Source organism: Nocardia canadensis, assembly GCF_032656385.1.
Lineage (GTDB): Bacteria > Actinomycetota > Actinomycetes > Mycobacteriales > Mycobacteriaceae > Nocardia > Nocardia canadensis.
Genome location: NZ_JAVCWB010000007.1, coordinates 56,945 through 112,832 on the forward strand (window position 1 = coordinate 56,945; position 55,888 = coordinate 112,832).

59 protein-coding genes and 1 tRNA gene (2 of these 60 cut by a window edge) are annotated in these 55,888 nt (G+C 68.1%); 25 read left to right on the plus strand and 35 right to left on the minus strand.

From position 1 onward, the window contains the following. Together Q7X29_RS13280 and Q7X29_RS13285 are read left to right on the plus strand one after the other, a co-directional pair. Positions 1-311, plus strand: partial view of an SDR family NAD(P)-dependent oxidoreductase gene (locus Q7X29_RS13280; protein WP_316574226.1) — the 3' portion only. It extends 577 nt beyond the left edge of the window; only the last 311 of its 888 coding nucleotides appear in the window; the start codon falls outside the window, past its left edge; the stop codon is at positions 309-311. After that, entirely contained in the window at positions 311-1,072 is a 762-nt protein-coding gene (locus Q7X29_RS13285) for a glucose 1-dehydrogenase (RefSeq protein WP_218721054.1), read from the plus strand. Before Q7X29_RS13280 ends, Q7X29_RS13285 begins: the two co-directional genes overlap by 1 nt. A gap of 6 nt (positions 1,073-1,078) precedes the next feature. Here the strand turns inward: Q7X29_RS13285 and Q7X29_RS13290 are convergent, their stop codons facing one another. After that, positions 1,079-1,789: a methyltransferase domain-containing protein gene (locus tag Q7X29_RS13290; protein ID WP_316574227.1), complete on the minus strand. Its 711-nt coding sequence runs from the start codon at positions 1,787-1,789 to the stop codon at positions 1,079-1,081. A 191-nt stretch (positions 1,790-1,980) separates the two neighbouring features. Continuing rightward, on the minus strand, positions 1,981-3,603 hold the full coding sequence (locus Q7X29_RS13295; RefSeq protein ID WP_316574272.1) for an AMP-binding protein: 1,623 nt from the start codon (positions 3,601-3,603) through the stop codon (positions 1,981-1,983). Positions 3,604-4,119: 516 nt separating this feature from the next. On the opposite strand from Q7X29_RS13295, the gene Q7X29_RS13300 reads away from it, so the two are divergent. Beyond that, a complete protein-coding gene (locus Q7X29_RS13300) occupies positions 4,120-6,180 on the plus strand; it encodes an AMP-binding protein (RefSeq protein WP_316574228.1) in 2,061 nt (686 codons plus the stop codon). 15 nt (positions 6,181-6,195) lie between these two features. On the opposite strand, the gene Q7X29_RS13305 is transcribed toward Q7X29_RS13300, so the two are convergent. Then, positions 6,196-6,876, minus strand: a complete 681-nt coding sequence (locus Q7X29_RS13305; RefSeq protein WP_308248637.1) for a TetR/AcrR family transcriptional regulator — start codon at positions 6,874-6,876, stop codon at positions 6,196-6,198. Positions 6,877-6,977: 101 nt separating this feature from the next. Here Q7X29_RS13305 and Q7X29_RS13310 point away from each other — a divergent pair, with 101 nt between their 5' ends. Beyond that, positions 6,978-8,774, plus strand: coding sequence for a hydroxysqualene dehydroxylase (locus Q7X29_RS13310; RefSeq protein ID WP_316574229.1), 1,797 nt, complete (start codon positions 6,978-6,980; stop codon positions 8,772-8,774). Between the two features lie 4 nt (positions 8,775-8,778). Here the strand turns inward: Q7X29_RS13310 and Q7X29_RS13315 are convergent, their stop codons facing one another. From Q7X29_RS13315 to Q7X29_RS13345, 7 genes are all read right to left on the minus strand, one after another. Continuing rightward, positions 8,779-9,045 carry an Ada metal-binding domain-containing protein gene (locus tag Q7X29_RS13315; protein WP_316574230.1) on the minus strand — a complete coding sequence of 89 codons (267 nt, stop codon included), beginning with the start codon at positions 9,043-9,045 and terminating at the stop codon, positions 8,779-8,781. Beyond that, on the minus strand, positions 9,042-9,773 hold the full coding sequence (locus Q7X29_RS13320; RefSeq protein WP_316574231.1) for a 2OG-Fe(II) oxygenase: 732 nt from the start codon (positions 9,771-9,773) through the stop codon (positions 9,042-9,044). Before Q7X29_RS13320 ends, Q7X29_RS13315 begins: the two co-directional genes overlap by 4 nt. Beyond that, positions 9,770-10,384 (minus strand): methylated-DNA--[protein]-cysteine S-methyltransferase, encoded by a 615-nt coding sequence (locus Q7X29_RS13325; RefSeq protein WP_316574232.1) that lies wholly within the window; start codon positions 10,382-10,384, stop codon positions 9,770-9,772. Before Q7X29_RS13325 ends, Q7X29_RS13320 begins: the two co-directional genes overlap by 4 nt. Further along, positions 10,381-10,872, minus strand: a complete 492-nt coding sequence (locus Q7X29_RS13330) for an RNA polymerase sigma factor (RefSeq protein WP_374104910.1) — start codon at positions 10,870-10,872, stop codon at positions 10,381-10,383. Before Q7X29_RS13330 ends, Q7X29_RS13325 begins: the two co-directional genes overlap by 4 nt. 5 nt (positions 10,873-10,877) lie before the next feature. After that, positions 10,878-11,393, minus strand: a complete 516-nt coding sequence (locus Q7X29_RS13335; RefSeq protein WP_316574233.1) for a methylated-DNA--[protein]-cysteine S-methyltransferase — start codon at positions 11,391-11,393, stop codon at positions 10,878-10,880. Between the two features lie 101 nt (positions 11,394-11,494). Continuing rightward, entirely contained in the window at positions 11,495-11,845 is a 351-nt protein-coding gene (locus Q7X29_RS13340; RefSeq protein ID WP_316574234.1) for a histone-like nucleoid-structuring protein Lsr2, read from the minus strand. An 82-nt stretch (positions 11,846-11,927) separates the two neighbouring features. Beyond that, complete coding sequence (locus Q7X29_RS13345; RefSeq protein WP_316574235.1) at positions 11,928-13,142, minus strand: MFS transporter; 1,215 nt, start codon at positions 13,140-13,142, stop codon at positions 11,928-11,930. 165 nt (positions 13,143-13,307) lie between these two features. On the opposite strand from Q7X29_RS13345, the gene Q7X29_RS13350 reads away from it, so the two are divergent. Continuing rightward, positions 13,308-13,454 (plus strand): hypothetical protein, encoded by a 147-nt coding sequence (locus Q7X29_RS13350; protein ID WP_218721066.1) that lies wholly within the window; start codon positions 13,308-13,310, stop codon positions 13,452-13,454. A 341-nt stretch (positions 13,455-13,795) separates the two neighbouring features. Next, a complete protein-coding gene (locus Q7X29_RS13355; protein WP_316574236.1) occupies positions 13,796-14,905 on the plus strand; it encodes a cytochrome P450 in 1,110 nt (369 codons plus the stop codon). Positions 14,906-15,111: 206 nt separating this feature from the next. Here Q7X29_RS13355 and Q7X29_RS13360 read toward each other — a convergent pair whose 3' ends face one another. From Q7X29_RS13360 to Q7X29_RS13375, 4 genes are all read right to left on the minus strand, one after another. Beyond that, positions 15,112-15,447, minus strand: coding sequence for a hypothetical protein (locus Q7X29_RS13360; RefSeq protein ID WP_316574237.1), 336 nt, complete (start codon positions 15,445-15,447; stop codon positions 15,112-15,114). A 164-nt stretch (positions 15,448-15,611) separates the two neighbouring features. Further along, on the minus strand, positions 15,612-15,902 hold the full coding sequence (locus tag Q7X29_RS13365; RefSeq protein ID WP_316574238.1) for a response regulator transcription factor: 291 nt from the start codon (positions 15,900-15,902) through the stop codon (positions 15,612-15,614). Between the two features lie 301 nt (positions 15,903-16,203). Then, entirely contained in the window at positions 16,204-16,752 is a 549-nt protein-coding gene (locus tag Q7X29_RS13370; protein WP_308248639.1) for a nitroreductase family protein, read from the minus strand. A 71-nt stretch (positions 16,753-16,823) separates the two neighbouring features. Then, positions 16,824-18,332: a flavin-containing monooxygenase gene (locus Q7X29_RS13375; protein WP_218721070.1), complete on the minus strand. Its 1,509-nt coding sequence runs from the start codon at positions 18,330-18,332 to the stop codon at positions 16,824-16,826. Positions 18,333-18,488: 156 nt separating this feature from the next. Between Q7X29_RS13375 and Q7X29_RS13380 the strand changes: the two genes are divergently transcribed. After that, positions 18,489-19,727 carry a PucR family transcriptional regulator gene (locus tag Q7X29_RS13380; RefSeq protein WP_316574239.1) on the plus strand — a complete coding sequence of 413 codons (1,239 nt, stop codon included), beginning with the start codon at positions 18,489-18,491 and terminating at the stop codon, positions 19,725-19,727. A 377-nt stretch (positions 19,728-20,104) separates the two neighbouring features. Further along, positions 20,105-20,178: transfer RNA gene (locus Q7X29_RS13385), tRNA-Pro, on the plus strand. Positions 20,179-20,221: 43 nt separating this feature from the next. On the opposite strand, the gene Q7X29_RS13390 is transcribed toward Q7X29_RS13385, so the two are convergent. The 18 genes from Q7X29_RS13390 to Q7X29_RS13475 all read right to left on the minus strand — a co-directional run bounded on the left by Q7X29_RS13390 (position 20,222) and on the right by Q7X29_RS13475 (position 33,278). After that, positions 20,222-21,442, minus strand: coding sequence for a site-specific integrase (locus tag Q7X29_RS13390; protein ID WP_316574240.1), 1,221 nt, complete (start codon positions 21,440-21,442; stop codon positions 20,222-20,224). After that, positions 21,442-21,708, minus strand: coding sequence for a helix-turn-helix domain-containing protein (locus Q7X29_RS13395; RefSeq protein WP_316574241.1), 267 nt, complete (start codon positions 21,706-21,708; stop codon positions 21,442-21,444). Before Q7X29_RS13395 ends, Q7X29_RS13390 begins: the two co-directional genes overlap by 1 nt. Before the next feature lie 35 nt (positions 21,709-21,743). Next, positions 21,744-22,538 carry a DNA cytosine methyltransferase gene (locus Q7X29_RS13400; protein ID WP_316574242.1) on the minus strand — a complete coding sequence of 265 codons (795 nt, stop codon included), beginning with the start codon at positions 22,536-22,538 and terminating at the stop codon, positions 21,744-21,746. Beyond that, complete coding sequence (locus Q7X29_RS13405) at positions 22,535-23,455, minus strand: DUF2637 domain-containing protein (RefSeq protein ID WP_316574243.1); 921 nt, start codon at positions 23,453-23,455, stop codon at positions 22,535-22,537. Before Q7X29_RS13405 ends, Q7X29_RS13400 begins: the two co-directional genes overlap by 4 nt. Next, complete coding sequence (locus tag Q7X29_RS13410) at positions 23,452-23,877, minus strand: hypothetical protein (RefSeq protein ID WP_316574244.1); 426 nt, start codon at positions 23,875-23,877, stop codon at positions 23,452-23,454. Before Q7X29_RS13410 ends, Q7X29_RS13405 begins: the two co-directional genes overlap by 4 nt. A gap of 221 nt (positions 23,878-24,098) precedes the next feature. Then, positions 24,099-25,148: a toprim domain-containing protein gene (locus tag Q7X29_RS13415; RefSeq protein ID WP_316574245.1), complete on the minus strand. Its 1,050-nt coding sequence runs from the start codon at positions 25,146-25,148 to the stop codon at positions 24,099-24,101. Then, positions 25,148-25,555, minus strand: coding sequence for a hypothetical protein (locus Q7X29_RS13420; RefSeq protein ID WP_316574246.1), 408 nt, complete (start codon positions 25,553-25,555; stop codon positions 25,148-25,150). The genes Q7X29_RS13415 and Q7X29_RS13420 overlap by 1 nt, the downstream gene beginning before the upstream one ends. A 1-nt stretch (position 25,556) precedes the next feature. Beyond that, positions 25,557-26,000: a hypothetical protein gene (locus Q7X29_RS13425; protein WP_316574247.1), complete on the minus strand. Its 444-nt coding sequence runs from the start codon at positions 25,998-26,000 to the stop codon at positions 25,557-25,559. 1 nt (position 26,001) lies between these two features. Next, entirely contained in the window at positions 26,002-27,819 is a 1,818-nt protein-coding gene (locus Q7X29_RS13430; protein ID WP_316574248.1) for a hypothetical protein, read from the minus strand. 25 nt (positions 27,820-27,844) lie between these two features. Continuing rightward, positions 27,845-28,231, minus strand: a complete 387-nt coding sequence (locus Q7X29_RS13435; RefSeq protein WP_316574249.1) for a hypothetical protein — start codon at positions 28,229-28,231, stop codon at positions 27,845-27,847. A 25-nt stretch (positions 28,232-28,256) separates the two neighbouring features. Beyond that, complete coding sequence (locus Q7X29_RS13440; RefSeq protein WP_316574250.1) at positions 28,257-28,871, minus strand: hypothetical protein; 615 nt, start codon at positions 28,869-28,871, stop codon at positions 28,257-28,259. 33 nt (positions 28,872-28,904) lie between these two features. Next, a complete protein-coding gene (locus tag Q7X29_RS13445) occupies positions 28,905-30,905 on the minus strand; it encodes a type IV secretory system conjugative DNA transfer family protein (protein ID WP_316574251.1) in 2,001 nt (666 codons plus the stop codon). Continuing rightward, positions 30,902-31,993, minus strand: coding sequence for a hypothetical protein (locus Q7X29_RS13450; protein ID WP_316574252.1), 1,092 nt, complete (start codon positions 31,991-31,993; stop codon positions 30,902-30,904). Before Q7X29_RS13450 ends, Q7X29_RS13445 begins: the two co-directional genes overlap by 4 nt. Then, positions 31,990-32,397: a hypothetical protein gene (locus tag Q7X29_RS13455; RefSeq protein WP_316574253.1), complete on the minus strand. Its 408-nt coding sequence runs from the start codon at positions 32,395-32,397 to the stop codon at positions 31,990-31,992. The genes Q7X29_RS13450 and Q7X29_RS13455 overlap by 4 nt, the downstream gene beginning before the upstream one ends. Continuing rightward, complete coding sequence (locus tag Q7X29_RS13460; protein WP_316574254.1) at positions 32,394-32,693, minus strand: hypothetical protein; 300 nt, start codon at positions 32,691-32,693, stop codon at positions 32,394-32,396. Before Q7X29_RS13460 ends, Q7X29_RS13455 begins: the two co-directional genes overlap by 4 nt. Continuing rightward, complete coding sequence (locus Q7X29_RS13465) at positions 32,690-32,839, minus strand: hypothetical protein (protein WP_316574255.1); 150 nt, start codon at positions 32,837-32,839, stop codon at positions 32,690-32,692. Before Q7X29_RS13465 ends, Q7X29_RS13460 begins: the two co-directional genes overlap by 4 nt. After that, positions 32,839-33,030 (minus strand): hypothetical protein, encoded by a 192-nt coding sequence (locus Q7X29_RS13470; protein WP_316574256.1) that lies wholly within the window; start codon positions 33,028-33,030, stop codon positions 32,839-32,841. The genes Q7X29_RS13465 and Q7X29_RS13470 overlap by 1 nt, the downstream gene beginning before the upstream one ends. Continuing rightward, the gene (locus Q7X29_RS13475; RefSeq protein WP_316574257.1) at positions 33,027-33,278 is read right to left on the minus strand and encodes a helix-turn-helix domain-containing protein; all 252 of its coding nucleotides are present in this window, start codon (positions 33,276-33,278) and stop codon (positions 33,027-33,029) included. The genes Q7X29_RS13470 and Q7X29_RS13475 overlap by 4 nt, the downstream gene beginning before the upstream one ends. A gap of 98 nt (positions 33,279-33,376) precedes the next feature. On the opposite strand from Q7X29_RS13475, the gene Q7X29_RS13480 reads away from it, so the two are divergent. Beyond that, positions 33,377-34,147 (plus strand): helix-turn-helix domain-containing protein, encoded by a 771-nt coding sequence (locus tag Q7X29_RS13480; RefSeq protein WP_316574258.1) that lies wholly within the window; start codon positions 33,377-33,379, stop codon positions 34,145-34,147. Then, positions 34,122-34,589: an NUDIX hydrolase gene (locus Q7X29_RS13485; RefSeq protein ID WP_316574259.1), complete on the plus strand. Its 468-nt coding sequence runs from the start codon at positions 34,122-34,124 to the stop codon at positions 34,587-34,589. Before Q7X29_RS13480 ends, Q7X29_RS13485 begins: the two co-directional genes overlap by 26 nt. Here the strand turns inward: Q7X29_RS13485 and Q7X29_RS13490 are convergent. Continuing rightward, entirely contained in the window at positions 34,582-35,130 is a 549-nt protein-coding gene (locus Q7X29_RS13490; RefSeq protein WP_316574260.1) for an HD domain-containing protein, read from the minus strand. The two genes, Q7X29_RS13485 and Q7X29_RS13490, sit on opposite strands and share 8 nt — an antisense overlap. A 1,582-nt stretch (positions 35,131-36,712) precedes the next feature. Between Q7X29_RS13490 and Q7X29_RS13495 the strand changes: the two genes are divergently transcribed. The 3 genes from Q7X29_RS13495 to Q7X29_RS13505 all read left to right on the plus strand — a co-directional run bounded on the left by Q7X29_RS13495 (position 36,713) and on the right by Q7X29_RS13505 (position 41,831). Beyond that, on the plus strand, positions 36,713-38,524 hold the full coding sequence (locus Q7X29_RS13495) for an AAA family ATPase (RefSeq protein ID WP_316574261.1): 1,812 nt from the start codon (positions 36,713-36,715) through the stop codon (positions 38,522-38,524). 1,322 nt (positions 38,525-39,846) lie between these two features. Beyond that, positions 39,847-40,863, plus strand: coding sequence for an Abi family protein (locus Q7X29_RS13500; RefSeq protein WP_280305903.1), 1,017 nt, complete (start codon positions 39,847-39,849; stop codon positions 40,861-40,863). 335 nt (positions 40,864-41,198) lie between these two features. After that, positions 41,199-41,831, plus strand: coding sequence for an AAA family ATPase (locus Q7X29_RS13505; protein ID WP_280305904.1), 633 nt, complete (start codon positions 41,199-41,201; stop codon positions 41,829-41,831). A gap of 1 nt (position 41,832) precedes the next feature. Here the strand turns inward: Q7X29_RS13505 and Q7X29_RS13510 are convergent, their stop codons facing one another. Both Q7X29_RS13510 and Q7X29_RS13515 read right to left on the minus strand, forming a co-directional pair. Further along, complete coding sequence (locus tag Q7X29_RS13510) at positions 41,833-43,125, minus strand: tyrosine-type recombinase/integrase (protein WP_280305906.1); 1,293 nt, start codon at positions 43,123-43,125, stop codon at positions 41,833-41,835. Positions 43,126-43,923: 798 nt separating this feature from the next. After that, positions 43,924-44,745, minus strand: coding sequence for a helix-turn-helix domain-containing protein (locus Q7X29_RS13515; protein ID WP_316574262.1), 822 nt, complete (start codon positions 44,743-44,745; stop codon positions 43,924-43,926). A 645-nt stretch (positions 44,746-45,390) separates the two neighbouring features. Between Q7X29_RS13515 and Q7X29_RS13520 the strand changes: the two genes are divergently transcribed. The 12 genes from Q7X29_RS13520 to Q7X29_RS13575 all read left to right on the plus strand — a co-directional run. Beyond that, on the plus strand, positions 45,391-46,290 hold the full coding sequence (locus Q7X29_RS13520) for a hypothetical protein (RefSeq protein ID WP_280306189.1): 900 nt from the start codon (positions 45,391-45,393) through the stop codon (positions 46,288-46,290). Beyond that, positions 46,287-47,516, plus strand: a complete 1,230-nt coding sequence (locus Q7X29_RS13525) for a cutinase family protein (RefSeq protein WP_280306187.1) — start codon at positions 46,287-46,289, stop codon at positions 47,514-47,516. Before Q7X29_RS13520 ends, Q7X29_RS13525 begins: the two co-directional genes overlap by 4 nt. Next, positions 47,513-48,652, plus strand: a complete 1,140-nt coding sequence (locus Q7X29_RS13530) for a lipase family protein (RefSeq protein ID WP_280306185.1) — start codon at positions 47,513-47,515, stop codon at positions 48,650-48,652. The genes Q7X29_RS13525 and Q7X29_RS13530 overlap by 4 nt, the downstream gene beginning before the upstream one ends. A 79-nt stretch (positions 48,653-48,731) precedes the next feature. Next, the gene (locus tag Q7X29_RS13535) at positions 48,732-50,240 is read left to right on the plus strand and encodes a cutinase family protein (protein ID WP_316574263.1); all 1,509 of its coding nucleotides are present in this window, start codon (positions 48,732-48,734) and stop codon (positions 50,238-50,240) included. 121 nt (positions 50,241-50,361) lie between these two features. After that, complete coding sequence (locus Q7X29_RS13540; protein ID WP_280306182.1) at positions 50,362-51,015, plus strand: hypothetical protein; 654 nt, start codon at positions 50,362-50,364, stop codon at positions 51,013-51,015. Between the two features lie 260 nt (positions 51,016-51,275). Then, entirely contained in the window at positions 51,276-51,665 is a 390-nt protein-coding gene (locus Q7X29_RS13545) for a hypothetical protein (protein WP_316574264.1), read from the plus strand. A gap of 2 nt (positions 51,666-51,667) precedes the next feature. Then, positions 51,668-51,964, plus strand: coding sequence for a hypothetical protein (locus tag Q7X29_RS13550; RefSeq protein WP_067641759.1), 297 nt, complete (start codon positions 51,668-51,670; stop codon positions 51,962-51,964). A 58-nt stretch (positions 51,965-52,022) separates the two neighbouring features. Beyond that, positions 52,023-52,829 carry an alpha/beta fold hydrolase gene (locus tag Q7X29_RS13555; protein ID WP_280306180.1) on the plus strand — a complete coding sequence of 269 codons (807 nt, stop codon included), beginning with the start codon at positions 52,023-52,025 and terminating at the stop codon, positions 52,827-52,829. Next, the gene (locus Q7X29_RS13560; RefSeq protein ID WP_280306179.1) at positions 52,826-53,056 is read left to right on the plus strand and encodes a hypothetical protein; all 231 of its coding nucleotides are present in this window, start codon (positions 52,826-52,828) and stop codon (positions 53,054-53,056) included. Before Q7X29_RS13555 ends, Q7X29_RS13560 begins: the two co-directional genes overlap by 4 nt. A gap of 16 nt (positions 53,057-53,072) precedes the next feature. After that, positions 53,073-53,717, plus strand: coding sequence for a hypothetical protein (locus Q7X29_RS13565; RefSeq protein WP_316574265.1), 645 nt, complete (start codon positions 53,073-53,075; stop codon positions 53,715-53,717). Between the two features lie 10 nt (positions 53,718-53,727). After that, positions 53,728-54,525 (plus strand): hypothetical protein, encoded by a 798-nt coding sequence (locus tag Q7X29_RS13570; protein WP_316574266.1) that lies wholly within the window; start codon positions 53,728-53,730, stop codon positions 54,523-54,525. Further along, positions 54,522-55,888, plus strand: partial view of a hypothetical protein gene (locus Q7X29_RS13575; protein WP_280306176.1) — the 5' portion only. The gene runs 67 nt beyond the window's last position; only the first 1,367 of its 1,434 coding nucleotides appear in the window; the start codon lies at positions 54,522-54,524; its stop codon lies beyond the right edge, outside the window. The genes Q7X29_RS13570 and Q7X29_RS13575 overlap by 4 nt, the downstream gene beginning before the upstream one ends.

A 55,888-nucleotide genomic window follows, 5' to 3' on the forward strand; every position in this document is an offset into this window, starting at 1 on the left:
GCGGCACCGGCGTGAGCACCCTGTCGCTGTGGCCCGGCATCGTGCGCACCGAGCAGGTGCTGGCCCTCGGCGTCGAGGACATCGAGGGTTTCCCGATCGCCGGCGCGGAGACGCCCGAATTCGTCGGGCGGGTCGTGCTGGCACTGGCCACCGATCCGTCGATCGGCGACCGCAGCGGCGCCACGGTGATCACGGCCGAGGCGGCGCTCGACTACGGCATCACCGACATCGACGGTGGACAACCGGTCTCGCATCGCGCGGCCTTCGGCGGCGGCGCGGTCTTCGGCATTCGAGAAGAAAAGGAACAGTGATGGATCTTTCGGGCAAGGTAGTGCTGGTCACCGGTGGTGCGCGCGGTCTGGGCGCCGCCTTCGCGCACGGAATCGTCGCCGCGGGCGGCAGCGTCGTGATCGGTGACCTGCTGGACGCCGACGGTGCCGCCGTCGCGGCGGACCTGGGGGAGCGCGCCCGCTTCGTGCACCTCGACGTCACCGACCCGGCCTCGTGGCAGCATGCGGTCGATACCGCGGTGGAGGCGTTCGGCGCGCTGACCGGGCTGGTCAACAACGCCGGAGTGACCGCCTCGGGCGTTCCGCTGGTCGACGAGCCGTTGGAGACCTTCCAGCGGGTGATCCAGGTGAACCTGGTCTCGGTCAACATGGGCATCCACGCGGTGGTGCCCGCACTGCGGGCGGCCGGTGGCGGCTCGATCGTCAACATCTCCTCGGCCGCCGGACTCGTCGGCCTGGCGCATACGGGCGCCTACGGCGCGGCCAAGTGGGGCGTGCGCGGGCTGACCAAGGTGGCCGCGATCGAACTCGCGAGCGACCGGATCCGGGTGAACTCGGTCCACCCCGGCATGGTGCTCACCCCGATGACCGCGCCGACCGGCATCGGCCTCGCGGACGGCGGTTTCCCGAACGCCCCGCTGGGCCGGGTGGGCCGTCCCGAGGAACTGGCCGGTGCCGTCACCTACCTGCTCAGCGACGCCGCGTCGTACACGACCGGCGCCGAGCTGGCCGTCGACGGCGGCTGGACCGCGGGCCCGCCGGTCGTCCGCGTCGACGGCTAGCCGCACTCAGCGTCGAACAGCGCGGCGGCACACCAGCATCTGATCGGCGCCCGCCTGGAATTCGTATCCGACGTCGACGATCCGTGTCCGGACCCCGCGCTCGCGCAGATCCGCGCGGAGCCGGTCGAGATCGCGGTAGCGCTGTTCGGTCGCGATCGGGAGCAGCGGGAAGATCCGTGCCTCGGCGCCCACCCGGAGAAGTTCGCCGATCGCGGCGAGGTGGAACTCGTAGTCCAGGTCGGCGGCGTAGCTGAACAGCAGGTGCGAGCTGAGCACGAGGTCGAAGGCGTTGTCGCCGAAGGGCAGATCGGGCAGCCGGCCCGCCACGTAACGGTCCGGTTCGGCCCGGCTGTGCGCGCCGAACAACTCCGCCGCGCGCTGCCGGACTGTCAGGTGCTCGGCCGGGTCGGCGAAGAACGTCCACCGGAACTGCTCCGGATGCGCGCGGACGTAGTCGTTGCCGCGCACGGCCTCGCTGACCGCGGTGGCGGCGACCGCGGTCGTGCCGTCGTCTTCGTAGGCCAGATCGCAGGCCGTCACGTCCCCGCCGAGCCCGCGGACCGCGGCGGTGAACCCGGCCGCGCCGCCCGGACAGTCCAGGAGGCGGCGGCGCAGGTCGGCCTCGGTGAGGGCGAACATCGACCGATATTCGCTCAGCGAGCGAGAGCTGATCAGGAAGCCGCCGAACGGCTGATCGCTGGTGTCGTCGGAAGTCATGGCCGGTACCCCGTTCTCGTCGGGGCCGCCGACCGGCGCGGAGCGCGGGTCCGACGCGAGGACGGGATGCGGCCGCTCGGAGGGCGGCCGCACGCACAGTCGATGACGGCCGCTATCGCGGCCACCACTCCTGCGCTGTCATCGTCACCAGCCCATTGAAGCACAGCACGCCAGCGGTTTTCGGCGCCCGTTCACAGCAGGCGTTGCCTGCCGTGGGCGGCGAACTCGGCTGCCAGTTCCGCTCTGTCGGCTTCGGTCATGTGGTGGTAGCGCGGCAGGCCGCGGCCCGCCCACCGGTGGACCGGTTCGTCGGTGCGCCAGGCCTGCTCCTGGAGTTCGCGCTTGAGGACCTTGTTCGATCCGGTCACCGGCAGATTCGCCGAGACCCGCACGAATCGCGGCATGCCCTTGGACCCGAGATCGTCCTGAGCGCAGAGGAACGCGGTGAACTCGTCGAGATCGAAGTGGTCCGGATCGGCGACTTCGACCGCGGCCATGACCTGATCGCCGGAGCGCGGATCGGGCACCCCGAACACCGCGGCGGCGATGACGGCGGGGTGGCGGCGCAGCACCTGTTCGATCAGCAGCGTCGAGGTGTTCTCGCCGTCGACCCGCAGCCAATCACCCTTGCGGCCCGCGAAGTACAGGAATCCGTCGGTGTCGATGTAGCCGAGATCGCCGGTCCAGTACCAGCCGTTGCGGATCCGGTCGGCGTCGGCGGCCTCGTTCTTGTAGTAGCCCTCGAAGACGAGCGCGCCCGCCTTGTCGATCATCTCCCCGATGGCCTCGTCGGGATTGCGGACCCGGCCGTACTCGTCGAGCTCGGCCCGCGCGCACTCGCGCAGCGTGTCCGGGTCTACCACCGCGACACCGGGACGCGCGGGTCTGCCGAGCGCGGCCGGCGGTGCGGCCGGATCCAGCGCCGCCAGGCTCGGTCCCTCGCTGGAGCCGTAGCCCTCGTGCAGTTCCGCGCGGAAGCGGCGCCGGAACTCGCGCTGGTCGGCCACCGACGCCTCGGTCCCGAAACCGCGAACCAGCGCATTGTCGGCGTCCAGCGCGGTTTCGGGTGTCGCGAGCAGGTAGCCCAGCGCCTTGCCGACATAGGTGAAGAAGGTCGCGCCGAAGTACCGCACATCCGGAAGGAACTGCGACGCCGAGAATTTCGGGGTCAGGCAGACCGTCGCGCCGACCGTCAGCGCGGGCGCCCACAGCGCCATGATGGCATTGCCGTGGAACAGCGGCATGCAGCAGTAGTCCACGTCGTCACGGACATGCCCGAACTTCGCCGCCGCCGCGTACCCGACCACCGCGAGACGGCGCTGGGTGCACCGCACCGCCTTCGAGGTCCCGGTGGTGCCGGAGGTGAACAACAGCAGCAGCAGATCCGTCGGCCCGCCCAGCGCCGTGGGCTCGACCCGGTGGGCAGTGACGCGGTCGGCGTAGTCCGGGCTGTCGACCAGCAGGAACCGGTCCTCGGTGAGGCCGTGATCGAGCTGCCGCAGTCGGGTCATCCCCGCCGCGTCGGTGACGATCAGCTGACAGTCGACGTACCGGATGTCCTCGGCCAGCTGTGCATTGCCGCGGGTCGGATTGAGCCCGGCGACGGTGGCGCCCGCCAGGGCCGCCGCGCCCAGCCAGAAGACGAAATCGGGCACGTTGTCGAGCAGCACGCCGAGGTGGAACGGACCCGCGCGGCGCAGGGCGCGGGCCAGTTCGGCACGGGCGGCCGACTCGCGGACGACCGCGTCCCAGGTCCAGTCGGCGTCGCGGGTGCGCAGGCCGAGACGCTGATCGCCGAGCCGGTCGAGCAGCATGGTCGCGATATCCGCGCGGTGCGGGCTCGGCTGTTCCGTCTGATCCTCCGACAGCTCCACCTCGAGCAACGCCGGATCGGCGAGTCCGGCGGCGAGCTCACCCGGCGGCGGCTCGGTATCGTTCGCATCCATCTCGGCACCTCCACTGGCGGGGACTGTCGACCAGACTGTCAGCAGCATGCCGGGTCGCCGCCGCTTTCCACCCCGGCTGTCCCGCTGGATGGCATGGGCCGAAGTCGGGCGTGGGCTAGGCTCGCCCGCTATCTCATCGAGGCCCGCACACCACGGTGACCGGAATCGCTCGCGCGGCCCACGAAAGTTTGGTCACTGTCACCAACGCGACCGGTCTGGTTTCGTAGGGTCGCAAGAATCCGTAGATCTTCCATTCGCCCACGAGCGGGCGCGCCACGATGGGTTCTGGTGCAGTGCCTGCCGACCGGGCACCGCCGTGGCACGGGGGCCGCGGCGACGAGGCACTTCCCGGCAGTGTGGCCGGGCCGGCGAAAGCGCGAAGAAATGCCGAGTGACGTCGTCGATGTGGTCGTGGACTTCGCCGTCCCGCGTCGGCCGCTGTGGGATGTGCTGCTGGAGCCGCAGAGCTATCCGCGCCTGTGGACCGGAATCGGTGGGTGCGAGCGGATTCTGCACCCCGACGGCGGCACCGTCTGGCAGGTCAGGATCGGCGACGCGGCCCTCGGCGTCCGGACCGTCGGCCTGGCCCTGACGATCGGCCGCTGGTACGAGAGCTTCGAACTGCACAATCCGGAGACCGGCAGCTTCGCCATGGTACGGCTCACCGGCGCCGAGGACCGCACCTCGGTGAGCGTGACCGTGTTCGCCGCACCCCGCCTGCATCCGGCGCTGAAAGGCGCGACCAATGCCACCGTCATCGGTTGGGTCAAAGACGGTCTGCGCCGGGCGGCCGACCTGGTGCGCGGGGCGCGGACCTCGGTGGTGGCCAACGGCGACCGGGCCCCGATCCGGCGCACCACCGAAATCGCGCGGTGGTGGGTGAACTCTGGCCTGGTCGCCCCGCCGCTGACCTCGGCCCGGCAACTGCGGTCGCTGTACCGGTGGGGATTCAATCTGGCGGGCGGCTACGCCGCGGGCGCCGCGCACAGCCCCGACCAGCTCGCGCTGCTCGACGACGTCAGCACCGTGACCTTCGCCGAGACCGACAAGCGCACGACCGCGCTGGCGGGCGCGATGTACGAGGTCGGCCTGCGCGCGGGCGACGCGGTCGGCCTGCTGGCCGGAAACCATTGCGGCATGGTCGAAACCATGGTCGCCGCCGGGAAGCTCGGTGTCGACGTGGCGCTGCTCAATGCCGGGTTGTCCGGACGGCGCATCGAGGAGATCGTGCAGCGGCACCGTCTCTCGGCACTGTTCGTCGACACCGGCTTGGCCCATCTCGTGCAGTACCTGCACCGCGATCTGCCCCGCTTCGTCACCGACGACGTACCCGCGCACCCGGGCCGGACCTCCATCGAGGACCTGATCGCTCTGCGCCGCACCAAGTTTCCGGTGCCGACGGTGCCCGGCAGGCAGATCGTGCTCACCTCGGGCACCAGCGGCACCCCCAAGGGAGCGCGCCGTCCGCACGCGAAGGGCTTCGACACCCTCGTCGCGTTGCTGTCGCGGATTCCGATCCACGTGGGCAGCACGATGATGATCCCCGCGCCGCTGTTCCATACGTGGGGACTGTCCGCGCTGCAACTGAGCACCGCCGTCCGCGCGACCGTGGTGCTGACCCAGGGCTTCGACGCCGAGGAATGTCTGCGCCGCATCGCCGAACACCGGGTCCAGACGCTGATCGCGGTGCCGACCATGGTGCAGCGCATGGTCGACCTGCCCGAGGCGGTCCGCGCCCGCTACGACCTGAGCAGCCTGCGGCACGTGATCAGCTGTGGCGCGCCGCTGGCGGCGATCACGGTGGACCGCTTTCTGACCGACTACGGCGACGTCCTGTACAACCTCTACGGCTCGACCGAGGTCTCCTGGGCCAGTGTGGCAGGCCCCGAGGACCTGCGGGCCGCACCCACCACGGCCGGTCGGCCGCCGCTGGGCACCCGCATCGCCGTTCTCGACCCCGATCGCGCGCCGGTACCGATCGGCATGATCGGGCGGATCTTCGTCGGCAACCACATGCTGTTCGACGGCTATGTCAGCGATACCCCGCCGGAGGAGTCCGACGGCATGCTCGACACCGGTGACCTGGGCTATCTCGACGCCGAAGGCAGGCTGTTCGTGGCCGGGCGCGACGACGAGATGATCATCTCCGGCGGCGAGAACGTCTTCCCGCGCCCGGTCGAGGAGGCACTGTCGTACCTGCCGCAGGTCAGCGATGTCGCGGTGGTGGGTGTGCCGGATCGTGAGTTCGGGCAGCGGTTGGCCGCGTTCCTGGTCAAACACGAGGGCTCCGGCCTCGATTCGGACATGGTGCGCACCTACGTGCGCAACCGGCTCAGCCGCTTCTCCGTGCCGCGCGATGTCACCTTCCTCAACTCGCTGCCGCGAGGGGAGACCGGCAAGGTACTCAAGCGGCTGCTGGTCGATCCGGAGGGACTGGCGGGCTGAGTCCGGGGCGAGCTCTCAGCGCGGCCGATCCTCACCGCCCGCGGTGCCGGGCACGGCGATCCGGCCGCTGTAGATCGCCCGCAGGGACGTCGCGGCGAAGGCGGCGCAGTAGTCGATCAGGTCCGCGATCGGAACCTCCAGCCGTCCGCTGTGCTTCTCGACGATGACCCGCTCCAGCGTGCCGACCACCGAGAGCGCGAAAATGTCCATCACCTCGGCGGCCGGGTGCTCCTCGGGCCGGGCACTCGTGCCGGTCGCCGCGACCAGCCGGGCGAAACGCCACAGTGCCTCGCGCATACGGTCTTCGGCGCCCGCCCCCGCCGGTTCGACGAAGACGACCCGGAGTGTGCGTGGATCGCGATCCAGGGCGGTGAGATAGGTGCCGATGCCGGCGCGCAGCTTGTCGGTGCCCCGCGCGGGGGTCGCGGCGACGGCCGCCGACACCGCGCGGTACAGCTCGTCGATGACACGGTCGAAGACCGCGGCGAACAAATCCCTGGTGCCGCTGAAGGATTCGTAGAAGTAGCGGTCGGTGAGCCCGGCCTCGCGGCACAGGTCCTTCACGCCGGTCGCGGCGTAGCCGTGGGTGCCGAACAGCGTGAGCCCGGCGGCGAGCAGCTTCTCGCGTCGGGCGGCGGCCCGCTCCTGGGCGCCCATGCCACCGTAGGTGCGGCCCGGCCGGGCCGGGGTGCTCACCGCGTCACCGTGATCGTCATGTCGGCATTGTCTCCCATGCGCGCCGACTCTGTGTCAGCATGTGACGATCGCGATCGTCAGATTGAGAACGGGGTCGATCAATGGCAGCTCGACATCAGAACCACCTGGTCAGCCGTCGTGCGGTGCTGCGCGGAGCCGCCGCGGCGGCCGCGAGCGCGGGGCTGGCGGCCGGTACCGCGCAGGCGAGTCCACGCAGGCGCAACGGTCCGGCGGGCACCACCGTCGCGATCTTCGGCGCGGGGATCGGGGGCTTGACCGCGGCGCACGAACTGGCCGAACGCGGCTTCGCGGTGACGGTCTACGACCGCAAGGAACTCGGCGGAAAGTCGCGCACGATCCCGATGGCGGGCACCGGAGCCGGGGGCCGGGCGGCCCTGCCGGGCGAACACGGCGCGCGTGGGTTCACCTCGTTCTATCACCACGTCCACGACACCATGCGCCGCATCCCGGTACCGGGAACGCGCAAGACCGTCTACGACAACCTGATTCCGTTCTCGGTCACCGATCCGCGCTACCCGCGTTCGGGCAACCTGCCCGACGGCTTCCCGCTGATGTTCGGCTTCTACTTCGATCCGGCCGAAGCGCTCACACCGAGGGGACTGCAACGGATTCTGACCGAGGTGTTCATGAAGAACGATCTCGTCCCGCTGCCCGAGGCCATCCACATGGCGGGGCGGGTGGTCACCTACCTGACGTCGAGCGAGGAACGTCGCTTCGGGCAGTGGGAGTACGTCAGCTGGTGGGATTTCATCGGCGCGGGCACCAGGTCCGCGCAGTTCCAGGCGCTCGCCGCGACCGGCCTGACGCGGGCGCTGGTCGCCGCCAAAGAGTACGTGGCCAGCACCCGCACCATGGGCAACATGATGGAGGGGTTCTTCATCGCGCTGATGCGCGAGCTCACCGGCGGGCCGAAGGTCTACGAGGTGCTCAACGGGCCGACCAACCAGGCCTGGCTGGATCCGTGGATCGCGCTGCTCGAAGACATGGGGGTGCGGTTCCGGCCGGGGGAAGCGCTCGAGGAACTCGTGGTCGCGGACGGCCGGATCGGTGGTGCCCGGATCCGCGGTGCGCACGGCGGGTCGACGCGGATCGAGGCCGACTGGTACGTGTGTGCCGTGCCGACCGACCGGGCCCGCGCGCTCTGGACACCCGAACTGCGGGAACTGGATCCGGCGCTGGGCCGGATGGACGCGCTGAACCTGGACTGGATGAACGGCATGCAGATGTTCGTCAGCGAGCAACTCGACCTCGGCAAGGGCTACAACATCTACCTCGACGCGCCGTGGCGGCTGACCTCCTACACCCAGCGCGCGTTCTGGGACGTCGACTATCCCGCCGTCTACGGTGACGGCGCCGTCGCCGACGGCCTCACCATCGACATCGCCGACTGGGACACCCCGGGCATCCTGTTCGGCAAACCCGCGAAATACTGCACCCACGAGGAGATCTACCAGGAGACCTGGGCCCAGTTGACCGCCGCGCTCAACGACGACGGCCGGATCCAGTTGCCCGACGGCATCGTCCGCGCATGGATGATCGATCCCGGCATCGTGTGGACCGGCAGCGAGAACACCAATGACGAACCGCTGCTGGTGAACACGATCGGCTCCTGGGACAACCGGCCGACCGCGCGGACCCGCGTCCCCAACCTGTTCCTGGCCGCCGACTACGTGCAGACCAACTTCGACCTGGCCACCATGGAGGGCGCGAACGAAGCGGGCCGCAGCGCCGCCAACGCGCTGCTCGCCGCGGCGGGCTCGGCGGCCACGCCCGCGCGGTTGTTCACCCGGGAGTCGATTCCGGCGTTCGAACCGTTGCGCCTGGCCGATGCCGCCCGCTTCCGCGCGGGGCAGCCCAACCTGTTCGATCTCGGGTGATCGGTCAACGCCGGGCGTTGCGCCACGCCCGGTAGCGGTCGGGACAGCACACCGCACACGGTCGGTAGCCCGCGGCGACGGCGGTGGTCTCGTCGGCGAAGAACACCCGGTGGCAGACGTAACCGCCGCGCGCGATCGCCCGCCGCGCCGACGGGCAGTCCAAGCGGCCGTAGATCTTCGACCGCCGATGGCCACCCCAGCGGCCCGCGCTCGCGGACCGAAAGGGGCGGCCGTCGCGGTCGAGCAGCACGTACGGCAGCGGGGTGCTCATGCCGCGTCGTGGAAGACCAGCGCCAAGGTCGTCCGATGTCCGGAACGGACAACCGACACTCCGTGCCGGACCGGGGCGGCCGACCAGCCGCGCGCGGAGCGGACGGGACGATCGCGGGTGGTGAACACGTAGCCGTGTCCACGCGGCAACAGCGTTGCGGTACCCCGGGATTGGGCGCGGGGCCGCTGCTCGAGCAGCAGGAACTCCCCGCCGGTGTGATCGACGCCGGGTTCGTTCAGGTTGATGACGACCTGCAACGGAAAGACCAAGTCGCCGTAAAGATCCCGGTGCAGGGCATTCCAGTCGCCCGTCTGGTAGCGCAACAGGATCGCCGTGGATTTGTGCTGTCCCGCCGCGTGACACATCGTCAGCCACTCGTCGAGGGTGTCCGGCCACGGCGCGGACCTGCCGAGCCGGGCCCACCAGTCCCGCGCGATCGGCAGCAGGTGTGGGTACAGCGCCTGTTTGAGGCGTTCGACGGGCTCCGGGTAGGGCGCGCGCAGATACCGGTACTGCCCCTGCCCGAAACGATGCCGGCCCATGTCGACGGTGCTGCGGAACAGCTCGTCGTGGGGGTAGAGGTTTCGGATCCGCGCGGTCTCGCCGGCGGTGAGCAGCTCGGGCAGCAGCGCGCCGCCGAACTCGTCGAGCTCGGCCGTGATCGCCGTCCAATCGCCGGCGTCCACGCGCTCGCGCCACCGATCGGTGCGTCGGCTCGCGGCGGTCACGCGGCCTCCAGTTCGAGCAGTGTCGTCTTGGCTTGTGCGCCACCGATGTAGCCGCCGAGGCTGCCGTCGGCCCGCAGCACCCGATGGCAGGGCACGACCACGGGCAGGGGGTTGGTCGCGCACGCCGTACCGACCGCGCGCACGGCCTTCGGGTTGCCGACGAGTTCGGCGACCTCGCGGTAGCTGCGGGTGTGGCCGTACTCGATCTCGGGCAGATGGCGCTGCACCAGCTGCCGGAAGCCGTGCGACAACGACAGATCCAGGGGCAGATCGAAGACCCGGCGGCGGCGGTCGAAGTATTCGCCGAGTTCGCGCGCGGCGTCGTCGAGCCGGCGGGGGGCCCGCAGGATGCGCGGGCTCAGTTTCTGTGCCAGCACCTCGAGGACCCGGTCGTGGTCCTCGCCGGCATAGGCCACCCGCACCAGGCCGCGCGGGGTCGCGGCCAGCAGTAGCTCGCCGACGGGGGAGTCGATGGTGGTGTAGGCGACGTCGACGAGGCCGGCGGCGTCGGCCCGCTGTTCGAGCCGCCGATGCAGGCGCGACAGCACGTCGGCGTCCACGGGCGCCGACAGTGCGGCGACGATGTCGTCATCGCGACGGGTATCGCTCATGATGGTGCTCCTTCCGGGTTCGCGCCCGGGTAGGTCTTGCGCAAGGTCTTCACCGCGTCGGCCGCGGCTCGCCGGGCGGCATCGACACTGCCGCCGAGGACCTCGGCGATTTCGGCGTAGGACAACCCCGCGACATAGCGGTAGGCGATCGCCTGGCGCTGTTTGGTGGGCAATCCGCCCACCGCGGTCCACAGCTCGGTGTCCTCGGGGTCGACGACGGGGCTCGGCGCGTCGGGTAGCCGGTCCACGGGCAGTGGGTGGCGGGTGGCCGCGCGCACCACATCGATCGCCTTGCGATGGGCGATGCGCACCAGCCACGCTTCGACATTCGCGTCCTCGGGCAGGTCCGGGTAGGCGCGCATCGCGGCCAGGAACGTCTCCGACCAGGCGTCTTCGGCATCGTGGACGCCGAGGACGACCCGGCACACCCGCAGCACGGTGGGCCCGTGCCGGGTGACGACCTGCTCGAAAGGCTGCTTCACGGGCACCCCGGTCAGAACAGGCGACCGGCGCCGACCGCGGCCGGTTCCTCGAGGTCGAGCAGAGCTCGTTTGCGCGCGAGGCCGCCCGCGTAGCCGGTCAGCGACCCGTCCGCGCCGACGACCCGGTGGCAGGGCACGAACAGGCACAGCGGATTGGCGCCCACGGCCTTGCCGACCGCCTGGGCGAGCCGGCGATCGCCGAGCCGCTCGGCGATCCGGCCGTAACTGGTGCGCTCGCCGAAGGGGATCTCGGCCACGATCCGCCACACGTCCTGTCGGAACTCGTCACCGGTCGCGTGCAGGGGCAGTTCGAAGTTCCGACGGCGACCCGCGAGATAGTCCAGCACCTGCGCGGCCGCCTCGGACAGGAGTTCGTCCTCGGTCCCGGCTACCGCGCGCCCGAAGGTCTCGGCCGCGGGCCCGCGCACGTGGTGACGGAAGTACAAGCCCGTCACGGCGGCGCCGGACGCGACGAGGGTGATCGGCCCGAGGACACCGGCATCGACAACGAGGTGTCGAGTATTCATCTGCTTTCCTTTCGCTGACACCGTGAAGACGTTGCGCATCGGGAAAACGTGAGATCCGACTGTCGATCGGAACCGGTGGGGCCTTCGGGCCGCGGTGTGTTCTAGGCGTTCGCCTCTTCGTACGCGGCGATGATGTCGGCGGCGATCCGGCCGCGCGCCGAGACCGTGTGGCCGTTGTTGCTGGCCCAGGTCCTGATCGCGGTCAGGTCGTTGCGTCGCGCGGGCGCGGCGGCCGTACCGCTCACCTCGGACCGGCGACCGCTCGTCTTGACGCGCCCGGTGCGGCGGGCCGCCGGGATCCACTGATCGAACAGATCGCGGAGCTTGGCCGCGTTCGTCTCGGACAGGTCGATCTCGTAGCTCGCGCCGTCGATGCCGAACGAGACGGTCTCATCGGCGGCGGAGGCGCCGTCGAAATCATCGACGAGGGTGACAACGACTTTGCGCGCCATGAGGATCCTGTTCGTGAGGGGCTGTGTCCTCAGTGATCGTAATGCGAGCCCGACAAGCGCCTCGGTCGCCCCACAATTCCGGTCATTTCGCTCTCCGAACACCACGAGTGTTTCCGGCCGACTCTTGTCCTTCGGGGCGGACCGCGAGGCCGACGGTGACAGCGAGCAGACCGAGAACGGCCGCGGTGGGAGCCAGCGCGCTCGCCCCGACCAGGGCCAGCGCGCCGCCACCGAGGCCGGTCCCGAGCGCGACGGCGAGGTAGACCGCGGACCCGTTGAGGCCCATCGCGATCGGCGCGATCGCCGGGACCAGGGCGAACAAGCGGTGCTGCTGCGGCACGATCGCGATGCCCACGGCGACGCCGAGCCCGGTCATCGCGACGACCGCGCCGAGCGTGCTCGTGCGGCCGACGGCCAGCAGGACCGCGCAGGCGGCCATCCCGCTCGCGCCGAGCACCAGCGTGGACGGCGCACCGCGCAGGCGGATGAGTCGCGCTACGACGGTGGTGCCGACGACCTGCCCGCCGCCGAAGGCCAGCATCGCCGCCACGACCAGCGTGCCGGAGACCTCCAGCACCGCGGGCAGGTAGGCGATGAGCAGGAACGCGGGCACGATCACCGTCACGGTGCCGAGCAGGATTGCCCGCACCCGCGCATCGGTCAGCACCCGCAGCCGATCGCGCAGCGACAGTCTCGGCGCGTGCGCGGCCGGAAGCAACGCCACCGCGCACAGGGCGATCACCGCGGGCACCATCAGGATCCACACGGCGGTCCGCCACCCCCAGGCCTGGCCTAGCAGGATCCCGAAGGGGAGCCCCGCCACCAGCGCGAGCGAACCACCGCCGGAGACGATGGCCAGCGACCGGGCGCGATGCGCGTCGTCACTCAGCAGACCCGCGGTGCTGAAGGCGTTCGCCTGATATGCGGCCGCCCCCAATGCCGCGACCACGCGTCCGGCGGCCACCGTCGCGAAATTCGGTCCCGCGGCCTGCACCACCAGCCCGGCGACGAACACCACCATTCCACCCGCCAGCAGCACTCGGCGATCCCAGCTACCCGTCAGCGCGGCGATCACCGGCGACCCCACCGCGTACACGACCGCGAACAGCGCGGTCAGCTGTCCCGCCGTGCTGATCGAGACGTGCAGATCGGCGGCGACCTCCGGGATCAGCCCCGCCAGCACGTAACCGTCCACCCCCAGGGTGAAGGTGCCGATGGTGAGGACGAGCAGGTGGGCGACGGTCAGATTCCGCGGCCCGGCCCCGGTTCGCGCGTCGACATCGACTCCGGTGCTCATCGCGGCCCACCCAGCATGCTCCCAGTCTCGGGGGCGACCACTCTGTCCAGGGTCAGCGACCCTAAAGCTCCTATCGCGGCCAAGCTTTCACCGATCCACGCGCCGCGAGTCGAGCGGCCCCCCGTGATTGCCCCCGGCTCGCCTCGACCGCGGCATGATCGGTGGATGGAGTTCCAGCTCGCGATGTCGGCTCGGCCCGACAGTCATCGGTTCGTCGTCATGGTCGAGCCGGAGGGGATGGCCTACGGGTTTCCCGCGGAGGGCAAGGTCGTCCGGGTCTTCCGTGGCCCGACGCGATGCTGGCCGAACTGACCCACTATCCCGACGGGGTAGTCCTCTGGCGGCCTGCCGACACCGAGGTCTGGGCCACCGCGGCCGACGGGAACAGCGAACTCATCGGTGGATTCAGCGCAACCCCGTTCCCGGCTTCGATACGGGCGGAAAACCGTTGGATCGACCGTCGCGGGGCCTGATCGAGCGCGTCTTCCACTCCCAGGCGCTCTGACCGGCGCACCCGAGGGTTGACGCGGTGACGGTGCGGGCGGACCATCGGTGGGGTTGCTGCTTCGGGGTGGGAAGGGTTGGCCGTGAACGTCAGTCGCCAAGGGTTTTTCGATCATCTCGACTGGTTCGACGAGGGGCACTGTGCCAGGTTGGACGAGGAGCTGGCGTGGGCGCGCGAGCACTGTCCGGTCGTGCACACCGGATTCGGCGGTGGCATGCATGTGGTGACGCGGTACGAGGATCTGGTCACGGTGGCCGCGCATCCCAAGATCTTCAGTTCGGCCATGCCCGGACTGACGACGGTCCCGGTCGCGCTGCCGCCCATCGACGTGGATCCGCCACTGCACCACGACTTCCGGGCGTTTCTGAACGGCCCGTTCGCCAAGCCCGCACTGCGCCGGTACGAACCCGTGCTGCGGCAGCTTGCCGACGAACTCATCGACCGATTCGCCGATCGCGGGCAGGTCGAATTCGTGAGCGAGTTCGCCATCCCGTTCACCGCGGGCGCACTGGCCAAGATCGTGCTCGACGACGACAACGAGGAGCGGCTGGCCCGCGCGGTCGATGCCGTCACCCAGGTCTCGGTGCAGAACACACCCGAGAGTTTCGCCGCTGTCGCGGGATTGGCCGCCGAACTCATGGCGGAGCGGGCCGCGGCACCCCGCGATGACCTGCTGCAATCCATCGTCGATGCCACGGTCGAGGGTGGCCGTCCACTCACCATGGAAGAACGGCTCGGAGTCGTCACCGTGCTCCTGCTGGGCGGTCTGGACACCACCCGCGGCGCCCTGGCCTATATCGCCGAATATCTCACCGAAGTGCCCGGCCTGGAAGCGCGACTGCGCGAACCCGACTGGGCGACACGCGATCTCGACGAAATCCTGCGCTACACCTCGACCGTGAGCGTCATGGGCAGAGTAGTGACCGAGGACAACGACCTGCTCGGCGTCCCCCTGGTGAAGGGCGATCGGATCGCGGTGCACTGGCGCTCCGCCAACCGTGACACCGTCCGCTTCGACAATCCCGAACAGCTCGACTTCGACCGTAACCACAACCCGCACTTGGCCTTCGGCATCGGCATCCATCGCTGCGTCGGCCGCCACTTCGCCCGCATGCAACTCGACATCGGCATCACCCGCCTCCTGGACCGCCTCACCGGTTTCCGCCTCGCCCCCGGCACCCAGATCGCTCGCTCGGTAGGCATCAGCGTCGGCGCGCCCCGCGAACTGCACCTCCAGTTCGACCGCGTCCGGAGCTGATCGGTGCCGCTGCCGCGTCAGTCCCGCGCCGCCGCGCCGAAACGCAGCGCCTTGAGGGCGAACAGCCCCACCGACCGACCACTCGGCAGGTCGGTGGGAGTCGTGTGCGCGGAGGCGGCTCGAGGGGAGAGCGGTCTTCACGCTGTCACGATCGCCGAGCAGGGCCTCGGGAGACCGCGCAGCACGGGTCGAGAACGTTTCCGTCATCACGACCCCAGGCCGCGGACCCAGCGTCGTGCATCGGCGGCCGATGCCAGGTGCACCACGGTCACCTCGGGGAAGCGGGCGATCAGTTCCTCGGTGCGCAGTCGCCGGGCCTCGTACTGGTCCCACGCCCACCGAATGGGGTGGTCCCGAGCCGGCCAGTTGCGGAACGATTCGCGATTACCGTTCCACAATTCCTGCCCGGTGATCGCGCGCGTGAACGAACGCCACAGGACTCGCCGCATCACCGTCCGCTTCGGAAGGTCCAGCCACACAACGGTATCGGCCCTCGTCCACAGCAGATCGCCCAGCCATCGGCGATACTGGTCTTCGGTCACCCACCGCGGACCCGCGGTGAACCCCTCGACCTCTACCTCGAACTCCGGCCGCTTCACTTACCCCGGCCCGTGATGCAACGCATCCAGTTCCCGCCGGGGTATCCCGAGCCGCTCGGCAACCACGCCCGCCAATGTCGTTTTCCCCGCCCCTGAGATCCCGGAGATCAGAATCCGCTGTACCGACTCACCTTAGCGACCGGCCGAAAGCGCCGATTTCCCGTCGGGGTCGTCAGTCCGGTCTGGTCGGCGAGCACGAGCTGGGCGCGGTCCCGGGCACCGAGTTTCGTCATCGCGCGACCGACGTGGGTGCGGGCGGTGGCGGGACTGAGGAACATCGCCGCCCTGATCTCGTCGTTGCTCATGCCCCGGCCGACCAGGGCGAGAACCTCGCGTTCACGGTCGGGTGAGCACCGACAGCCGATCCGCGGGCGCGGCAGCCGGCGCTGCGCGGTCAACTGCCCGAGGAGGCGGCGGGTGACCCGCGGCGCCGGCACCGGCCTGCAGCGCGTCGAAGACGCCTGCAGGCCGGTTGACGACTTCGATCACCCGGACTCGTCCGCGTGGGCGGTCGCGCGGACGAGTCCGGCCATCCTGGCCAGGCGGCCGGGCGCGGACTGTGGCGGCCCCCGGACCGGCTCGATCGCACTCGTCGTTCGCCTGCCCCGCGCCGACCGCTGGACCCGGGGAGCTCGGAAAGGTCTGCGGGACCAGCGGCCCAGCGGGATCGCGACAAGGCGGAGCGTTGGCGGCGCCGACTCACTGCCAGGGTGCCGCGCGCAGCTGGGCGATGTCGTGTCGGGTGCGTCCGCTCGCGGTGTCGGCGGCGCGACCGACCGCGATCATCGACATCACGACCCAGCCCGGGTTCGGGGCGAGCTCGGCCGTGATCGCGTCACGGTCGAAGGCGCGGAACTGGTGACAGGCCAGCCCGAGCGCTTGGGCCTGCACGGTGAGGTGGGCGACGGCCTGCCCCAGGTCGTAGTCGGCGAATTCCGAGTAGGGCAGATCGGTGTCGTCGACGAATCGCCGGGTCAGGGTGACGATCAGCAGTCCCGCGGCGGACGCCCAGCGCGCCGAACTCGGCGCCAGATACCGGGCGATCCGCTTGTGCTCGACCTCGCCCGGCCGAGCCGGATAGAAGCTCCACGGTTGCGAGTTGCCCGCCGAGGGCGCCCACCGCGCCGCCTCGAGCAGCAATTCGAGGCTCTCGTCGTCGACGGTTCCCGCCGGATCGAACGCGCGCGGGCTGTAGCGGTCGGCCAGCAGGGGATGCAAGCGGGTGGGGCGGGGCTGTTCGGAAGACACGTCCACTGCCAACCCCGCGCCGCGCAGTCCTATGCCCACCACGCGGACGGCGGGCCGGTCGCACGTGGCGGCTACGCGGGGACCGTCGCCGTGCGCCGGGCCCGCTGACGCGCGGTCTCGAAATGCAGTTCGGGGTCCAGAACGGCGGCCTCGCGCAGGAGCTTCACATCGTCCTGGTAGTTCATCGACGTCCGCCACGGCATCCGGTCCCCCTGGCTGGGCAACTCGGCCACGGCCCGCTGGATGTAGCCCGCGGCGAAGTCCAGGAACGGCCGGGTCGGCATCGACGGGTCCGCGACCTCGGCGCGCGCGATCCGGTAGTCGTTGTCGTCCATGTGGGCCAGCAGGCGGCAGAAGTGCTCACACAGCAGGCCGATCTTCAGCGTCCACGAGGAATTCGTATAGCCGATGGCGTACGCGAGATTCGGCACCCCCGAAAGCATCAGTCCCTTGTAGGCCACCGTGTTCGCCGCGTCGACCGCGCGGCCGTCGACCGTCACCGGGATACCGCCGAACGCCCGCACGTTCAGGCCGGTCGCGGTGACGATGATGTCCGCGTCGAGTTCCCGGCCCGAGACCAGCCGGATCCCGTTCTCGGTGAAGGTGTCGATGCGATCGGTGACCACCGAGGCCTGGCCCCGCCTGATCGAGGTGAACAGGTCACCGTCGGGCACGGTGCACAGCCGCTGCTCCCACGGGTTGTAGGGCGGGTTGAAGTGTTCGTCGACCGGATAGCCTGCCGGCAGCTGCTTGGCGTTGGTCCACCGGATGATCCGCCGCATCACGCTCGGGTACTTCTGCGACAGGCTCCAGACCAGCTTCTGCTGGGCGATGTTCTTGCGCCGGGTCAGGGCGTAGCCGCGTTCGTCACCGAGCACCCGCTTCATCGCGTTGGCGATCGCGTCCTTCCTCGGCACCGGCAGAATGTAGGTCGGGGTGCGCTGCAGCATCGTCACGTGCGCCGCGGACTCCGCCATCGCGGGCACCAGGGTCACGGCCGTCGCACCACTGCCGATCACCACGACACGCTTGCCGGTGTAGTCCAGGTCCTCGGGCCACTGCTGCGGATGCACGACGGTGCCCTGGAACCGGTCCCGGCCGGTGAACTCGGGGGTGAATCCCTCGTCGTAGCGGTAGTAGCCCGCGGCCGAGAAGATCCAGCTCGCGGTCAGCTCGAGGCGTTCGCCGGTATCGGTGCGGTCGACCTGCACCGTCCAGCGCGCCCGCTCCGAGGACCACGACCCGCTGACGACCCTGTGGTGGTATCGGATGCTCTCGTCGAGCCCGTTCTCGGTGGCGGTTTCGCGCAGGTAGTCCAGGATGCGCGCGCCGTCGGCGATGGACTGCTCGTCGCGCCAGGGCTTGAACTCGTAGCCGAAGGTGTGCAGATCGGAGTCCGAGCGGATACCGGGGTAGCGGAACAGGTCCCAGGTGCCGCCGAGGCCCGCGCGGGCTTCGAGAATGGTGAAGGTCTTGTGCGGCAGCAGGGTTCGCAGATATCGGCCCGCGCCGATACCGGAGATCCCGGCGCCGATGATCAGCACGTCGACATGATCGGCGGCGGTCGGCGTGGATGTCATAGCGGCTCCTTGGTCCGGCTCCGTTGCGCGAGTGCCTGCGCGGAGGGCGAGGTTCGTGGCCGCGCCTGGCGGAACTGCGCCGGGCGGGTGTGTTGTCCAGAGTCGGGCAAAACGACGTGCTTGCGCTACGACATAACGACGCAGCATCATCGACTGATGCGGCAAAATGATGCACGCGACGCACGCTGGCCCGAGCCCGGTCCGGAGATCGTCACCCTCATCCGGCAGGCGGCCGAGTCGGCACTGCGGCCGTCGGGGGAGTGGCTGGAGGAACTGCACGCGGCCTCGCTCGCCGGCGAGCGCATGCGCCGGATCGCCGAAGACCCCGTCCTCGCCGCGGCGGTGCGCCGCGCGAACCTGGCCAACATCACCCATTGGGCTTGGTCCAATGTGCAGCACCCCGGTCGCCGGGTCCCACCGAACCTGGGCCCCGAAGCCCTCTCCGCGGCCCGTGACCTGGTCCGGCGCGGCCTGGACGAGACCTCCCTCGACGCCTATCGCTCCGGCTACAGCGTCGTCTGGAACCGCTGCATGGAGATCTGCTTCGGGCTGACCGACGACCCCGCTCAACTCCGCGAACTGCTGGAACTGGCGTCGCTGTCGATCTCGACCTACGTCGAGGACACCGTCGCCGCCGTCACCCAGCAGATGAAGGCCGAACGCGAGGACCTGACCCGCGGCACCAACGCCGAACGCCGCGCCACCGTCTCACTACTGCTCGAAGGCGCGCCGATCCGGCGCGGAGAGGCCGAACGCCAACTCGGCTACCGCTTGACCGGACCCCACACCGCGGCCGTCCTCTGGGCGACCTCACCCGGCGCGAGCGACCAGCTCGAAGCGGCGGCGGAACTGCTCCTGCGAGTCGCCGGCGCCGCCCACCGCCTGACGATCGTGGCCGGCGCCGCCGCCCTGTGGCTGTGGTTGCCGGTCGACGCGGCACCGGAACTGGACCCGGTGCACGCCGGGCTCGCCGACGCACCGGACGTGCGCGTCGCCATCGGTCGTCCCGGCCTCGGCATCCCCGGATTCCGGCGCAGCCACCTCGACGCCCTCGAAACCCAGCGCATGCTCACCCGCCTCACCTCCCACCGCCGAGTGGCCCGCCACGAAGACGTCCAACTGGTCACCGTCCTGACCGCCGACCCGCTCCGCGCCGACGAATTCGTCGCCGACACCCTCGGCGCCCTGGTCACCGCCGAACCGGACGTGATCGAAGCCGTCACCACCTACCTCGAACAACAATGCAGCACCACCCGCACCGCCGACCGGCTGTACACCCACCGCAGCACCGTCGTCCGCCGCCTGTCCCGCGCCGACGAACTGCTGCCCCGCCCACTGGCGAGCAATACGATCGCCATCGGCGCTGCCCTCGAGGTACTCCGCTGGACACGGTGAACTCACCGCCGAACCCCTTCGCCCGCAACGCCACTGAATTGACCTGCCGCCGATCAACTTCCGATGGCGGAGAAAAGGTCGGTACCCAGCGGCCTCTCCCGCAGCGCGTGAAATCCGGAGGGGTGGAGGTGCGTTCGGCGAGATCCCTGGCCCGCTTGACGAACATCCTCCGGACGCCGCCCCGGGCTCGACGATCTCCGATCCGCCGGAGTCGGCCTACGCCCAGTCGTCGACCCGCTCGGAGGGGTGCGCGCCCGCGCCCTACCTCCACTGGATCCGCAGCGGAAACCTGCAAAAAACAGCCATCTACCAGCCGATTAGTTCCTACGCAGAGTGGTGCGGTAATCTTTTCGAGCACCCGGCGACGGGGGCAAGAACGGGCTGTGGCGCAGCTTGGTAGCGCACCTGACTGGGGGTCAGGTGGTCGCAGGTTCAAATCCTGTCAGCCCGACAAAGAAAAATCCCCTCCGACCTGGGTCGGAGGGGATTTTTCGTTATCGGACCAGTCGGAGCTGGGGACCATTTGGGGACCGTCTCGGCATTTTGAGGTGCGCGGAGAGCATGTCGCCGTCCTTTTGGAGCGCGACGATGTCGGGGTGCAGGTATCGCTGGGTGATCCGCGGGTCGGTGTGTCCGGCGATCTGCTGGAGCCTGTGCAGGGGTACGCCGGCGTCGGCGAACCAGGTGAGCCCGGTATGGCGCAGATCGTGTCGCCGTAGGTGCTCATAGCCCAGGCGGGTGACCACTTCGTCCCAGTGCGTTGCCTTCTGCAGGACTCCGGTCTGGATGCGCCCGCCGCGCGGACCGACGAACAAGCGCGCGTCGGGCTTGTCCTTCCGCGCCCGAATGCGGTTGGCCAGCATGGGCCGAAGCTCCTCGATGATCGGAACTCGGCGAGACCGTTTGCCTTTCGTGCCTTTGTCCAGCATGCCGCCGGGGCCGGGCGAGGTTTGGCGGCGAAGGTTCCAGATCCATTGGTCGGTGTCGATGTCCTTCACTCGGACACCGGATACCTCGCCGATGCGCGAGGCGGTGCAGGCCGCGAAGAGAACGACGTCGCCCCAGCCGCGGAACTCGTCTGATGACGCGGCGACGAGGGCATCGGCCAGCGCCGTGAGGGTCGACCAGTCGGGCAAGGCCAACGCCCGCGGGTCATCCAGCTCGTCTTCGATCCGTTCGTACTGTCCCTGCCAGCCCGTGATCTTTACCCGGTTCTGGTCGATCACCTCGTCACGGACGGCCTGGTCGAGCACGCGCGCGAGTGCGGCCAGGCTGTTCTTCACTGCGGACTTGCTGACTCCTGCCGCGATCCAGTTCATGACCGCCCGGTCGACGATGCCCGCGCTGACCATCGTCACTGGCAGGTGACCCAGCGTCGGGACAACGCGGCGTGCCCACGCCGGCCGGTAGGCGTCGCCGACCGTCTTGGCCTCGATACCCCGCATCGCTGTTTCCCAGCTCGCGCTGCCGTAGTCGGCGAGCGTGGCGGTCGCCATCTTCGGATCGACGCCGCGCGCGGCTGCGCTCCTGATCCGCTCGACCCACGCCTCGGCTTCCTCGCGGGTATCGAAGGACTCGGACTTGGACGGTCGCGCTTTCGTTGCGGGATCGGTCCAGCGCACCCGTGCCCGAAAGGGCTTCGCGCGGTTCCGTTCCTCGATGTCAGCGCGAATTTCGACACCAAGCGGGATGGCGTGAACTGCTTTCGTGTCCATCACGCCGCCGCTGGATCGGTCCGGTTGCGGCGCAAGTACGCGAGCAGGTCCTCGCCCAGGTACCGAGTCACCCTGCCGGAGAGGTGAACAAACGGCGGTCCTTGCGGCGGAACCGCGGTCCTCCAGCGTCGCAAGCTCGACGGGTCGACCTTGAGCAACGCCGCGACCTCCTCTGTGGTGTACCAGCCGTCGGCGGACAACGCCAGACCGCCAGCCCTTCCGACATCGGCGGGCGTACCCCCGCCGATCGTGGTCCTCTCTTCCATCGTCTGGTCTCCTTTCACGAGTTCAGGTTGAGCGTTTAGTGACTGCGCTGATCGGTTCTGGTGGTGCTGTGGCGTTTCGCGCGGCCGTGCGGCATCGACATCGACGGCCGTACTCGCGGCGAAATGACCTGTCGGAGCTGGTGGCCGATCCACTCGGTGTAGGCAGGGGGGATCGCCTCGGCCAGGCTGCGTCGATCGGTGGTCCAGTCGATGCCCATCGCGCGCTGCCAGTCAGCGACGGAGCCTTTGCCGCCGCCGTCGCCGTAGACGGCGAAGTATGGGCCGTCGTGCCACTGGCCGTGGCGGCAGCCGGCGACGCGACCGCGGTGCGGCACATGTTTCGGCTGCGGCGCCGACCACCCGCCGAGTTCGAACACTCGGTGCCGGATCACCCCGAGCCCGAACATCTCTCCGCACAGCACCACGTCACGGCGAAGCGCTGCACCCTGTACGTTCTCGATGACCCACGGCCTGCCGACCCGGTTCAAGGCGTCGCGGGTGGCTGGGATTAGCTGCGGGTATTCGCGACCGCGGTTCGTGCCCTTGGTCAAGGTGCACGACGCCTGGCATGGTGGCGAGGCCGCGATCGCGTCGAACTCGTGCCCGTGGGCGAGCAGGAACTCGATGGCGTCGCCGCGGTGGAACTCGAACGGATAGTCGGGCTGCTCGGCGATGTCGACACCGACCACGTCGAATCCGGCTCGGTGATAGCCGCGAGATGCCCCGCCGGCCGCGCTGTAGAGGTCGAGCAGCCGGGGCTTGCTCGCGGTAGGTGCAGGCGCCGACAGCTCGTGCTCGATGTCGAACGCGCCCTGAGTCCCGATCGTCACTGCGGACCACCGACCGTGAACAGACCGGCGTCGGCGATGTTGTCGCCGAGTTCGGCGGCGGCCGACAGCGTCCGCGTCACGGTCGAGGCCGACACCTCGACGCGTTCAGCGATGCGGGCGTGGGACAGGCCGTCGTCGTGTCGCAGTCGCAGGATCTCGGCGACCTTCTCCGGATCACGGCGCCCGGCCGGGTCTGCACCGCAGACGATCTCCGCCACAGCGGCCCACCGGTCGGTGTGAACCGAGTGCACCGCAGAGGTGGTTTCGGACGGTTCGACCGGGCCGAGCGCGGGTGCCGGCGGTGTCTCGGTGGTGAGCGCACGGGTTTCGGTGTGGACTTCGCGCACCGCGACGGTGCGTACGGATTCGGCGCTGTGCACCGGGTGCGCATCGGTGCGCAGGAGCGGTTCGGGTGCGGTGCGTTCCTTGCGGGCGAGCACCAACAGGGCCACGGTGGCCTGGCCGATTGCGCCGTCGATGATCACCGGGAACAGCCATGCCAGGTGTTCGCTCATGCCGACCTGGACGGCCAGATCGCGCAGGGCGTCGAACGACAGCCGGAACGCGACCACGGCAATCACAAAGGTCAGGACCACAACGGCCCAGTAGGCCAGGCTCGCCGAGGACCGCGCGCGGACCAAAAGTCCGACGCCGTGGGTTGCTGCGAGCAACGCTATCGGCGGGAAAGTCGCGATGACGGCGGCGACGAGTTCCATTCCGGGCGGTGCGTTGAGCCAGGCGTGCACGGCGTTGCCGCCGATGGACATGACCGCGACCAGGATCAGTTCGCCCCAGAAGAACCGGACCGCGGCGACCTCGCTGGGGTCGCGTGGTGCGGGCTGTGCACTGCTCGGTGCGGACCGGTGCGCAGCCTGCTCGCTGCGCACCGGGACTGCACCGGCAGTCGCCGCGCTCACCAGCCGCCCTGTCCGGTCGCGGCGCCGGCGACCTTCGGCGGGGCGTAGGTCGCGCTGAACAACCGCGCCTTGGTGTATTCCGGGTCGGGCCCAGTGTAGGTGACCGACAGGGCGGCGCCGATCTCGAACTCCTCGACGCCTGCGTCTTCGAGTGCGCGGCCAATGGCCTGCTCCATGCGCCAGGACACGAACAGGTTTCGCGGTCCGGATCCGGTCTGGATGGTGATGACGAGCTGCTGGACGGGCGCGCCGTCCTTGTCGAGTTCGACCTCGCCGGGGGCGCCGCCGAACTTGAGCTTGGGTTCCTCGGTGATGGCGGTGATGCATCCGGTCACGGTGGTGCCGGGCTGGCTGGTCTTGCCGAACGCGGGTGCGGGGCGGGCGGCCTTGCGGAAGCGCTGGCCGAAGTTTGTGGTGGTCACGGGGTTCTCCTTCGTTTGTGGTCGGTTTGTCGGCGGACTTCCGGAGTCAGCCAAGCTCGTCGCAGTGGCAGCGGTCGCACACGACGCAACCACTGCAGCGCGTGCATCGGTCGGTGATGTGGCAGTCGCAGATCCGGTGGAAATCGGCCGGGTCGCCGTCGGTCGCGGTCGGCGGTCGGGTCGGTTCGAGAGGCATCGGGGGCTCCAGTCTTGTGGTCTGTTCAGCGGGTGCGCTGGCGCGGTGACGGGTCGCGGCCTCGCGACGCCGGTGGCGCGGTGGTCTGGTGTTGGTGGCGGAATCCAAGGCGATCGAGGTAGCGGACGGGTTCGAGTTCGTCGATGCCGTGCCCGGCGTCGAAGTGGTCCGAGAGGTCCTTGCCCGTGGCGGCTTGCAGCACCCGGACCTCGCCGACGTGGCCTTCGAGGCTGTCGGCGACCGTGCTCGCGTGCCGGTATCCGGCGCGGTCGCGGTCGGCGACCACAATCACGCGGGCAGCGCCACGGACCCAGCGGGCGTGGTCGGCGGTCCACTTCCCGGCGCCCATGGCGTTGCAGGTCGCGAGTTGCCCGGCGCGGCGGGCACGCTGCACGTCTTTCTCGCCCTCGCAGATGTAGAGCTCGCGCCCGGTGTCGAGGGCTTCGCGTACGTCGCCCAGGTGCCAGGGCAGGGGCGCGAATCCGGTGTTCTCCCACTCGGTTCCGGTCCAGTGCCGCTGGTAGAACGACTTTGCGTGTCCGTGCTCGTGCGGGGTCCGCATGCGCACGACCGCGCCCTCGACGCGCCCGTTGGGCCACCGGTAGACGTAGGTGTCTTCGACCTCCGGGCGTCCGGTCTGCGCACCGAGGTCGGGCTTGGTGGGGAACTCGAACCGGGCCGCGAGGATCGCCTGCTCGGCGCGGCTGAACACCTGCCGCGGCGTCCGCGCCGGCGCCGTGCTGTCCGACCGACTGCCGCCGTTGTGCCCGTGGCGGGCGCGTTCGGGCAGCCGGTCGAACATGTCGCGCACCCGCAGCCCGATCCGGCCCAGGACCTCGGCGTCGTCGCAGCGTGTTCCGGAGAAGCACCGCACGATCGTCTTGGCCTGCCGCGGGTCGTACCGCACTCCCAGGCTGGGCGTGTGGTGGCCGCCGTCGCTCTCGTGGACCGGGCACAGGTACCGGTTCCACGATTCAGGCTGACCGGACCCCTTACCGGGGCCGTAGTGGTGGGATTCGAGCGCGTCGATGATCACCCGCCACGAACGTCCGGTGTGATCGGGCTGCGGGTTCATCAGCGGCTCCGCTCGATCGGCGAGCGTCGGCGCCCGGCGGCGATCAAGGCCAGACGCAGGTCTGGGTTGTCGCGGCCGTGCAGCTCACCGGCCTGCCGGACGCTGCGCTGGTCGATGGCGTCGAGACCGTGGTTGTCGCGCCCGGATTCGATGTCGCCGTGGAGCTTGACCATCGCCTCCGGGGCCAGCTCGAACGCGGTGTGCGCGCCGCGCAGCAGGTTCCACCGCTGCGAGTGCTCGCCCAGTGCCCACGCCCTGACGAAGGTGTTGCGCTCCCCGGCGGCCATCCGGCGCCCGTGTTCGACGTTGTGGCCGATGTCGGGACCGGCGCTGGCGCGGATCTGCTTGTTCAGCTGGACGACTCGCGCGAAGTCCTCGCGCATGACTTCCTCGGTGACCGGGTCCATGTCAGCGGCTCCGTTCTGCGCTGGTGCGGGTCCGCTTGGTCGATCGCGCCGTACGCTCGGCGGCCTGGTGCTCGCGGGCCTCGGCCATCCACTTCTCGTGGCGTTCGGTCGAGCGGGCATGCAGTGCGGCGGCCTGGGCCTGGCTGCGCATGTTGATGTCGACCGGGTCGAATTCGCCGTTGTGGGCGAGGTTTTCGTGGAATCGACGCATCGTCTGCGGGGCCTGGCGCCAGTCGTCGCGGGCGTCGTTGAGGTAGTTCCAGTGCTCGGCGTGGGGTCCGTTGCGCCAGCGGTCCTGCAGGTCCCGCTGCTGGTCACCGATCGAGACGACCTGCTCCTCGGTGATCGGCTGGTCCCGGCGGGTCAGTCCGTGGTCCATCTGGTCGGCCAGGTCGACGTAGCGCGCGAAGTCGGTGCGCATCGCTTCTTCGTGTTCGCGCTGCATGTCAGCGGCTCCTTTCGATTCCGTTGCGGCTGTTGGTGCGGTCGGCGATGGGGGTTCCGGGGTTCGGTGCAGGAGAGTTCGGCCCGTCGCGGTAAATGGGCTGACCTTGTTCGGTGCGGTACTGCACGAGGCCCTTGTCCATCCACCACTGCGCGAACTTGTTCAGCGCTTCCTGGTCGTTGCCCGAACCGGCGCGCTGTTCGCGGATCACCGCCGAATCGGTGTTCTCGTAGGCGGTGAACATCTCGTTCGCGAGTGCCTGCTGAACGTCGGCGTCCAAGTCGTGGAATGGAACCTGTTCGGTGCCTCGCCCTTCGGCGACGACCCGTTCACGCCCCGGCGCCGGCATCCGCTCTGTATCGCGCCCTTCGGCGGCGACCCGTTCCCGACTACCGAACCGGTCTCGCGGTGGTGTCCGCTTGGCCAGCCGGGCAACCGCCTGATCCCGCTCGGCCTTGTACTGGTCGCGCTCGGCGCGCAGAGACTCGATGTCGGGCTGGTCGCGGCGAACCTCGTCGATCTCGGCGGCCAGGCGCTGGTTGCGGTTGGTCAGCGTCTCGATCCGGCCCTCGGCGGCGTCGAGCTTGGACCGCATGCTGTCGCGGTCGGCGGTGACCGCGTCCAACCCGCGCTGCAGTATCCCGACCTTCGACTCCATCCGGTCGCGGTCGGCCGCGATCGCCTTGAGCTGCTTCTCGACCTCGGACAACCGGTCGGCCTCGGCCGTGGGCTTCGTCGCGGCGGCGGACTTGTCGGACTGCTGGCGCTCGCGCTGGCTGGCCCAGGACGCAGTCCGCGCGGTGACCTGCTCGTAGTCGCCATCAGCCACGAACCGCGGGTCACGCGAACCCCGTTCGTGGACAGCGGCCTTCAACGCGACGCCGGGCACCCAGTCCGTGCGGCGTACAGCGAAGTGGGTCCACCGGGCGGCGTCCTGCTCGGTGGGGTGCAAGGTCTGGGTGAGCTGGGGTTCGGCGCTGCCCGGGCGCGTCGAGTAGATGCTCGCGGTGAACTTCGAGTTCTCGACCGCGTGCGAGCGCTCCCACTCGACCTGCCGCTTTGGCACCCCCGCCTCGGCGGCAGCGGCGACGGCGGCCTGGACCCTGCCGTCGTAGGTGCGCAGCTCACCGGCGTTGGCGTCGGGTGCGTTGAGGTCCCAGTCGAGCTGGGCTCGCCGCAGCGCCTGCACCGCGACCTCCCGCTCCTCGGGTGTCGACTTCCGCGCGCGGCTCGGCTGCGATGTCTCGACGGTGCGCGGCTCGTTGATGCGGCGCCGCTCCTCGCTCACCTGGGTCTGCTGCTGGGGCAGTGCCTCGCGGGTCCGGGCGACGGTGGCGCGGTAGCGCAAGGCGTTGATGCCCTTGACCCGCCACGCGCCGGCGAACAGCGCGCCCTTGCGGTCGACGCTCGGGAACGCGGTGGCGGCGTCGATGCCGTCGAGGGCGATGCCCTGCTCGACCGGCTTGAGGCTGCGGCTGTTGAGCACCCGGTCCTGCAGGTCGACGGCGTGGCTGCGCAGCGCGACCTGGTCACGAGCGCGGCGGTTGGCATCGATGTAGGGGCTGTTGGCACGGACCTGCACGGCATAGGCGTGGGCGCGGTAGCGGTCCACAGCCTGCTCGGTGTGCATCTTCTGCATTTGCCGCTGCAGGTACTCGGCCTGACGCTGCTGGCGCAGTGCACGGCTGATCTCCTTGCGGATGCGGCGTTGCTCCAGCCAGGACACCGCCCGGCCGTGCTGGGACGCAAGCGCCATCAGCGCGCGCCCGAAATGGCGTGCCTGTTCGGTGATTTCGTCTTCGACTGGTTTATCTGACATGCGGTTTCTCCTTCTTGTGGTGGGTTCAGCGGACGCGGCGGATGTCGCGGCGACGGTTGAAGGCGGCCTGGCGGTCGGCGATGCGCAGCTCGCGCTCGTCGCACGCCTGCTCGGTCAGCGACAGACGTGTGGTGTATGAGGTGGCTCGGCGCAGTCCGTCGTCGGCGGCCTGCAGGGCGCGACCGGTGCTGGCCAGCCACATCTGCGTGGCGCTGGTCGCGGTGGCGGGGTCGATCGGATCGCCCAGGTTGTCCACCCGCAGCGATTCGGGCGAATGTCCGAGCTCGCGGTACTGCTGTTCGAGTTCGCTGATCTGGCGGCGCACGGTCTGCAGGGCCTCGGCGGCGGCCCAGGTCTGCTCGTGCAGGTCGGACGGGATGGGCAGGATCGGTTCGGGGCTGGTGGCAGGCATGGCGGGGTCCTTTCGTTGTGGTCAGTCAGTGGGCGGTGCGGGTGGTCTCGAACGTGGTGCGGCGGTAGGTGATGGCGCCGACGACGGCGCGGATTCCGGCCAGCAGCACCGCGAACACGCCGGTGATCAGGCCGATCGCGCCGGACAGGATCGCGGCGGCGATGTCGCGGACCGGCGGGCGATGCGCGGCGTTCCAGAACAGGAACCCGACCCACGCTCCGGCGTAGAGGTCGATCGGCACCGCGACGACCGCAGGCTGACCGTGGGTGGTGACCACGGCGAGACCGACCACAACGAGCGAGCCAGGCAGCGCGGTGCGTGCCCAACGCGGCACCCGTCGCGCGGTCGGTGCCGGTTCGGGCTGCGGGCGCAGCGCGGGCACCAGGTGCTCGTCCTCGACCGGCACCGGGCGAACCGGCTCGTTGGTCAGCGACTTCACGAGCCGGACAACCGGTTTCGGTGCCGGAGCGGGCTCGTGCGGGACGGCGTCGGCCGCGGCGGCCAGGAATGCCTCGGCCTCGTCGATGAGGGTTTCGGCCATGCGGGCGGCTTCGGGCTCGGTCGCCGGCCGCTGCTGCCCGTCGTGGTCGTGGTTGTGCTCGTCGTCGTTGTGGTCGTCGTTGCCGCGAATGATGCGCATGAACAGGTCCTTTCGGGTGAGAAGTGGGTCGCCTCAGACGGCAGCGTGTTCGGGATCGGGGGAGAGGGCCGGTTCGGCGGTGCGGGTGCCTGGCAGCGGCTTGAGTTCGCCGCGGTCGACCGGGACGACCCGGCCGTAGTAGGCGTGGCCCTGCTTGGCGTAGACGACTTCGCCGGTGGCGAGCTGGCGCACGCGGTCGGGGTCGACCAGCCACTTCTCGCCGTAGCTGATCGAGCCCTCGTCGCCGTGGCGCTGGCCCTTGATCAGGTGCCGTGACGGCATCGCCGAGCGGATCGAGCCGAAGTGTTTGCACACCTCGCCGGCGTTCTCGCTGTAACCGAGGATCAAACCGCCCGCGCAAGCCTTGAGCAGCCGGTTGAGCGTCCACTGGTCGCGGGCAACGCCCTCCTGCGACTGCGCGGCGAAGGTGAGCGCCACGCCCTGGGAGCGGCCGCGTTCGGCGACGTTCTCCAGCCCGATCGCCTGCGACTGGGTCGCGACCGCCGACAGTTCGTCGATGATCAGCGACACCGAACGGCGCTGGTCCTTGGCGGTGCGCCCGGCACGCTGCATGACCATGCGGATGATCGCGGCGACCTGGGCGCGACCGGAATCGGGATCCATGCCCGGTACGGTCACGAACAGCACGTCGAGCTCGTCGAGGTCCTTGCCGCCGTCGAACACCCCGTTGCCGTTGTGGTCCTCCAACAGCGAGAACAGGTTCGACATCTTGATCAGGGCGTCGTCGAGCTGCGGCACCTTTTCCGCCTGCAGCGCCTCGACTTGGCGCACCACATCCGGGGCGCCGCCCCACAGCTTGACCAGCACCTCGGAATCGAGCCGGGCCAGGAACTCTGTCGACGAGCGCGGCGGCCCCGCCGGGGCGTCCACGACGAGGGTGACGATCCGCTTGCGCATCTCGTCGAAGTGCTGGCCCTCGCTGGTGGTCGACTCGCCGCCGACCATCAGGTCGTTGAGCACACCACGCATGTCCCGCGGCGGCATGTTCCAGATGTCGAGGCGATCGCGCGAGGGGACCAGCGCGATCCGCTCGTCGTCGACGCCCAGCGCCAGCGCGTCCTTGCGCAGGGTCTCGCCGAGTACCCGGTCGTCCTCGCCGCCCTTGCAGGCGATCATGACCACCAGCGGGCGCGGGTGGCGCCCGGCCATGACCGGCACGTCCTTCCAGCGCTGCCAGGCCCGCCACTCGGTTTCCAGGATCGACACGAACTGCCGCTCCAACAGGGTGGTCTTGCCCGCGCCGGTCGTGGCGATGATTCCGACGTGGCGCTTCACGTCGGCGTGGGGGATGGTCAGCCACTGCATGTGCCGGGCGGTCAGCGAGCGCCAGAACCCGCCGGGCTCGGCGCTGACGTGCTCGGACAGCACACCGAGCACGATCGAGTCACCGGTGCTGTAGGGGGCGCCCAGCTTCGCGGCGCGGGCCGCGGCCTGGCTGCGCCGGGTCGCCATCGCCGACCGGATGCGTTCGGTCCGGGCGAGGGACTTCTGCCCGACCGACCCGTTCTGCACCAGGAACTTCGCCCACCACAAGGTCGCCAGTAGCATCGCTGCCGGCCCCGCGACGGCCAGCATCGGCACCAGCCCGGAGAAGTCTCCGGCGGCCAGCGATTCCGCACCCGACCACAGCAGCGACCAGGGCGTCGACCAGGAACCGCCGACCACGACCGACGACATCGGCAACAGCAGTGACGCGATGGCGAAGTTGCGCAGGCGGTGCGGGTCCAGCGGCCACGCGGTCGCGACCGCGACGATGAACAGCAGCATCGCGATCACCACGAACGCGATCACCGCTGAGGTCCCGGCGACGTGCGCCAGCGCACCGAAGTCCGGCAGCGGCAGATCCGGCAGATCCACCCCGCCGACCTCGACCGGCGGCGCGACTGGCCCGGTCTCGGGCATCGGCGCACCGGGATCGACGGGGACCGGCGCCGGGCTCGGGGTGGCGGTGATGGTGGTCGGGCGGCTGACCGGGGTGCAGTCAGAGGCGGTGATGAGGGGCTGGCACGTCATGAGGCTTCCTGCTCGGAGAAGTGGAGAAGGGTGTTGCGGCGCCGGTTCGCGCTCGCTGCTTTCTTGGCCTCGCGAACCTCGGCGTAGCGCTTGAGCCAGCGCGACCAGCGCGCATCGAAGTCGTTGATCACCAGGTCGAGCGCCAGATCGCCGAACTCGCTCTGCGGCAGGCGGGCCGCGGCGTCGTGGACGTTGTCGAGCACCGAGGCGGTGCGGCACAGGTAGAGCACGCCGACCATCGGCTCGGTCTCGCTGTCACGGGCCGCGCGGATCGCGCCGCGCAGGGCGATGTCCATCGCGTCGGGCTGCTTCTTCGACAGCTCGACTTCCAGCGCCCACCAGCCGTGATGGCCCTCGACCACGCCGAGGAACCGGCCGTCGTGGATGTGCGGGCGGCCCAGCTTCGGCTCGCGGCCACTCGACACCGACATCGGCGCCGGCTTCTTGCCCCGCGGCCCGCCCTCGACGGACTGGGCCCGGTGGCGCAGCGTGCGCTCGGACACCCACAGCTGCGGGTCGGAACCGACCAGCATGATCCGGGCCTGCGCGACCGCGCGGTAGTGCTCGGCGTACATCAGCGGCGGCTGCCACTCGGCCGGACGCCACCCCAGGTAGGTCGCCGCGGTGATCCGGGTCGGCACGACCCACTTCTCGCCGGGCTGTACCTGCTTGAGGTCATGAACGTCGTTGCCGCGCACCAGGTTCGCGACCAGTGCGTAGACGTGGTTGCGTTCCATCCCCAGGAACCAGCCCAGGGTGTCGACCTGCATCCCGTGCATGTCCGACAGGGCCGACAGCACCGCGGTACGCCGAGACGTCGACAACGTCCTTCCAGCACCGGTGATACCCCGCGCCGTGGTGCGCGGCAGGCCGACGCGGGCGCTGATTTCCGCCATGCTCAGCCCACGCGAATGCAGGGCGTCGATTTCGCCGAGGGTGGCCTCGACGCGGCGGGCGCGGATGCCCAGCAGGCGGGCGATTTCCTGGTAGGTCAGTCCGGTGTCACGCAGGCCGGCGATGATCTCGTCACGCTGGTCGACCTCGAACGTCGCCCAGCGGGCCACCTTCTGCTTGTGGTCGATCTTCATCGTGTTCGCTCCCTTCCCGGGCGTTGCTGCCGATTGGCGGCCCGGTCTCGGTGACGAGCGGCCAGATCGGTCCTGGCCTGCTCGATCAGCTCCCGCATGTCTGTGGCGTCGATGCCGCGCCGCTCGGCGGCCTGCGCCGAGCGCGTCCAGCGCGCGATCCGCAGCGCGTCCAGCTGCGCCTCGGTCGGCTCCCGCTTCGGCTCCGCCTTGTCCTGGTCGAACAGGTGAGCCCGCAGCGGGTCCCGTCCCCGCCGGCCTCGCAACATCTGTGCCTCGTACTCATCGCCCGGCCGCTTGCCCTCCGCGGCGAGCTGGCGCCGCGTCCGCAGGTGCGAGGGGGCGAAACCCCACGGGTAGGTCGGCACGCCGAACCGGCGGCCTTCCGGGTCGTGGTAGCGGCTCACGGTCGGCCTTTCACCGGGCACGGCTCGGCCTGCGCGATGCGTGTGTTCGCGTCGAGCTGGCAGATGTTCAGCGACGGCTGATAGTCCTGCTGGTCGACCCAGGCGACGCTGCAGCCGTACATCGCCACGACCAGCAGCCCGGCGAGCACGACCAGCCGCAGCGCGATCGGCAGATAGTTCAGCGGTGCGTAGACCGCGCCGACGCCCATGAACTCCGGGCGCGTCATCGAACCCAACGCGCTGCGCCCGACCTCGTTGCGGTCCTCGCGAGCCGACCGGAAAACACCGCCGCTCATCGCCGCAGCCCCGCCCGCTTCGACGACCGCCACAGCGCGATCGCACCGAGCACCATCACCGTGAACCCGACGACCTCGGGCGCGGTCAGGATGAGCATCCCCACCGACACCGCCGCGACCGCGATCGCAAACGTCCTCGCCCGCATCAGAACTCACCCCCGCGGCGACCTGCGCCACCCCGGCGGCGCGACTGCGCCGACTTCGACGCGAGGATTCGGCGAGCCTTGCGCGCCCGCTCGGCGCGGTAGGCGCGCTCCTCGGGGCTCAGCAGTCCATCGGGATCGACGAGACGATCGAACTTGCTCGAACCCGCTGGGCGGGTCTTCGCCGCGCTCACGCCACACCGCCCTGGGCGAGCTGGGCCGGGCGCACCAGTGCGAGAAGTTCGGAGCGATCGACGCGGAGCAGTCTGCCGTTGATCCGATACCCGGCGATGTCGCCGGATGCGATCCAGTTTCGGATCGTCTTGGAGTCGACGTCGATGAGCGATGCAGCTGTCTTCAAGCTGATGAGATTGCGCGTCTCGGATGCCGTGTTTTCCACGTTCCATCTCCTGTCAAAGTGAGGAAAGTTCTTGGCCTTCATCACTTTTCGGGAAATTTGAGGATTTCCGAACCGCATAGCTGGACGGGGGAGGACGTCCAACGTACAGTTAAAGACGTCCCTAGACGTCCCCTGGAGGCATGATGGCGAACGAGCGGCTTCGCGAGGCTCTGCTGCGTAACGGGCTCGATATTTCCGACGTCGCCGAGCGCGCCGGCGTGGAGCCGAAGACCGTCGAACGGTGGATTACGAAGGGTCGCGTTCCATATCCGCGGCACCGCCATGCCGTCGCTGCGCTCGTTCGTGAGACCGAAAAATACCTCTGGCCGGATGCGGTCTCATCCGAGCGGCGCGCGGAGGTCAGCGGGTCGGAGGTCATCACCGTCTACCCGCATCGAAACGACATTCCGTCGGACCTTTGGCGCCGGCTGCTCGCATCCGCGACCGAGCGGCTGGACATTCTCGTTCTCGCGGGGCTGTTCCTCGCCGAAGAGCCGGAGTTCACCAAGGCGGTCAGGAAGCGGACTCGTGAGGGGTTGAAGGTCCGAATGCTGTTCGGGCGCCCGACCGCCCCGGAGGCGGACAAACGCAGCGCAGAGGAGCGCCTGCACACCGGCACCGTTGGCGCGCGTATCAGCAATGCCCTCGCCCTGGTACGTCACCTCGGCGACGTCGACGGTGTGGAGCTCCGCTACCACGACACCACGCTCTACAACTCGATCTTCCGGTTCGACGACGAGATGATCGTCAACATGCACACCTACGGCCAACCTGGTGCGCACAACCCGGCGATGCACATCCGCCAGCTGCCCGACGGCGACCTGTTCGACACGTATATGACTAGTTTTGAGTACGTGTGGGCAACCGCGACGGAGGACGAACACAATGGGACGGACAGACTACTTTCATGATCCGGCGGCACCGCGGCCGAACGCGATCAAGGTCGCGGTCAGCGCCGTGGTGCTCGATGGCGATGGCCGAATCCTGATGATTCGGCGGACCGACAACGATCGCTACTCGATCCCCGGCGGGGGCCTCGAAGCAGGCGAGACTGTCAGCGAAGCGGTCGCTCGCGAAGTGCTGGAGGAGACGGGCATCGAGGTGGATGTCTCCGACATGGTCGGGGTCTTCTCGAACCCAGAGCACGTGATCGCGTACGACGACGGCGAAGTTCGGCAGGAATTCTCGATCTGCTTCCGTGCACGTCCAATCGGGGGAACGCTCCGGACGAGCGAGGAGTCGAAAGAGGTTCTCTGGGTCGCGCCCGCCGCTCTCGACTCGCTCGACGTGCACCCGTCGATCAAACTTCGGATCGAGCACGGGCTGGCGAGCTCCGCGCCCTACTTCACCTGACGTCGACGCCGGCGCGTTGGGCTGCTTCCTCGGTCCGGTCGGCCGCAGCGATGAGCTCGGGCGCAGACTCGCTGACCGAGTCGGTAACGACGTGGCCTGGACCGTAGCGGTGCAGAACCTCGGCGATCCGGCTGCGCACATCGGTCGGTTCGCCGCTTGGGGTCGTAGTCATATCCGCCCACCAGAGCGCGTCACGCAACGAGGTTCGCTCGTCTTCCCAGGCGATCGGAACGCCGCGTCGGCGCGCCTCGACGCAGGCGCACGAATGATGGGCGACCAAGGCACACAGCCGAATCGAAGCACCTTGTGCGCGAAGGAACTCGGCGCCGTCAACTGGGTGAAAGCCGGTCGTCGCGAGTTCGGCGCTGTAGCCGATGTCGTGCAACCACGCTGCCACGACCAACAGTTCCGGATCGTCCACCGTGGCGGCGACCCGCTCGGCATGTCGGGCCACTCCCTCGACGTGCCGAAGCCGACGCGGCAGGTCGCGCAGGTACGACCGGGCCAGCGATTCGGCCCAAGCAACAGCGTCAGCGGTCATGCGTCCACGGTATCGACTTCGGACCAAGACCGACGCACCTGCAGCGGCCAACCCCTTCGTTGTGGTCAGGTTACGCGGGCACCTGCCGCACCGCGGCAAACCAATCCGAACCCCCAGAATTCGCGTTGGTACCGCAGCCGCACGACCGATCGCCGCCACTCCACCGAACCACGTTGCGAACGCAACGGGCGCTTCCCAACGCAACCACTCACCCAACCCGGCCCGTCCCTTGTGGTCCTCACCTTCCACTTCTCAACTCTCACTTCACATTTCTGCTCACCCACTCACCTACTGGTTTTTGTCTCCCTCCCCACCCCGGCCAACACTCTCTGACAGCGAAGCGTTAGAGAGTGTTGGCCGGGGTGGGGAGGGAGACAGCGCGAAGCGCCCAGATCAAGGCATGTATTGAACCGTGCCTGTCGGGACACTGGCGGGACTTTCCGAGTCCCGCCAGTGTCCCGACGAAGTCCCGCCTCTATCCCGCCACTGTCCCGCCAGAATTGACGACGTACTTACCCATATCGGTTACATTCGCTCCCACAGTCCATAGCAAACGAGTATGTCGCTCACCCACAGCTGATCAGCCCATACCTGCGGGTCATCCGGATCAAGGCCGGCGTCGACGAGCGCGTTGCGATCCACGGAATCCATTCCCATGGTGAGGTTTGACGGCAGCCACCGATCTACGGTTCCCCAGGGCGATCTGACTGTCCGACGTTTGACCTCACGAAGTGGGCATAGCTGGCTAGCCAGCGAAACCAGGCTCACCCAATTGAGTGCTCGCAGTCGTCGTGCAGCGGCGGCTCAAAGGTCACTGCGCCGCACGCGAGACAGGTGTGGACGCGATGGTGTCCGCCGATGCGATGACATGGCACCGCAGTGGCGATAGCGCGGCTGGCGCCGAGACCGGTGGTAGCGGGCGCAAACCGTGGCGCCGGCTCGGTCCAGACGCCGACTCGTAGGTAGGGCCGAACAGATTCGCACACATGTTCGACTATAGTCGGACTGTGGAGGTGTCGGATGAGGGTATGCGGACCGAGGGAACTTCCCCGCGGCCCTTGTACCCGCACGCGCAGGGGCACTTCGCGAAGACGGTCGTGGAATCGCCGAAACCGGTGTGGGTGCGCTTGGACGCCATCGTGATCCGTGATCCGGGTGCGCCTCGCCACGTCAACGGTGCTGGGGTGGATATGACCGGGGAGCGTCCGGGTTTGCTGACGCACTGGGTCCCAACCTATGCCGGCGAGTGGCTTGGCAGGGTCACATACTCGGTCGCCTATGCCGATGGCCGTCCTCCGTTGGAGCTGATCGATCAGCTTGTGCCTGCCTACGCGCTGCGACCGCGATCGACTGGTTAAGGCAGCAAGACCTCGAAGAGCTCTACCGAGGAGCGGCAGCGGCATCACAACACCGACGTTCGCCGCTGGAACTGGCCAGCCGGCTCGTGCGCGCTTACGTGCTAGGGCCGTAAAGACCGGTCCTACGGCTATGGCCGGGCGCGCATGGCGGTGATTCTAGGAATCCGGGCGAGTGACTGGCTACGATGCATCCCGACCAAGTGTCGGACGCCTATAGTGCACAGGTGGACATATTTGCTGGATTCGCGATCGAGGGCTTCAAGAGCTTCGGCGGTGACACCCTTGAGCTGGTCGGACCGATGGAGCAGATTCACCTACTTGTGGGTAGGAACAACGTCGGGAAGTCGAACTGCCTGTCAGCCGCACATGATGTAGTTGCCAAGCTTCGACAGCGTGACGAAGCGGCGCGAAATGTTCTTCGAGATAACGCCCCTGAGGGATGGGATGCGGAGCGTGTTCGGAAAGTAAGTATTGCACTCCATGTTGGTGACAAGCTTCTGGAGCCATACGATCGATTTTTGCGCAAATCGAGCAGGAGGAGCGACGAGTCAAAGGTTGATCTAGCGGAACTCTTGGCGACAAATGCTTATAGCCGAGGAAATCCTGGAGTTGCTTGGTTCGATTTCGAAATCGCGATTGACGGGACGTCTTCTGGCGCGCAACCACGCGCGTCGTTTTCGCAATTCTTGAGGGCCAAGGAAGAGCTCAAGCTCGACCAGCTTGAGGCGGAGACGTGGATCCACGAAACTCTGCGGAAAATGCAATCATCCACGGGTAATTCTCAGCACAACTATGTGCAAATCATCGAGCGGCTGGGGGTCTTAGGATACATACCAGAAGTGTATCAAGTGGATGCAATTCGTGAGCTCACAACAGCTCCGGCCTCAGGGGAGGCCAATGCCCTTCGGAACGGTCGGGGGCTGATTGAAGAGCTCGGACGCCTGGAGCGGCCAGATTACGCCGATCATAAGGCCAGCAAGGAGCGGTTCGAGGCGCTGAAGAATCTGGTGCGCACTGTACTTGAGGATGAAACGGCGGAGATCGAAGTGCCCCGATCTGGCACCGACCTCCTTGTTCAACTGGGCGGAAGGCTCAGGCCAGTAAGGCAACTAGGTACCGGGATCGCGGAGCTCATTGTCATGGCTGCGATCACTGCAACAGTGCAAGGTAAGTTGGTGTGTATCGAAGAACCGGAGGTTCACCTCCATCCTTCGCTGCAGCGAAAGTTGCTTCGCTACTGGGCTGACGACAAGCGAAATCGGTACCTAATCTCGACGCATTCGGCTGCGATACTCGATTCAGAGATCGCTTCCATCTCCCATCTGTCTATGTCTGTAGACGGGTGGACTAGAGTGGCTCCGGTGATTTGCAGGTCGGGCCTATCAAAAGCTGTGTCCGATTTGGGCAATCGAGCTTCTGATATTGTGCAGTCGAATTTCATGATATGGGTCGAGGGACCGTCTGATCGCATCTATTTGGCCTATTGGATATCGCTCCTAGACCCACGATTGGAGGAAGGGGTGCACTTCTCTATCATGTTCTATGGCGGAGGTCTGCTAAACCATTTAACGGCTGCTCACGATGAGAGTGTAAATGAATTCATCGAACTGGCGATGATAAATCGAAATGTTGCCGTAGTGATCGACTCTGATAGAAAGTCTACTTCGGATGAAATAAATTCAACCAAGCGTCGAGTGCTTGACGAGTTGAAAACATCGGGCGGAGTCGGGTGGGTCACGGAAGGGTATACAATCGAGAATTATGTGCCAAGAGACATCATCTCGACTGCGATTGGCAACAAATACTCAAATAAGAAATACAATCTCCCTGCTGGGAAATTTTCGTCACCTCTCGGGAAGGTATTTGTCGGCGGTTCATCAAAACCGAACAAGGTGACAATTGCGCGCGAGGTTGTCCGTCTGGGATGTCCGGTTGAGAAGCTGTCTGAGCACGGACGGAGCGCTCTGAGTGAGATCGTGGCTGCGGTATGCCAGGCAAATCACCTGTCAGCACCAGTCGCCGACGGAGCTCACTAGATCCTTTGGCTGCGCTAACTCTGCTGGCATCAGCGGGAGTGGCGGCCCCTCGTGAATCCAGATCGTGGACGACGGCATGATCGTGGGGCTGGGGACCAGTTGGGGACCGCACGTCATGCGCGCTGCTGAACTACCGGCATGAGAGCAGCTGCCCGCCTTGATGCGAACCGTGTGTGACGTGCGCTTTTCTTCAATCGTCAGTCCTGGGGGTCAGGTGGTCGCAGGTTCAAATCCTGTCAGCCCGACAGTGAAAACCCTCTCTGACCTGGGTCGGAGAGGGTTTTCTTGTGTCCGAGATTTGACGTGGTTTGCCGATTTCTCACAGAAACCCCACAGTTTCGATTCTGATCGTTCGTCCAATATGGTCTCGATGGCTCTCTTGCGCCCCATGTTGCGCCGACCACCTCGTTGGATGCACGCACCGTCGGCGGGGTGCATGTACCGACCGTGACGAGGGGGTAGGGCGCTCCGGCGGCAGCTCTGCGCAGATGCTGAGCGATGTCTGGCGACGGCCCACGCTTCGAAGGGTGATGAGTGTCGCCCGGAGGTGACCAACGTGAGGTGGCCTGTACACACCGTGCGCACCGGGGGAGTGTGACGCGTTGAGCGACGGAGCCCACCCGAGTACTGTCACGTCGATGCTCGGCCTTCTTCGGTGGTCCGTTGTGCCGGCGCGGCCGCATCTTTCTAGCGAGGTGTGCACAAGCGCGACCGGCGGCACGCGCTCTCCTGCAGGTCCGGCACGATGATGCCTGTGCCACTTGCTAATACGGCCAGGATGGCCTTGCCGAATCTGTTTGTGTCTGGGCGTGGCTCCTTGGAACGAGATCTGAAGCATCTAGGGTGGATACCGCCCCGCGACGTAGCGGCGCGTGGGTGCACGGGGAAGCACTCGCCTCGACCGGGAGAACGGTCGAGGCGAGCCGAATCGCTCCACGGCCACAGGATCGGTAGCCCCGCGGATCGACAGTGAAGACCGGCGTTGCAGGCGCATGGATCGGACTCTTGATCGAGAAGGTCAGGGGTTCGATTCCCCTTAGCTCCACAACAAGTGCAGGTCAGGCCGGGTTCCGAAAAATCATCGGAGCCCGGCCTGACTCGTTCTCCCCACTAATTCCCCACTAATTCTCGTGAGGACTGGCTCGGACGGGTGCGGGGCGCGCCGACAGGAACCCGGGGGCGAGATGAACGCCGCGCAGACGGTGTCTGTGGTTCCTTTCCGCGAGCACAGCTTCCGTGCTAACCTGTTGGCACTACATCCCCCACGCCTCTCGTAGAAGCGCACTTGGGGGATTTTCTTTGCCCAGGCAAGAGGAGCGCGCATGCCCACTTCCAAGCGCACCTCCTGGACGCCGCCTCCACCACGTTCGCGGGGCTCGCTCGACTACGACAAGCCTCCGCTGAGCCTCGACGACCTTGTGGGCCGCCTGACCGATCGCGGTCTGAGCATCCCGGATGATGAGAAGGCGCGGCGCTACCTGCGCCACATCGGCTACTACCGTCTCTCGCCCTACACGATCCCCTTCCAACAAGGCCAGCCCGACCACGCCTTCCGGCCGGGCACGGCGTTCGACGACGTGGTCGACCTCTACGTCTTCGACCGTGCGCTGCGACTGCTGGTCATGGACGCTCTCGAACGCGTCGAGGTCGCCGTGCGTGCGGCACTGACCGACCACATGTCGACGAACTACGACGATTCTCACTGGTACACCGACGCCCGGCACTTCGACAAGACGGGCAAACACTCCGGGCTCCTCAAAATCGTCCGCGAACGCTGTGACGAGAGACTGTGCGGAAAGCCGGATGCCGGACTCGGCCCGCTGGTCCATCGCTCGGCACTCGAGCACTACCTCATGACCTACGGCGCCCCAGAGCTGCCGCCCTCCTGGCTGATGGTGGAGACCTTGGCCATCGGACAGCTAACCAGTACATACTGCAATCTTCGTCGGCGCGCCGATCGGACGGCGATCGCGGCGAGCATCGGCCTGACTGCCACGGTGCTCGAGTCCTGGCTGAAGACCTATGTGCGCGTGCGCAACATCTGCGCCCATCACGGACGGCTGTGGAACGTCGGCCTCGGCGTCAACCCGGCGATCCCGACAACCCCCACGATCCCTTGGCTGGAAGGAAAGGGAGCGCTGCCCGAGCGATCGAGGCAGCGGCTCTATCCTGTTCTCGTGTCCCTGCAGTCGGTGCTCGACTCCGTGTCGCCGCGCAGCAGCTGGACCCGACGGCTTCACGAACTTCTCAGCACCCGTCCGCGGATGAACCTGTCCGGGATGGGTGTCCCCGCGGATTGGGCCGACGACGGCTTCTGGAGTCGGCACCTGGCAGAGTGATCGGCTCGCATGGTGCTTGCGATCGAGCATCGTCCACGGCGGTGATGCCGTGGTGAAGTCACTCAACGGCAAGTTCCTCAGGAATTGGTGCTTAGCCGGTCAGGGCAGGAGAAGATCACTTTCGACTCCGACCTGTTCGATTGCACGACGCGTGCGGCGAGGTGCGCAGACTGGCATGACGCGCTGGTATGGCTTACCGGTGTCTCCGCTCACAGTGACGACCCCCGCATCGGCCCCACATGCATCGGCGTAGATGTCTACCGAGAAAGCTGACGGGTACTGTGCTCGGCCCGTTGCAGAAATCCGAAGTGAGAAGTGGCGAGAAGGAGCTAGGAGTGGTCGCGCGGAGCGTCAACCCCAGCGGCGCAGGGGGCGTGTTGGTCGGACTTCGTGGTAACTCGGGTTCTGGCAAAACGACCGTGGCTCGTGCAGTGCAGCAACGATTTGCGCGCGCCAGCTGCCTGGTGGTCGCGCAGGATGTGGTCCGGCGGACGATGCTTCGTGAGACCGATGCCCCCGGTGCGGTGAACATCGACCTCATCGAGCATGTCGCGGCGTTCGGGCTGGCTCGCGGACTGATCGTGATCGTGGAAGGCATCCTCGACGCGGACCGGTACGGCGAGATGCTCGAACGACTCTCGATGTCAGCGGGATCAGCGATGTTCTACAGCTTCGACCTGTCCTTCGCGGAGACCGTCCGGCGGCACGCGAGCAGGCCCCAAGCACAGGAATTCTCGCCGACCCAGATGGGGCAGTGGTACCACGGCTGGCAACCGTTGGCGTTCGTCGACGAGGTCCGTATCGATGCGAGTTGGCAGCTCGAGACAGTCGTTGATCAGATCGTCGGCGACATCTGTGCCGCAGGCCTTTTCGATCAACAAGCTGCGCGATGCCAAGGCGCGACGGGTGGAACCTCCCCGCCGGCCTCGGCGACGCCTCGGCGCGTGACCGTCACCGAAGCGGAGTAGGTCAGGCGTCAAGATCCACGGGTGTGCTGCCGATGGCACGGTCGAGGACGTTCGCCGCGGTCCGGTGTGGGCGTCCTCGCGCCATGTAGTACCGCTGGGTCATCGCCACGTCGACATGGCCGAGGACATCGGCGGTGACTCGCGCGGACAGGCCCGCGTCGTCGAGGATCGTGGCCACGGCGTGCCGGAAGCTGTGCGGGGTGATGTCCTCGGCGAAACCCAGTGCTTCCCGGACACGCTGCCACGCATGACCGACGTTCTGGGGGTCACGCAGGGTCCACACCGCCGAGGCAAACACCAGATCCAGGTCCTCGACCCCGGGCTTCGGCGGCGATGATTTGCGCCTGGCTGCCATCGCGTCTTTGCGCTGTTTGAGCATCGCCACGGCGAACTCTGGCAAGGCCATGATCCCGGTGTGGTTTTTCGGGTCATCGTCGTCGGCGACCCGGACGAGTCCCTTGCCGGCGACCCGGACGACTTTGCCGACGGGGTGCAATGTTGCTTCGTCGAGGTCGATGTCGGACCAGAGCAGCCCGAGCATCTGGGAGCGCCGTAGCCCGGTCGCGGCGTAGAGGGTGATGACGTCGGCGAGGTCGGCGCCTTCGCAGTAGGCGGCGACCGTGGGCGGGGTGTAGGCCTTGACCGGTGTGCCCCGCTCGCGTTCGGCCTTGGACAGCTTGCGCGGACACGGGATCTGCGAGGTGCGCACCGAGGACAGGATGAAGCGCAGCTCGTCGACGGTGAGATCACCCGCGCCGCCGGTGCGGCCCTTGGCTTCGACGTTCTCGGCCATCCGAGCTTCGCGCACCGGGTTCACAGCGAGGGCTGTCCTTGCGCACGCGAACCGGAACATGCCGGAGAGCACGTTGCGTGCGGTGCGCATGTTCGACGGGCCTCGGGCGTGGCCAACGTCCTTGAGGAAGGCTTCCACCGTCGCGGTGTTGACCTCGAAGAGTCGTCTGCCGCCGAAGGCACTGTCGAAGGTCTTGGCGGCCTCGTCGTAGCGGCTGAGGGTGCCCTCAGCGCGACCGAGGGAAACCAGGTGGTCGCGGTAGTGGTCCCACAGCTGCTTGACGGTGATCGAGTCCGACAGCTCGTCATCGAGATCGACACGGATGTCGACGGCGGCGGCCATCACCGCGTCGAGAGCGCGCTGGCCGGTGCGGTCGGGTAGCGGTCGGCCTTGAGCGCTGAGCTTGATCGGGGAGAATCGGACGACCTCGCGGCGGCGGCCCGAGGTGTCACGAATATAGATGCGTGCCTTCCAATGGCCGGGGGCTATCTCGGTGAGCATCGGCTTGCCGGGTACCCCGAGAGGCCTAGGTGGTCTACCCCGGCTCACCGTCGTGCTCGGGTGGCTCGTCGCCCGAGTTCGCCAGGGCGGATTCGAGTTCGTCTATGTCCCAACGGAATTCCCTCCCAACTCGGATAGGTTTGGGTAGCCAGGTGTGCTGGCCTGGATGGCGGGCCCAGCGCCGCAGCACTTCTGGGTGGACGCCGAGGTGCTCGGCGGCAGTTCTCGTGTTGACCCACCGACGCAGCGGCGCCGGGGTCGGGTTCGGGGTCGAAGGATCGTCACGCATCGGTGCGTCGCTGGTCGTAGTGGACATCGATCAGCGGTGCGCGGTGCAGGCCGCCGTACCTCAGAGGTGCGGGGCAATCGCGGAGAAAACTCGCATTCCTCTTCGGGAGGCGGTGGAACGCGCAGTCCCGAAGGCTGTGTAGATCGGTTGGGAGGGTGCTCGAATCGCGGTCATGTGCGCACCTATCCGTGGGCCGAAACTGCCCGCGGTGAGGGGCTGCGATGACTCCCGATAACACCGCGAGAAATCGCTCGCACAGAGGGAGCAGAGGGAGATGGGTAGTGCTTTCGTGAAATTGCATCGGGCACCTTTCGGCCCGATCAATGACTCTTCCCGTCTCCAGGAAACCTGAAAATGTGGAAGTTCGCCACCAATTTTCTGCTAGCGCTGAGAAATTGGTGCCGACTCTCGCGCACAGCCCGACGACTTCGCCTCTGTGACCGATCACAAGATCCGCCTGGTGCAGCGGCGGTAGTGTCGCCGCTGCACCAGGCGGATGTTGCTGGTGGCTAGTTGAGTTCGGGCCGCGGACACGCCACTTCAGGCGTGACTGTGATGAGCTGGACGTGGTGGGCGAGCATCCCGTCGGTCATTGACAGCAGGTAGGACACCGGCTTGCGGTCGGCATCGTAGGCGTGCAACAGGCACCGTGAATCGCGACCATAGGAGACGCTCACGCTGGCTGCCCACAGTCGCCGGGCGTCGCTGATCGGTGTCAGAACGGAAACGAGCTCTGCGGCCTGAGCTGAGCTCCGGTGACGGCCCAGGGCGGATTTCAGCATCGCAACCGTCCAGGAGCCTTCGGATTCGGAGTCGACGACCACGCTCTTGCCCTGCTCACTCAACATCCACACCGCGATCGAGCTGGTGTCGTCGATGCCGGGAAAGACCTCGGCGAACAAGTCGTTGCGCGCCAGCACATTCCAGAACGGGTCGATGAAGGCCGCTGGTATGGCGCGGGATTGGAACAGGTCGAGGTTGAGCATGAGCGACTTCTCGGCTCGGACATACCTGCGCAAGGCATCGGGTGGCGCCAGCGTGATCGCGGGGGCGGCGAGCTCACGAAGGTGTGAAGCCATGGCTCTGTCCACGCGCAAGCCGATAATGATCTTCTCGAGCGTGTCGGAAGGCGGCTTGGAATCGCCGCGTTCGAAACGCCCCAGGTGAACGGCGCTGAGGTTGAGCTCTGCGGCTGCCTGGGCCTGGGTGAGCCCGAGATCGTCTCGAATCCATCCGATGGTGGTACCGAGGTCGGGGATCGAGACCTGTGGTCGGTTGGGGGCACGTCGACGTTGACGTCCCTTGCGGGGTCGTGAAATTCGGTCGTTCATTGCATCTCCCCCCCGGGAGGTAGTGACGGAAGTCACAGATTGAGTGGTTTGAACGGAGTATTTCGACTTCGTGACGAGACCAGGTCTACCAGAGGGCGTTTCGGGCGGCAAGTTAGCCCGCAGCTGCCCGAATCGTGGACAGGCATGTTCATGACAACCTCATAGGTAAGGCTACCCGGTGACGATGGGACCGCTGCGGAAGGCGAATTCTATTGCGCGGTAAGAAACATTTCTTGATGCGTCAAAGCGAATCTGCTGCACAGGCCGCTCTTCCTTAACTGATCATTTTGTGATCTATCAAAACTCGATCAGTTAAGAACCTAGCGTCCCAAGGGATTTCGTGGTTTGGATGGAAAGTGCAAGCCACTCCATGCATTTCGAGAAAGGATTTCCTGTGGATCCCATCATGATCGCCAGCTACATCAACGCCGGGCTGGCGCTGCTCAGCAACGGCCTGGCACTGGCCGGCAACGTGCTCAACCTGGCCCTGCACCTGCTGTGAGACCCGCCCCGTAGAGGTACCCCGGCCGGGCGGCAGCCCGCCCGGCCGGGCCTCTCCCAGCGGGCGGCTCAAATTCGTTTGCCGCGCAACGTCAGCGGCACTTCCTGCATCTCAACCCTTCATCGAGAAAGGGTCTATCCGTCATGCCTGAATCCCCCTCGACCACCTACTCGAACGCCGAACTACGTCACCTCGGCGCCCTGTTGACTCGCCGCGGTAGCACGTTGCTGCTGGCCGCCGCCATTCCTGTCGCGATTGCCGTGGCAGCTCCGGCCACGGCCCATGCGAGTGCACCTGCGGCTGCTGTGGCCGACCAGGGCGGTGTCACCAGCCCGGCCCAACCCGGCACCGAAACGCCCGCTCCGCCGCCGCCTCCCGTCGAACCGGCCCCCGAACCGGCGCCGGAGCCGTCGCCGCCGGTGTATTACGAACAGCCCCAACAGATTCGCACCGGACTGGCCCGTCCTGCCCCCGAGGTCGATGAGCCGGTGGAGCCGGTGCGGATCGAGGAACTGCATCTGCCCGTTTCGGTGGAGTCGGTCGCGCCGATCGTGCCGCCGGAGAACACGGTCCGGGTAGGGGAGTGGCAGACTCCGAGCCCGGACTGGTTGCCGGTGGAAGTCCGCGACACCATCAACACCACCGCCGCCGGTGCCGAGGCGCAGATCGCGACAGCACTGGACTCGGTCGGTATCCCGGCCGGGCGCTCCGATCGCGTCAGCGGCGCGACCCTGGGTGGCGCCGCTGTAGGCGGTGCGGCCGGTGCGACCGTGCTCGGCGCCCCCGCGGCTGCGGTGGGCGCCGTAGCCGGAGGGCTGATCGGTGGCACAGTCGGTGGAATAGCTGGGGCCGCCGTCGGCATCGTCATCCCGGTTCCCATCATCGGGCAAGTCACCAGCGGAGTGGCGGGTACCGCCCTGGGCGCCGCTGCCGGAGCTGCCGCCGGCGCGGCGATCCTCGGAGTACCGGCCGGTGCCGTGGGCGCGGCGGTCGGCGGAACGATCGGTGCGGGATTCGGTGCAGGCGTCGGAGTCGGCCAATGATCGGCAGCACACGACGTGTCGCGGTCGTTGCTGCCGCGACGGTGGGGGCAGCGCTGTTCACCACGGTCGCACCGGCGCCTCCCGCGGTCGCGGTGCCGATCAACGGGTGCCCGGCCCTGTTCATCCTCGGCGTTCATGGCACCGGGCAATCCTCACCGACCGCCGACCCGCTTGCCGACACCGGCGTCGTCGGATCGTTGATCGGGCCGGTCGTGAGTGCGGTGCCTGCCCTCGTACAGCGCGCCTACATCGGATACGCCGCGGGATTCGGCGGCATCGTCCCCGGTGGGGGCTCCGACCCCTACGTCGCCTCGGTCTCGGGTGCCCGGGCCAACCTCGACGCCGCGGCACAACAAGTCATCGAGGCGTGCCCGAACACGATGCTCGCTGGCGTCGGTTACAGCCAGGGCGCCCAAGCGATGGCCAGCTTCGCCCGCGATGTCGGCGCCGGATACGGCCCTGTCCCGGCCGATCGTGTGGCGGGGATCGCGTTGTATGCCAACCCGGATCGTGGCGAACTCGAACCGGTCTTCCCCGGTCGGCCGGGGCAAACCGTGCCCGATCCCGCACCCGGTACTTCCGGTGCGGAGGTCTCGGCCGTGCAGGTCCTCGCGGCCCCGGCGGGCGGGGCGGGTATCGCGACCACCGGCGACGGCTACGGGGCCCTCGAGGGTCGGGTTGCCGATATCTGCAGCGATGGCGACCTCGCCTGCTCGGCACCCGGCCAGGCCTCGGTTCTGCGGTTGGGTGCCCAGCTCTTCGCCCAAGCGGACCTGACCAACCCCGTCGCGGCCCTGTCCACGCTGGGCAACGCGTTCTCCTCGGCGCTTGGCGAGGCGTGGAACTCCGTGATCGTCCACGACTTCCACCTCGGCGAAGGCACTGTCGACTACGCGCCCCAGACGGGTTTGGGGCAGCGGCTCGTCGATGCCGGTGACCCCCGCACACCGGTCCCGGATCCCGGTGCCGCCGCGGCACGGTGGAACGAGATCGTCGCGACGGTCGTCGCGAACCCGCTGGTGTTGTTGCCGCGTCTGCTCGCCCAACTGTCTGGCGCGTGGGGCGAGCTCGCGGCCGAGAACACCGAGCTGATCAACCCGGTGACGTGGTTGCGGTTCGCCGACACGGTCGGACGCCACAACGGCTACGCGCTGACCGGACAGTTGAACTCGGGTATCGCCTGGATGACCGCGTTGGCCCACGACATCGCGGGATCGCGGTCATGACCGGCACATCGTTGACCGGCGGCGCCGGAGCGGACCCGTTTCGTGCGAACACCGCGATCGGGTTCGACCGTCCCGGCCAGGTCCTGCGTACTCGCGAGGTCATGGTGCCCCACATCGCGGGTCTGAGCCGTGCCTGGCAGGTGATCTACACGACCAAGACCACCTTCGGTATCGCCGTTCCCGCCTCGGGCATCGTGCTGGAACCGACCGCCGCGACCGACAGCGCGATCGCTGGGACGCCGGTGGTGGTGTATTGCCCGACCTTTCACGGCTTGGGTGGGCGTTGCGCGCCCTCGCAGCTGTTGGTCGACGGGAACGACCCCGACACCAGCAGCATCGCCGCCGCCCTCGTCCAGGGCTGGCGGGTCGCGGTCCCCGACGGCATAGGCCTGGGCATCCACGGCGCCGGGCCGCACCATTGGCTGGCGAAGAAGGCCGGGGCCCATGCAGCGCTGGACCTGGCGCGCGCGGTCATCGCTGACCCTGACGGCGCGCGACTCGAGGCGCCGGTCGCGGTGTGGGGTTACGCCGACGGTGGCCGTGTCGCTGCCGCGGCCGCGGAGTACCAGCCCGGCTACGCTCCCGAGCTCGATCTGCGCGCTGTCGCGGCCGGTGCGGTGATCGGCGATCCCGGCGCGTTGATCAACACCCTCGACGGGGGCCCGTGGTCGGGGCTGGCGTTCGCGGGCATGGTCGGGTTGGCGCGCGCGTATGCGCATCTGCCGGTCGATCACTTGCTCACCGATGTCGGTGTCCGGGCGGTCCGGGCGGCGTCGGAGGCCGACCTGGACGCGTTGCTGGTGGAGTTCCTCTCGCCGCTGGCGGCCTGGTGCGAGCGCCCGGACCCCTGGAACGACCCGGTCTGGCATTACATCCTCACCCACGAAAACCTCGGCACCTCAACACCGTTGGTTCCGATTCACCTGTATCACGGGTTGCTCGACGGGCTGGTGCCGATCGAGTCCGGCCGCGCCTTGTTCGCCGAGTACAGCTCCCGCGACGTGGCGGTGTCCTGGTCGGAATTCGACGTCACCCATCTCGGCGCGGCCGACCTCGGCGTCCCCGACGTCCTCACCGCCCTGCGCACCGGATTCGCCCGCCCGCCGCGCCATCAAGGCCTGAACCCGACCAACTGACCATCTGACCGCCTGCCCGCACCACCCCCTCCGGTGCGGGCAGGCACCCCCACTCGCTATCGACCGGAAGCCGAAACCGATGAACCACACCACTATTGGGCGCCGAGCCCTCGCGATCGCGGCCACCTGGCTGACAGTGACCGTCATCGGAACCACCCCTGCAGTGGCCGAAACCACCAGCACACCGGCACCGACGACGTCCTCGCGCGAGCCCGCGGCCGCTGCCTGCCCGGTGTTGTACGTGCTGGGTGTCCAGAGCGGCGAGGAAGGTGCCGCCACCTCTGTCGACACCGGTGACACCGGGGTGCTGGGTCAGGCGTTCGGCCGGTTGGGTGCCGCCGTGGGCGCGCAGATCGAGCGGTCCTACATCGTCGTCGGCGCCGAGGTGAACACCACGAACTATCCCGCCGCGGTCACCGCCGCGGCCGAGCAGATCGAACAACGCGCCACCGAGGTCATCGACCGATGCCCCACGACTCAGATCGCGGTCGCCGGATACGCCCAAGGCGCCGCCGCAGCAACAACTTTCGCGGAGAAGGCTGGGAACGGTCAGTCGCGGGTCCCGGCCGACAAGGTCGCCGCGGTGGCGCTGCTGGCCAACCCGGCGCGCCGAGCAGCGACCGGTGCCCTCCCCGGTACTGCCAACGCTGTGGTCCCGGCCGCGGCGCCCGGCACTGCCGGAGCTGAGGTGGCCAAGATCGAGCTGGCCAACGTGGGGCTGTCCGGGGCCGGAATCGCCGCCAGTGCGGCCCCGGCGAACTACGGGTCGCTGGTCGGGCGGGTGGCTGATCTGTGTGTGGCCGGGGACGCGACGTGTGATGTTCAGTCCGGGAGCCCGTTGTTGACCGCGGTCACCAACATCACCGCCCAGACCGAGGGCAAGGACCCGGTTGCCGCGATCGCCACGGTTGCCCAAGCCCTGGCTTCCACCGCGTTCAGCACGGCGGTCGGCGTCGTCAACGACGACATCTCCGGCACCAGCTTGGACCAGCTGTCCTACACCCCCACCCAGACTCTCGGTCAGCGCATCGCCGCCGCGTCCTCACCGACAGCGACCACACCGACCGAGTCCGACGCACTCTCGGCGTTGTTCAAGATCGGCACGATCGGGTTGAACGCCGTGGTCTCGGTGGCCCAGAAGGTATTCACTGCCACGACCATCGCCGAGCTCGCCGCCGTGGGGTTGTCGAACCCGGCCGCCGCGGTCGCGGTGCTCGGTACGAAAGTCGCCGATGCCGTGGTGGATCTGGTGCCCCCGCAGTCGATCAGTACTTGGGTCAACGACGCGTTCGAGGCCATCACCTCCACCATCACCGAACCCCAAGACCTCTACACCACCTCGGCGACCGCCCAATACAGCGACGCCTCCGGCCGCCGTAGCAGCTACAGCACGGTCTCGGTGACCGCGAGCGGGGACACCCCGCTGGCCGCGACGACGGCGTGGTTCACCGCGATCGCCCGCGACCTCAGCGCCGCGACGCCGTCTCCAACGGAACAACCGACGCACTCGTCCACCACTGCGAAACCGACTGTCACACAGACCGGTTCGCTATCGGCGACGACCAGTCCACCGATGGCGCACCCCTAGACCCCTTCGGAGCACGACGGGCCCTGGTTCCTTCCCCCTGATCAGTGGCTCTTCCCAGCGGCGTGCTCCGAAGGGCCCGACCCTCAACCGAACCACCCGACCGAGCGAGGAGGTGAACACCATGCCCACCGATGACCTGAGCCGCAGCCACGGCCTCGACTGGCTCAACAAACCAGTAACTCCACAACCCGATCCAGAGGAGCCACGGCGGCTCGGCGAGCACGTCCACCGCCGAGCCACACCGCCACGCGGGTCACGGCTCGTCGCGTTCAGCGCCGCCGCCGGCATCCTCACCGGAGCGGTCGCTGCGGTCGCGGTGGACATGGCTGGCAACGACCGCACCACCACCGTGGCCTCCGCGACAACGACGACCTCGCTTACTCCTGCCTCTACTGTCGCCGCCACCGAGCGGGCCTGTGCCGGGCTCACCGCGCAAACGATGACAGCGGGCGCCGGGGACACCACGACCCTTGCCGGTGTGATCGCGGCGTTCGAATACGCCTACTACGTCACACGCAGCGCTGAGGACGCGCTGCGATTGGTGACCCCGCAGGCCGGAATCACGCTCGAACCGCTGACCGCCGCGATCACCGCGTTACCGGCCGGCACCACCCACTGCGTCGGCATCACCCCCATCGCGGAGAACACCGCCGAGGTCCACCTGGTGGAACTGCACCCCGACGGCCGCCGTTTCGACTACCTGCAGGTCATCAACGTCGCCGCCGCACCGCCAGCCGGGTTGGTTATCACCAACATCCAGAAGCGAGGCAGCTGATGCCCGCATCGACCCTTCAGCAGCATCCCCTCGCCGTGATCGGGGGCCGCCGGTTGGACCCGGTGACGGTGACCCTGCCACGCCGCGCGGCCGGTATCCGCGTAGAACCGCTGCCGACTACCCGAGCGCACCCACCGGCGGTCGCGATCGTCGGCGCCCACGGGGGAGCAGGAACCTCGACGCTGGCGCGGTGGTGGGCGCCCGCTGCGGACTGCGAACAGTCCTGGCCGGGCTCGCCACAGACCACCCAACGTGTCGTTGTGGCGGCACGGTTGTGCCTGCCAGGGCTGATCGCTTGCGCGGACCGACTGCGGGAATGGCACGCCGGAGCAGCACCCGAAGGTGTCGAGGTCGTCGGTGTCGTGCTCAGCGCCGCCCGCCCGGGCCGGGTGCCGGCACCGGTGCGCCGCTACCGCGCCGTGGTCAAAGACCTGACCGAGCACGTGTGGGAGATCGGCTGGCATGACGAGCTCATCGAACGCGAACTCAGCGAACTCGCCGAGTTCAGCCCCTTCGACCCCGCCCCACAACGCCGCGCCCGCCTGACCGAAGCGGTGCCGCTGGATGTCCATCACGTCGGCAGCGAGCTCATCGACGCCCTCGCCCGCACAACCAAAAACCCTATCGACCAACACGATTCGGAGAAATAGCGATGTCGGTTCTTTCCGTCGTGGGCGACAGCGTGACGGTGCTGGCCCAAGAAATCAAGATCAACCCGACCGTCCCGCCGGGCGGGGACAAGCTGACCAACCTGGTCGGCTACCTGTCCTGGCTGGTCATCCTGGCCGGGGTAGCCGCGCTGATCTATGCCGGGGGCAAGTTCGGGTGGGAACGCTGGCACGGCGGCGCGGTCGAATCACCCAAGATCGTGTTCGCGGCCATGGTCGGCGGCATCATCGCCACCTCCGCCGGCGCCATCATGAACGCCGCCGTCACCGGAGGGTCCTGACATGCAGGCGCCGGAGTACCGCCACGAAACCCGCGGTACCACAACGGATTCACACGCTGTGGCCATCACCGCCGCCGACGGCGCAGCGCTGACGGGATCCCGGTTCGGAATGCCCGACGCCGCGCTGACCGTGGTCTACCTGCCCGGACCGCTGGCCGATGCAACGCATTTCGCGCCGATGATCACGCTGCTGGACCGGCATTTCCGCGCCGAGGTCGCCCAGCTCGTGTACGAGCAGCGTGGCCACGGCAACGGCCTTCCGCTGCACCCCGGACCCGCCGGGATGGCACAACTCGTCGAGGACCTGGACACCGTCATCTCCCATGCTGACGGTCGCGTGGTGCTGGTCGTGCATTCGCTGGCCGCGATCGTCGCGCAGGAATGGCTGTTCCACCACCGACGCGACCCCGCCCGCGTCGACGCGATCGTCGCGATCACACCGGTGACAGAGCTACCCGATCACGACAAAGCCCTCACCGAACACCCGACCGGTTCGGCCCGCCGGGCCGGTCGACGTCTCATCCACGAACTCTCTACCGCCCTGGGCGAGCACCGCCTGCACACCGACGCCGAACTCGAGGCCGCCCTCCACACCCTGCGTGCGTACCGGCGCTGCGGGGCCGACCTAGCGGTGGTCGAAGACCTGCTGCGCGCGACACCCACCTGGATCGTGGCCGGGCACGCAGACCCAGTCGCGCGCTACGGGCGGGTCACCGAACTCGCGGAGACGGTGTGGGCTGAACTGAGCAGCCTGCGCGACGGGGGTCATGACCTGGCCCGAACTTTTCCCTGGTTGCCGGCCGCAGCGGTGTCTTCCGCGATCCGCGTGGCGCGAGACGCTGACCGGTTCGGAGGCCACTGGTGATCGCCGCACCGCTGCCCGCGCAGGTCTTGGCGCCGCTGACACAGCTGTTGAACTGGCTGGCCTGGTTCGTGCTGCTGCTGTGCGTGGCGCGCGCGACCTTCGTCGGCGGCCAACTCGCCGTTCGGATCTACCGCGAAGAAGCGATCGAAGGGTTCATCGGATCCCTGGTCGCCGCCGCACTCCTCGGCATGGCCAGCGCCCTGGCCATCGCCATCCTGCCCACCTGACACCACAGGACACCCTATGCAACACAAACTTTCGGCACACACCAACCCGATGATCACTGCTTGGCTCGCCCTCGTCATCACCGGCATCACCGCCACAGGCTGTGGCGGCACCGACCCCGGCGAGGACCAGCGTCCACCGGCGAGCACCACAGCAGAACAACTGCTTCCCACAGGGCTGAGCTGGCGCCCGTACCAGGGCATCGATCTGCCAGTGGCGGTCCAAGGCCCACGCGTGATCGACAGCGCGACCGCCACCGACTTCGACCGGTCCCCGGCCGGGGCCGCGCTGGCCGCGATCCACACGACCGTGCGCATGTCGGTCGCACCCGACAACCAATGGGCCGCGGTCGGGCAGCGCATGATCGCCCCCACCCGAGGCCGCGATGCCTGGGCCACAGCACGCGCCCAGGTCTCGATCACCACCCCAGCCACCGACACGACACCCACCATCCTCGGCTACCTCGTCACCACCTACACCGACACCGAAGCCCAGATCCAGACCTACTCCCTGTATCCGGACAACTCGACCACTCGCAACACCGCCACCGTCATCTGGGCGACCGACGGGTGGCGACTACGCCTGCCCGACACAGTGACCGAAAGCCCGGTCACCGCAGTCGATTCCGTCCCCGCCGACATGGTCGCCCTGCCGAGACCCTGAGGACCAACTGATGCGTGCCACTCGAACCCTCGTCCTGCTACTCAGCATCATCGCTGCCGTAGTGATCACCGTATTCGTCCTGACCGTCACCGGCGACGACCAGACCGCCACCACCCAACCCCCCGCCCAGAGCGGAGATGGCCCGACGACCGCTGTGTCATCGACGGCATCGTCAGCAGCACGTCCGCCGACGGTCGACATGTTCGGCAACCGCCTCGAAGTCCCAGCGGAGGAAGCCGGTTCGGTCTTGCCGCAAAGCGCCCAGGACGGTGTCGACCCGGCGCGGCCGGACTACTTGAGAGCACCACCTGCGCGGTTGCAGTGGCAGCGCATCTGGGGCGGCGCGGCGGTGCCGGTCTCGGGTAGCGACGGCCCCGCCCGCATCGATGCCGGTGTAGCGGAAGGGTTCGCGCGCACGCCGCAAGGTGCCGCGTTGGCGGCGATGGACGCGATCGGGCGAGCCTATGCCGCGCCGGAACCGATATGGCGAGAAGTGGTACGCGAGCGCTTCTACGGAGGCGGTGACACCTTGATCGACCAGTTCGCCCGCTCCCGAACCAGCACCCCAGGAATGGCACGTTACGTCACCGTCCCTGAAGGTGTGCGGATTGAACCCGGCTACCGCGACGACCTCGCTGTCGTTCAGCTCGCGATCCGTTCGACGACCGGGTACGCGATCGCGACCTGGCCGATGGTCTGGGTCGACGGCGATTGGCGCATCCGCACGCCTGAAATCATTGAGACGCTCTGGCGTCCAGCCACACCCGTCGCCTCGACCGCGGGGTTCGACCGCTGGAGGCAGCCGTGAGCACCCTCGCTGCACCGGGCAACGGTGTTCATGCCCAGATCATTCCCGATCTCGCCTGTCTCGCGGTGCCCGGAGTCCAGGAAGCGTGCCAGCTCGCCGATCTGGCCGGCGAGGCGGCTGAGGTGGCGAGCGACTCGGTGATCGGCAGCATCGCCGCCGATCTCATCGACAGCCTGGTGATCATGTTGCGGCTGGTGATGGCCTGGTGGACTAGCTTCCCGTCACCGGAACTGACGACCTCCCAAGGACAGCCCGCGCCAGTGCTCGGACAGATTCGTGACTACACCAGCGGGTTGCAAGTGGTCCTGCTCACCGCCGGGATCATGTTCGCCGCCGCGAGACTGGCACTGGCCAAGCGGGGCGCCGCCGCAGGGGAAGCACAAGAGAGCTTCCTCATGCTGGCACGGGCGACGTTCGGGGCGATGACCTTCGGCGCGCTCATCACCGTCGCGACCACTGCCGGAGACGAATTCGCCTCCTGGGTGGTCTTCGACGCCGCCCGCGGAGACCTCGATACCGCTGTCGGCCGCATCGCGGACCCCCGAATCACCGGAAATTTAGGGCCAGGAGTCCTGCTCGTGCTCGGCATATTGGGTTTGATCAGCCTGCTAGTTCAGCTCGTCATGCTGGTGATTCGACAGGCCCTTCTCGTTGTCGTTGTCGCGGTGATTCCGATGGCGGCCGCGGCATCGGGCACCGGTCCCGGTTCACAAGCCTACAAACGGCTGGTGGCGTGGTCACTGGCCTTCGTGTTGTGGAAGCCGGTCGGGGCCCTGGTTTATGCCATCGCGTTCACGGCCACCGGCACTGACGACGAACCAGATACTCAGTTAGTCCTGCTCGGGATGATCTTGATGTTGATGAGCGTAGTCGTGCTGCCCGCGCTGATCCGCTTGATCGCACCCGCAGTGGCCACCCTCGGCGGTGGCGGCGGCGCGGCATCAGCGCTGGCCGGCGCCGGGGCAGGGATCGCGATGTCGGCGGTCGGCAGCCGGGGATCCCAAGCCAGAAAGGTCTCGGAGGCCGAAAGGTCTGGCTCGTCGCTAGGGTCATCGAGCCCGAGCGGGCCGTCCTCTCCGCCGGGCGGCACCGGTGGGGCGAGACCGATGGCGGCGAATTCAGGCTCGCCACCCGGAGGGTCACCCCCCGCATCGGGCGGTGGCGCGCCCAGGTCCGCGCGGGCCGGTGGAGGTGGTTCGAGCGCAGGTGGTTCGAGCGCGGGCCGGGCCTCAGCCGCTGGCGCCGGTGGGTCGGGCAGTGCCGTGGCCACCGGCGCGATGGGTGCAGGACCTGCGGGTGCGGCGATGTTGGGTGCCCAACTCGCTGTCGGTGCGCTGCAAGGCATCGCGTCCACCGCTCAACG

Coding starts and splice junctions, on each gene's coding strand:
- Q7X29_RS13530 (WP_280306185.1), top strand. CDS start 47,513: ATGACCGGCACATCGTTGACCGGCGGCGCCGGAGCGGACCCGTTTCGT.
- Q7X29_RS13445 (WP_316574251.1), bottom strand. CDS start 30,905: ATGACGTGCCAGCCCCTCATCACCGCCTCTGACTGCACCCCGGTCAGC.
- Q7X29_RS13325 (WP_316574232.1), bottom strand. CDS start 10,384: ATGAGCGATACCCGTCGCGATGACGACATCGTCGCCGCACTGTCGGCG.
- Q7X29_RS13435 (WP_316574249.1), bottom strand. CDS start 28,231: ATGCCTGCCACCAGCCCCGAACCGATCCTGCCCATCCCGTCCGACCTG.
- Q7X29_RS13450 (WP_316574252.1), bottom strand. CDS start 31,993: ATGAAGATCGACCACAAGCAGAAGGTGGCCCGCTGGGCGACGTTCGAG.
- Q7X29_RS13570 (WP_316574266.1), top strand. CDS start 53,728: ATGCGTGCCACTCGAACCCTCGTCCTGCTACTCAGCATCATCGCTGCC.
- Q7X29_RS13430 (WP_316574248.1), bottom strand. CDS start 27,819: ATGTCAGATAAACCAGTCGAAGACGAAATCACCGAACAGGCACGCCAT.
- Q7X29_RS13525 (WP_280306187.1), top strand. CDS start 46,287: ATGATCGGCAGCACACGACGTGTCGCGGTCGTTGCTGCCGCGACGGTG.
- Q7X29_RS13485 (WP_316574259.1), top strand. CDS start 34,122: ATGGGACGGACAGACTACTTTCATGATCCGGCGGCACCGCGGCCGAAC.
- Q7X29_RS13490 (WP_316574260.1), bottom strand. CDS start 35,130: ATGACCGCTGACGCTGTTGCTTGGGCCGAATCGCTGGCCCGGTCGTAC.
- Q7X29_RS13425 (WP_316574247.1), bottom strand. CDS start 26,000: ATGCAGCGCGAACACGAAGAAGCGATGCGCACCGACTTCGCGCGCTAC.
- Q7X29_RS13565 (WP_316574265.1), top strand. CDS start 53,073: ATGCAACACAAACTTTCGGCACACACCAACCCGATGATCACTGCTTGG.
- Q7X29_RS13290 (WP_316574227.1), bottom strand. CDS start 1,789: ATGACTTCCGACGACACCAGCGATCAGCCGTTCGGCGGCTTCCTGATC.
- Q7X29_RS13295 (WP_316574272.1), bottom strand. CDS start 3,603: ATGCTGCTCGACCGGCTCGGCGATCAGCGTCTCGGCCTGCGCACCCGC.
- Q7X29_RS13510 (WP_280305906.1), bottom strand. CDS start 43,125: ATGCTCACCGAGATAGCCCCCGGCCATTGGAAGGCACGCATCTATATT.
- Q7X29_RS13440 (WP_316574250.1), bottom strand. CDS start 28,871: ATGCGCATCATTCGCGGCAACGACGACCACAACGACGACGAGCACAAC.
- Q7X29_RS13420 (WP_316574246.1), bottom strand. CDS start 25,555: ATGGACCCGGTCACCGAGGAAGTCATGCGCGAGGACTTCGCGCGAGTC.
- Q7X29_RS13500 (WP_280305903.1), top strand. CDS start 39,847: ATGCCCACTTCCAAGCGCACCTCCTGGACGCCGCCTCCACCACGTTCG.
- Q7X29_RS13395 (WP_316574241.1), bottom strand. CDS start 21,708: ATGGAAGAGAGGACCACGATCGGCGGGGGTACGCCCGCCGATGTCGGA.
- Q7X29_RS13285 (WP_218721054.1), top strand. CDS start 311: ATGGATCTTTCGGGCAAGGTAGTGCTGGTCACCGGTGGTGCGCGCGGT.
- Q7X29_RS13415 (WP_316574245.1), bottom strand. CDS start 25,148: ATGAACCCGCAGCCCGATCACACCGGACGTTCGTGGCGGGTGATCATC.
- Q7X29_RS13475 (WP_316574257.1), bottom strand. CDS start 33,278: ATGAAGGCCAAGAACTTTCCTCACTTTGACAGGAGATGGAACGTGGAA.
- Q7X29_RS13465 (WP_316574255.1), bottom strand. CDS start 32,839: ATGCGGGCGAGGACGTTTGCGATCGCGGTCGCGGCGGTGTCGGTGGGG.
- Q7X29_RS13480 (WP_316574258.1), top strand. CDS start 33,377: ATGATGGCGAACGAGCGGCTTCGCGAGGCTCTGCTGCGTAACGGGCTC.
- Q7X29_RS13535 (WP_316574263.1), top strand. CDS start 48,732: ATGAACCACACCACTATTGGGCGCCGAGCCCTCGCGATCGCGGCCACC.
- Q7X29_RS13390 (WP_316574240.1), bottom strand. CDS start 21,442: ATGGACACGAAAGCAGTTCACGCCATCCCGCTTGGTGTCGAAATTCGC.
- Q7X29_RS13460 (WP_316574254.1), bottom strand. CDS start 32,693: ATGAGCGGCGGTGTTTTCCGGTCGGCTCGCGAGGACCGCAACGAGGTC.
- Q7X29_RS13515 (WP_316574262.1), bottom strand. CDS start 44,745: ATGAACGACCGAATTTCACGACCCCGCAAGGGACGTCAACGTCGACGT.
- Q7X29_RS13350 (WP_218721066.1), top strand. CDS start 13,308: ATGGAGTTCCAGCTCGCGATGTCGGCTCGGCCCGACAGTCATCGGTTC.
- Q7X29_RS13380 (WP_316574239.1), top strand. CDS start 18,489: ATGCGGCAAAATGATGCACGCGACGCACGCTGGCCCGAGCCCGGTCCG.
- Q7X29_RS13300 (WP_316574228.1), top strand. CDS start 4,120: ATGCCGAGTGACGTCGTCGATGTGGTCGTGGACTTCGCCGTCCCGCGT.
- Q7X29_RS13375 (WP_218721070.1), bottom strand. CDS start 18,332: ATGACATCCACGCCGACCGCCGCCGATCATGTCGACGTGCTGATCATC.
- Q7X29_RS13315 (WP_316574230.1), bottom strand. CDS start 9,045: ATGAGCACCCCGCTGCCGTACGTGCTGCTCGACCGCGACGGCCGCCCC.
- Q7X29_RS13310 (WP_316574229.1), top strand. CDS start 6,978: ATGGCAGCTCGACATCAGAACCACCTGGTCAGCCGTCGTGCGGTGCTG.
- Q7X29_RS13335 (WP_316574233.1), bottom strand. CDS start 11,393: ATGAATACTCGACACCTCGTTGTCGATGCCGGTGTCCTCGGGCCGATC.
- Q7X29_RS13540 (WP_280306182.1), top strand. CDS start 50,362: ATGCCCACCGATGACCTGAGCCGCAGCCACGGCCTCGACTGGCTCAAC.
- Q7X29_RS13340 (WP_316574234.1), bottom strand. CDS start 11,845: ATGGCGCGCAAAGTCGTTGTCACCCTCGTCGATGATTTCGACGGCGCC.
- Q7X29_RS13520 (WP_280306189.1), top strand. CDS start 45,391: ATGCCTGAATCCCCCTCGACCACCTACTCGAACGCCGAACTACGTCAC.
- Q7X29_RS13550 (WP_067641759.1), top strand. CDS start 51,668: ATGTCGGTTCTTTCCGTCGTGGGCGACAGCGTGACGGTGCTGGCCCAA.
- Q7X29_RS13345 (WP_316574235.1), bottom strand. CDS start 13,142: ATGAGCACCGGAGTCGATGTCGACGCGCGAACCGGGGCCGGGCCGCGG.